Source organism: Methanobrevibacter curvatus, from assembly GCF_001639295.1.
In the GTDB taxonomy this organism is placed as follows: Archaea; Methanobacteriota; Methanobacteria; order Methanobacteriales; family Methanobacteriaceae; genus Methanoflexus; species Methanoflexus curvatus.
In genome coordinates, this window is the sequence record NZ_LWMV01000181.1 from 1 (window position 1) to 52,933 (window position 52,933).

48 protein-coding genes and 4 tRNA genes are annotated in these 52,933 nt (G+C 25.2%); 18 read left to right on the forward strand and 34 right to left on the reverse strand.

Annotated features, from left to right (window positions below):
- Positions 1-288 precede the first annotated feature (288 nt).
- The 3 genes from MBCUR_RS06410 to MBCUR_RS06420 are packed head-to-tail and all read right to left on the reverse strand — an operon-like array spanning position 289 to position 3,522.
- Positions 289-1,605, reverse strand: a complete 1,317-nt coding sequence (locus MBCUR_RS06410) for an amidohydrolase family protein (protein ID WP_067091747.1) — start codon at positions 1,603-1,605, stop codon at positions 289-291.
- 18 nt (positions 1,606-1,623) lie between these two features.
- Entirely contained in the window at positions 1,624-2,823 is a 1,200-nt protein-coding gene (locus tag MBCUR_RS06415; protein WP_067091749.1) for a YcaO-related McrA-glycine thioamidation protein, read from the reverse strand.
- Between the two features lie 39 nt (positions 2,824-2,862).
- Entirely contained in the window at positions 2,863-3,522 is a 660-nt protein-coding gene (locus MBCUR_RS06420; protein ID WP_067091828.1) for a zinc metalloprotease, read from the reverse strand.
- 372 nt (positions 3,523-3,894) lie between these two features.
- Here MBCUR_RS06420 and MBCUR_RS06425 point away from each other — a divergent pair, with 372 nt between their 5' ends.
- The 3 genes from MBCUR_RS06425 to MBCUR_RS06435 all read left to right on the forward strand — a co-directional run bounded on the left by MBCUR_RS06425 (position 3,895) and on the right by MBCUR_RS06435 (position 5,870).
- Entirely contained in the window at positions 3,895-4,080 is a 186-nt protein-coding gene (locus MBCUR_RS06425) for a hypothetical protein (protein WP_067091751.1), read from the forward strand.
- 95 nt (positions 4,081-4,175) lie between these two features.
- Positions 4,176-4,736 carry an AmmeMemoRadiSam system protein A gene (gene amrA, locus MBCUR_RS06430; RefSeq protein ID WP_067091754.1) on the forward strand — a complete coding sequence of 187 codons (561 nt, stop codon included), beginning with the start codon at positions 4,176-4,178 and terminating at the stop codon, positions 4,734-4,736.
- Positions 4,737-4,847: 111 nt separating this feature from the next.
- Positions 4,848-5,870, forward strand: a complete 1,023-nt coding sequence (locus tag MBCUR_RS06435; protein ID WP_067091756.1) for an NOG1 family protein — start codon at positions 4,848-4,850, stop codon at positions 5,868-5,870.
- A 72-nt stretch (positions 5,871-5,942) separates the two neighbouring features.
- On the opposite strand, the gene MBCUR_RS10370 is transcribed toward MBCUR_RS06435, so the two are convergent.
- From MBCUR_RS10370 to MBCUR_RS06445, 3 genes are all read right to left on the reverse strand, one after another.
- Entirely contained in the window at positions 5,943-6,086 is a 144-nt protein-coding gene (locus MBCUR_RS10370) for a hypothetical protein (RefSeq protein ID WP_157077697.1), read from the reverse strand.
- A 249-nt stretch (positions 6,087-6,335) separates the two neighbouring features.
- Entirely contained in the window at positions 6,336-6,884 is a 549-nt protein-coding gene (locus tag MBCUR_RS06440) for an Hsp20/alpha crystallin family protein (protein WP_067091758.1), read from the reverse strand.
- A gap of 285 nt (positions 6,885-7,169) precedes the next feature.
- The gene (locus MBCUR_RS06445) at positions 7,170-8,174 is read right to left on the reverse strand and encodes an SIS domain-containing protein (protein WP_067091760.1); all 1,005 of its coding nucleotides are present in this window, start codon (positions 8,172-8,174) and stop codon (positions 7,170-7,172) included.
- Positions 8,175-8,497: 323 nt separating this feature from the next.
- Here MBCUR_RS06445 and MBCUR_RS06450 point away from each other — a divergent pair, with 323 nt between their 5' ends.
- Complete coding sequence (locus tag MBCUR_RS06450) at positions 8,498-9,136, forward strand: DUF447 domain-containing protein (RefSeq protein WP_067091762.1); 639 nt, start codon at positions 8,498-8,500, stop codon at positions 9,134-9,136.
- Positions 9,137-9,353: 217 nt separating this feature from the next.
- Here the strand turns inward: MBCUR_RS06450 and MBCUR_RS06455 are convergent, their stop codons facing one another.
- From MBCUR_RS06455 to MBCUR_RS06470, 4 genes are all read right to left on the reverse strand, one after another.
- Complete coding sequence (locus MBCUR_RS06455; RefSeq protein WP_067091763.1) at positions 9,354-10,505, reverse strand: thiolase domain-containing protein; 1,152 nt, start codon at positions 10,503-10,505, stop codon at positions 9,354-9,356.
- 84 nt (positions 10,506-10,589) lie between these two features.
- Complete coding sequence (locus MBCUR_RS06460) at positions 10,590-11,630, reverse strand: hydroxymethylglutaryl-CoA synthase (protein ID WP_067091765.1); 1,041 nt, start codon at positions 11,628-11,630, stop codon at positions 10,590-10,592.
- 572 nt (positions 11,631-12,202) lie between these two features.
- Positions 12,203-12,276, reverse strand: a tRNA-Gly gene (locus tag MBCUR_RS06465).
- Positions 12,277-12,278: 2 nt separating this feature from the next.
- Positions 12,279-12,352 (reverse strand) — tRNA-Gly (locus MBCUR_RS06470).
- A gap of 494 nt (positions 12,353-12,846) precedes the next feature.
- On the opposite strand from MBCUR_RS06470, the gene MBCUR_RS06475 reads away from it, so the two are divergent.
- On the forward strand, positions 12,847-13,254 hold the full coding sequence (locus MBCUR_RS06475) for a hypothetical protein (RefSeq protein ID WP_067091767.1): 408 nt from the start codon (positions 12,847-12,849) through the stop codon (positions 13,252-13,254).
- Positions 13,255-13,824: 570 nt separating this feature from the next.
- On the opposite strand, the gene thsA is transcribed toward MBCUR_RS06475, so the two are convergent.
- Positions 13,825-15,438, reverse strand: coding sequence for a thermosome subunit alpha (gene thsA / locus MBCUR_RS06480; RefSeq protein WP_067091769.1), 1,614 nt, complete (start codon positions 15,436-15,438; stop codon positions 13,825-13,827).
- 523 nt (positions 15,439-15,961) lie between these two features.
- Between thsA and MBCUR_RS06485 the strand changes: the two genes are divergently transcribed.
- Complete coding sequence (locus tag MBCUR_RS06485; RefSeq protein ID WP_067091771.1) at positions 15,962-16,666, forward strand: cyclase family protein; 705 nt, start codon at positions 15,962-15,964, stop codon at positions 16,664-16,666.
- Positions 16,667-16,808: 142 nt separating this feature from the next.
- On the opposite strand, the gene MBCUR_RS06490 is transcribed toward MBCUR_RS06485, so the two are convergent.
- Positions 16,809-18,374 (reverse strand): hypothetical protein, encoded by a 1,566-nt coding sequence (locus MBCUR_RS06490; protein ID WP_067091773.1) that lies wholly within the window; start codon positions 18,372-18,374, stop codon positions 16,809-16,811.
- 383 nt (positions 18,375-18,757) lie between these two features.
- Here MBCUR_RS06490 and MBCUR_RS06495 point away from each other — a divergent pair, with 383 nt between their 5' ends.
- Both MBCUR_RS06495 and MBCUR_RS06500 read left to right on the forward strand, forming a co-directional pair.
- Positions 18,758-19,225 carry a hypothetical protein gene (locus tag MBCUR_RS06495; RefSeq protein ID WP_067091775.1) on the forward strand — a complete coding sequence of 156 codons (468 nt, stop codon included), beginning with the start codon at positions 18,758-18,760 and terminating at the stop codon, positions 19,223-19,225.
- Positions 19,226-19,375: 150 nt separating this feature from the next.
- Positions 19,376-19,891: a hypothetical protein gene (locus tag MBCUR_RS06500; RefSeq protein ID WP_067091777.1), complete on the forward strand. Its 516-nt coding sequence runs from the start codon at positions 19,376-19,378 to the stop codon at positions 19,889-19,891.
- Here MBCUR_RS06500 and MBCUR_RS06505 read toward each other — a convergent pair.
- Entirely contained in the window at positions 19,888-20,913 is a 1,026-nt protein-coding gene (locus MBCUR_RS06505) for an MraY family glycosyltransferase (protein ID WP_067091830.1), read from the reverse strand. The two genes, MBCUR_RS06500 and MBCUR_RS06505, sit on opposite strands and share 4 nt — an antisense overlap.
- Before the next feature lie 251 nt (positions 20,914-21,164).
- Entirely contained in the window at positions 21,165-21,659 is a 495-nt protein-coding gene (locus MBCUR_RS06510) for a hypothetical protein (RefSeq protein ID WP_067091832.1), read from the reverse strand.
- Positions 21,660-21,935: 276 nt separating this feature from the next.
- Between MBCUR_RS06510 and MBCUR_RS10605 the strand changes: the two genes are divergently transcribed.
- Entirely contained in the window at positions 21,936-22,085 is a 150-nt protein-coding gene (locus tag MBCUR_RS10605; RefSeq protein ID WP_169805809.1) for a hypothetical protein, read from the forward strand.
- Positions 22,086-22,106: 21 nt separating this feature from the next.
- Here MBCUR_RS10605 and MBCUR_RS06515 read toward each other — a convergent pair whose 3' ends face one another.
- The 10 genes from MBCUR_RS06515 to MBCUR_RS06560 form a co-directional block, all read right to left on the reverse strand.
- Positions 22,107-23,018: an NAD(P)/FAD-dependent oxidoreductase gene (locus tag MBCUR_RS06515; protein WP_067091779.1), complete on the reverse strand. Its 912-nt coding sequence runs from the start codon at positions 23,016-23,018 to the stop codon at positions 22,107-22,109.
- Between the two features lie 119 nt (positions 23,019-23,137).
- Entirely contained in the window at positions 23,138-25,117 is a 1,980-nt protein-coding gene (gatE, locus tag MBCUR_RS06520; RefSeq protein ID WP_067091781.1) for a Glu-tRNA(Gln) amidotransferase subunit GatE, read from the reverse strand.
- Between the two features lie 162 nt (positions 25,118-25,279).
- Complete coding sequence (gene gatD, locus MBCUR_RS06525) at positions 25,280-26,587, reverse strand: Glu-tRNA(Gln) amidotransferase subunit GatD (RefSeq protein WP_067091783.1); 1,308 nt, start codon at positions 26,585-26,587, stop codon at positions 25,280-25,282.
- Between the two features lie 140 nt (positions 26,588-26,727).
- The gene (gene asd / locus MBCUR_RS06530; RefSeq protein ID WP_067091785.1) at positions 26,728-27,777 is read right to left on the reverse strand and encodes an aspartate-semialdehyde dehydrogenase; all 1,050 of its coding nucleotides are present in this window, start codon (positions 27,775-27,777) and stop codon (positions 26,728-26,730) included.
- Between the two features lie 138 nt (positions 27,778-27,915).
- Positions 27,916-28,737 (reverse strand): 4-hydroxy-tetrahydrodipicolinate reductase, encoded by an 822-nt coding sequence (dapB, locus tag MBCUR_RS06535; RefSeq protein ID WP_067091786.1) that lies wholly within the window; start codon positions 28,735-28,737, stop codon positions 27,916-27,918.
- A 215-nt stretch (positions 28,738-28,952) separates the two neighbouring features.
- Positions 28,953-29,846, reverse strand: a complete 894-nt coding sequence (gene dapA / locus MBCUR_RS06540; RefSeq protein WP_067091789.1) for a 4-hydroxy-tetrahydrodipicolinate synthase — start codon at positions 29,844-29,846, stop codon at positions 28,953-28,955.
- Positions 29,836-31,062 carry an aspartate kinase gene (locus MBCUR_RS06545; protein WP_067091791.1) on the reverse strand — a complete coding sequence of 409 codons (1,227 nt, stop codon included), beginning with the start codon at positions 31,060-31,062 and terminating at the stop codon, positions 29,836-29,838. Before MBCUR_RS06545 ends, dapA begins: the two co-directional genes overlap by 11 nt.
- A 519-nt stretch (positions 31,063-31,581) precedes the next feature.
- Entirely contained in the window at positions 31,582-31,782 is a 201-nt protein-coding gene (locus tag MBCUR_RS06550) for a 30S ribosomal protein S17e (RefSeq protein ID WP_067091793.1), read from the reverse strand.
- Positions 31,783-32,130: a chorismate mutase gene (locus MBCUR_RS06555; protein ID WP_084269586.1), complete on the reverse strand. Its 348-nt coding sequence runs from the start codon at positions 32,128-32,130 to the stop codon at positions 31,783-31,785. It abuts the gene before it with no gap.
- Between the two features lie 183 nt (positions 32,131-32,313).
- Positions 32,314-33,177, reverse strand: coding sequence for a shikimate kinase (locus tag MBCUR_RS06560; RefSeq protein WP_067091795.1), 864 nt, complete (start codon positions 33,175-33,177; stop codon positions 32,314-32,316).
- A 351-nt stretch (positions 33,178-33,528) separates the two neighbouring features.
- Here MBCUR_RS06560 and sppA point away from each other — a divergent pair, with 351 nt between their 5' ends.
- The 5 genes from sppA to MBCUR_RS06585 all read left to right on the forward strand — a co-directional run bounded on the left by sppA (position 33,529) and on the right by MBCUR_RS06585 (position 39,708).
- Positions 33,529-34,401, forward strand: coding sequence for a signal peptide peptidase SppA (gene sppA / locus MBCUR_RS06565; protein ID WP_067091798.1), 873 nt, complete (start codon positions 33,529-33,531; stop codon positions 34,399-34,401).
- Between the two features lie 324 nt (positions 34,402-34,725).
- Positions 34,726-34,962, forward strand: coding sequence for an MJ0307 family thioredoxin (locus MBCUR_RS06570; protein ID WP_067091800.1), 237 nt, complete (start codon positions 34,726-34,728; stop codon positions 34,960-34,962).
- Positions 34,963-35,293: 331 nt separating this feature from the next.
- A complete protein-coding gene (gene cbiD / locus MBCUR_RS06575; protein ID WP_067091802.1) occupies positions 35,294-36,409 on the forward strand; it encodes a cobalt-precorrin-5B (C(1))-methyltransferase CbiD in 1,116 nt (371 codons plus the stop codon).
- A gap of 433 nt (positions 36,410-36,842) precedes the next feature.
- The gene (gene moaC / locus MBCUR_RS10820; RefSeq protein WP_067091837.1) at positions 36,843-37,313 is read left to right on the forward strand and encodes a cyclic pyranopterin monophosphate synthase MoaC; all 471 of its coding nucleotides are present in this window, start codon (positions 36,843-36,845) and stop codon (positions 37,311-37,313) included.
- 322 nt (positions 37,314-37,635) lie between these two features.
- Positions 37,636-39,708: a DEAD/DEAH box helicase gene (locus MBCUR_RS06585; RefSeq protein WP_067091804.1), complete on the forward strand. Its 2,073-nt coding sequence runs from the start codon at positions 37,636-37,638 to the stop codon at positions 39,706-39,708.
- A gap of 138 nt (positions 39,709-39,846) precedes the next feature.
- On the opposite strand, the gene MBCUR_RS06590 is transcribed toward MBCUR_RS06585, so the two are convergent.
- Together MBCUR_RS06590 and MBCUR_RS06595 are read right to left on the reverse strand one after the other, a co-directional pair.
- Positions 39,847-40,251 carry a DUF2098 family protein gene (locus tag MBCUR_RS06590; RefSeq protein ID WP_067091806.1) on the reverse strand — a complete coding sequence of 135 codons (405 nt, stop codon included), beginning with the start codon at positions 40,249-40,251 and terminating at the stop codon, positions 39,847-39,849.
- A gap of 88 nt (positions 40,252-40,339) precedes the next feature.
- Complete coding sequence (locus tag MBCUR_RS06595) at positions 40,340-40,561, reverse strand: PRC-barrel domain-containing protein (RefSeq protein WP_067091807.1); 222 nt, start codon at positions 40,559-40,561, stop codon at positions 40,340-40,342.
- A 398-nt stretch (positions 40,562-40,959) separates the two neighbouring features.
- Between MBCUR_RS06595 and MBCUR_RS06600 the strand changes: the two genes are divergently transcribed.
- Together MBCUR_RS06600 and deoC are read left to right on the forward strand one after the other, a co-directional pair.
- Positions 40,960-42,726 (forward strand): tRNA uridine(34) 5-carboxymethylaminomethyl modification radical SAM/GNAT enzyme Elp3, encoded by a 1,767-nt coding sequence (locus tag MBCUR_RS06600; RefSeq protein ID WP_067091809.1) that lies wholly within the window; start codon positions 40,960-40,962, stop codon positions 42,724-42,726.
- A 133-nt stretch (positions 42,727-42,859) separates the two neighbouring features.
- Positions 42,860-43,591: a deoxyribose-phosphate aldolase gene (deoC, locus tag MBCUR_RS06605; protein ID WP_067091811.1), complete on the forward strand. Its 732-nt coding sequence runs from the start codon at positions 42,860-42,862 to the stop codon at positions 43,589-43,591.
- A 132-nt stretch (positions 43,592-43,723) separates the two neighbouring features.
- Here deoC and MBCUR_RS06610 read toward each other — a convergent pair.
- The 3 genes from MBCUR_RS06610 to MBCUR_RS06620 form a co-directional block, all read right to left on the reverse strand.
- A tRNA-Phe gene (locus tag MBCUR_RS06610) sits at positions 43,724-43,796 on the reverse strand.
- 3 nt (positions 43,797-43,799) lie between these two features.
- Positions 43,800-43,871, reverse strand: a tRNA-Val gene (locus tag MBCUR_RS06615).
- A 307-nt stretch (positions 43,872-44,178) separates the two neighbouring features.
- Entirely contained in the window at positions 44,179-44,379 is a 201-nt protein-coding gene (locus tag MBCUR_RS06620; RefSeq protein WP_067091813.1) for a histone family protein, read from the reverse strand.
- A 375-nt stretch (positions 44,380-44,754) separates the two neighbouring features.
- Here MBCUR_RS06620 and cofH point away from each other — a divergent pair, with 375 nt between their 5' ends.
- Positions 44,755-45,858, forward strand: coding sequence for a 5-amino-6-(D-ribitylamino)uracil--L-tyrosine 4-hydroxyphenyl transferase CofH (gene cofH, locus MBCUR_RS06625; protein WP_342669789.1), 1,104 nt, complete (start codon positions 44,755-44,757; stop codon positions 45,856-45,858).
- 441 nt (positions 45,859-46,299) lie between these two features.
- On the opposite strand, the gene MBCUR_RS06630 is transcribed toward cofH, so the two are convergent.
- From MBCUR_RS06630 to MBCUR_RS06645, 4 genes are all read right to left on the reverse strand, one after another.
- Complete coding sequence (locus MBCUR_RS06630) at positions 46,300-47,586, reverse strand: tRNA (N(6)-L-threonylcarbamoyladenosine(37)-C(2))-methylthiotransferase (protein WP_067091817.1); 1,287 nt, start codon at positions 47,584-47,586, stop codon at positions 46,300-46,302.
- Between the two features lie 121 nt (positions 47,587-47,707).
- Positions 47,708-48,352, reverse strand: a complete 645-nt coding sequence (locus MBCUR_RS06635) for an HVO_0476 family zinc finger protein (RefSeq protein WP_067091819.1) — start codon at positions 48,350-48,352, stop codon at positions 47,708-47,710.
- A 461-nt stretch (positions 48,353-48,813) separates the two neighbouring features.
- A complete protein-coding gene (hacB, locus tag MBCUR_RS06640) occupies positions 48,814-49,296 on the reverse strand; it encodes a homoaconitase small subunit (protein WP_067091821.1) in 483 nt (160 codons plus the stop codon).
- 171 nt (positions 49,297-49,467) lie between these two features.
- On the reverse strand, positions 49,468-50,478 hold the full coding sequence (locus tag MBCUR_RS06645) for a beta-ribofuranosylaminobenzene 5'-phosphate synthase (protein WP_067091823.1): 1,011 nt from the start codon (positions 50,476-50,478) through the stop codon (positions 49,468-49,470).
- 655 nt (positions 50,479-51,133) lie between these two features.
- Here MBCUR_RS06645 and MBCUR_RS06650 point away from each other — a divergent pair.
- Positions 51,134-51,295, forward strand: coding sequence for a hypothetical protein (locus tag MBCUR_RS06650; protein WP_169805810.1), 162 nt, complete (start codon positions 51,134-51,136; stop codon positions 51,293-51,295).
- Between the two features lie 259 nt (positions 51,296-51,554).
- On the opposite strand, the gene MBCUR_RS06655 is transcribed toward MBCUR_RS06650, so the two are convergent.
- Positions 51,555-52,310: a TatD family hydrolase gene (locus MBCUR_RS06655; RefSeq protein WP_067091826.1), complete on the reverse strand. Its 756-nt coding sequence runs from the start codon at positions 52,308-52,310 to the stop codon at positions 51,555-51,557.
- Between the last annotated feature and the right edge of the window lie 623 nt (positions 52,311-52,933).

The window sequence follows — 52,933 nt, forward strand, 5'->3', positions numbered from 1 at the left end:
ATTTTATTTATTTAGGCTATTAAAATAAGTATTGGATTAGTATTAAAATAAGTATTGAATTAATTAAGATTAATAGTATTTAAAAAATTTACTATTATAAAATTTATTTTTTATGTTTTATAAATATTATTATATGAAATATAGAAATAACTATGTCATTTCAATTAAATATATATTTCCATTAAAAAACCTATTTTTTATAATTAGTAAAAAACTTTTATTTAAATTATTTTTCTTTATTTTTGAGAAAACCCTTTGATGAACCTTTTTTAAAAAGGTTCTTCTAATTTAAAAAATATCCTCAATAATATCATCATGAACAAATGCATTTTTATTGAAAACATAGGCAATATCAGTAATTTCTACTCTATTAATAATATTTAGGTAATGATTTTTAGATATACTCTTTGCTATGAAAAATTGTGGCTCATTTCCCTCTTCTATTATAGTTTTTTTAACAATAGAATTAATATCAGTAAAATTACTATTAATATCATTATTAAAATTACTATCGGAATTACCATTATTATTAAATTTATCATTAAACTTATTATTAAACTTATTATCGAAATTACTATTGAAATTATTATCGGAATTAAAAATTATAGAATTATAAACAATATTTGAACAAGCCATTTTTAAAATATCTAAAGGAGAAATATATATTTTATATAATGCTTTTGAAGCATTTAATGTATATTCCATTTCTCTAATTAAATTAGGATTATTAGTCATTAAATTATCTGTCCCAATTAGAGGTTTCACTCCTCTTTGAATAAAATTAGCTATTGGTGGAAGACCTAATTGAAAAGAAGCATTTGAACGAGGACATACTACAATCGAACTAAGACTTTTAGAAATTAAATCTAAATCATTATTCAATGGAGAGGTTAAATGAATTAACAAATCAAAACCCTGATAAATTCCTTTTTCAATTTCTGTTTTACCAAATTTAGCTAAAGAATCATTTTGAAGATACTCATATTCTCCAACATGGATAGAAGATATTTTATTTGCTTTTTTACATTCTTCAACAATTGTAAATCCAACTTCATCAGATATTTCACCAAAACCACTTGGAGCAATACCATCAGAAACCTTTAACAATTTTTTAATTATTTTTTTTAATTCAATACTTGAAGCATCCTTGTCATAGAAAATCTCATCTCTAGATAAAATAGTTGTAGATATAGGGAATTCTTTTGAAGCTTCTTTTAGTAGTTTTACCCCATTTAGACCCCCTTCTCTGTAATCTATAACATGTGTAGTTCCAGACTTAAGTAATCTCCATAGAGATTTTTTCATTGAATCAATTATAACCTCATCAGAGCTTTCCAATAGAGCTTTGTGTTTTAGACCATTTGGTGGTTTAACTATTTCTTCTATAGGCATTCCATCACCGCCATCCAAAATTATTGAATCACCTAAGTGAGTGTGAGCATTTAAAAAACTTGGATAAATAATATGATTATTAGCATCTATGATTCTACCTTCTAAAACATTTGGAGAAATTTCAAGAATTTTCCCATCACAAATCAGTATATTCTCTTTAACAGGTTTTAAATCTAAGCCTTTTAAAACAATTCCATCTTTAATTGTTATCATAAAATCCCTAAAATTGTTCTAATTTGAAAAATCTATCAATCTTTGACCTATTCTTTCACTATCAACAGAATAAAGCTCTGCCTTTGGAATAACAACTCTAACAACATTAACTCCAACTTCATGACGAGTTAAATCTGTAAAAAGTACTTTATCTAATCCACATTTATTTAATTCTTCAATAGATCGTCCAATATCTGTTTTTAAAGAATTTGAGCTTTTATTTTCAATATCTTCAAAATTAAGTTTATCTTCATCTTCTTGGAAATAATGTTTATTGATCCTTTTCATTCTCTCATATCCTGCTTTCCGCAGGAAGTCTGCTCTCACCGTGTCTTCACGAGTCCCATGTATTTGAGTTACTCTACTTTGTGCAACTTCAGTTAAAGCCCTTAAAACAGCTATTTCAGGATTTAAATGAGTTCCAACACCCAAAGTAAGTAATGCAGAATCTTTTAACATTGTATCATCTGCACTTGCAATAACAGTTGGAATTTTAGAGTCTGTTGTAATGTCTATTAACTTAATATTAATATTTACATCTTTAAATTTATTCAAAACACATTTAATCAATGAATTTTCTATTGAATCTGCTGAAATCTGTTTATTATTCTTTTTAGTCCTTTCATATATGCTCCATGCATCTCTCTCAACAACTTCAAAAATTCCATGTAAAACAGCTTCTTCTAAAAAGTTTCCAGATGCTAAGCCATTGGTATTTGATTTAAAAAGATGACTAAAGTCTTTATTAGCATATGGATGAAAAACAGCATTTACTGGAATGTAATATTCTTTTTCAGATGCAATATCCATAGATTTAATCCATTGAATGTTATTTTCATCGTATATGCAATTTTTAGGAATAATTAGATCATTCATATCAATTTTATTTTCAATATCTTCAAAATTTCCGTTCTTTACTCTAAATTCATCTTTAGATTGGTATTCAGCAGAGTATCTCTCAAATCCTTCCATAATGGCTGATGCCTTTGCTTGAGTTTTAGTAACTCCTTTACCTGCATAGATACTAATTCCACCATATTGGGCACTAGGGCGTATAGCAGAGTAAACAGGAATCCCTACTCTATCTAAATTAGTTATATCCGTGATTCTAGTAATTCCAGCTATTTTAATCATTTTTTCATTACGATTTATGGTTTCTAAAGGATCAATAGCTCTATGTGTACCATTAAAATACTTAATTTCTATATCTCTAAACATAAAATCACAAAAAGAAAAAAATAATTAAAGTTCACAATATTAAGAATAAAATAGATATGTCAAAGGAAGTAAATAATTTTCAACACCAGTAAATGACATCAAAACCATAGCACCTGCTAAAATAGCAGTTACTACCCAAACAATACTATTCCATTGGATAATTTTTGCTCCATCAAACACACCAAAAGGAATTAGATTAAATAAAGCTAACCAGCCATTAATTGAAAATCCTAAAATGGCTGTTTGAAACAAAAACGGATATAAACCAGAATTAAGTCCTTGTTGACTAATAAAAGGAATAAGTGCAGCTGCAAAAATAAAAAAAACTACTCCTAAAACAATATTTGTTAAAGGACCTGCTTCAGAAATTATTCCATTTTCACGATTACTCATAAATTGTCCATAGATATGGACTGCACCTGGAGCAGCAAACAAAAAACCCATAACTGAGCTAATAAGGGCAAGGAATAAACCTGGAATCCAAATTTTAAACTCAGCATAATATCCATAGTGCATTGCAACAAACTTATGGGCAAGTTCATGAAGAATAAAACCTGAACCTACACCAATCATTATCATTGGAAGCATTTGAGAAACTAAATCTGCATTCATTTTTGTATACATAAATGTAAATGCCAATGAAATTACAATAAAAGCCATTAATAACTCTGTTAGTTCTTTTGAATTAAATCTATTCATAATAATAATATATATTTTAAAACTTAATAAAATTTTTGCTAGCATTATAAAAAATACTAAAGAGATAATAAAAAAATTATAAAAAATTACAAAGAAATTATAAAAAAAATAACAAGCTAAAAAAATAATAATAAAACTAAAAAAAATAATAAAAATAATAAAAAAACAATTAAAAAAATAATAAAAAACAATTTTAATGTAAAATATACCAAATGTGTAAGATATGTGCAAAATATATATACAACAAAAAATAAATAATTGGTATAAGCTATTTTTTATAATGTTATAATAATTTATAATAATTACTTATTGCATACATTTAATTAAAAAATATTTAACTTAAAAAAAAAATGGATCAATAACTGTGATATCATGAGTAGTAAAAAAGGAATAAATTTAAAAATCTCAGAAGATATAAAAGAAAATTTCAAAATTTTAGCAAATTTAAAAGGTATTAGTACTAACCAATACATAGTTGATTTAATTTCTAACGAAATTAAAGAAAATAAAAAAACAATTGAAGGATATTTAGAATTACAGACTGCATTAAAAAAATAAATTTTCAAATATAAAAAAAGATAAAATTTTTTTATTTATAAATTTATATTTACATTTCTAAATAATTGATAAAATAAATAGCTTAAAAAGATAGAATGATTAGTGAAAATCAAGGAAAATATTTAATTGGAATAGCTAGGAAATCTATTATTGAATACCTTGAATTTAGAAAAATAACATCTATTCCTCCTGAAGTTTCTGAAGAATTACTGGAAAATTTAGGAGTATTCGTTACTTTAAATAAAAATAATCAACTTAGAGGTTGTATTGGATATATTGAAGCAAGTAATCCATTGATAGAACTTACAATTCAAAGTGCCATAATGGCTGCTACTAATGACTCACGATTTGAAAATGTGACAATTGAAGAACTTGATGAAATTGATATAGAAATTACAATATTAACTAGACCTAAGTTAATAAAAGTATTAGAATCTAATGAATACTTAGATAAAATAAAAATAGGTGTAGATGGGTTGATTGTTGAAAAAGGATTCAATAAAGGAGTTTTACTGCCACAAGTTCCAGTTGAAAATAACTGGGATGTAAGAGAATTTTTAGAATATACCTGCTTAAAAGCAGGGCTTCCAACAAGTGCATGGTTGGGTTTAGATACTTTAATATATTCTTTTCAAGGACAAATAATTAAAGAATAATATAATAATTAAATATTGATATTAAATAAGTAATATTAAAAAATTAACATAAAAAAAGAATTAAATCATAGATAAATTGATTAAAATTTGAATACTAATGCTTATGATACAATGATGATACCAACAATTCCTACACCTGATGAACTACTAGATAAAGGATTTAGGAGAGCTAAGAAAGCTGCAGACAAAGTAAGAACTTCCAAAGTTCCACGAAGAATGAAAGGAAAGAAAATTGAGGAAACACGTGTAATAGCTGCATGTCAAATAATCAAAGATAGTTTAAAAATGATTCTAAACCGTGTCCCTAGTATTGAACAATTACCAGAATTCTACCAAGACTATATTGATATAACTGTTGGTGTTGATGAAATGAAAAAATCTCTTGGGGCTTTAAATTGGGCTTTTGGAATTTTAACTCAATTAGAAAAAGATTTTGGCAGTAAAATCAGAAGATCAGACTCAGAAAAAGCAACAATGTATCAAAGACAAGCATATGGAAGAATAGCTTCAGTAGTTAATAAAATAAAAAAAGATCTTAACTTTTTAGACTTTGCAAAAGCAAAACTTCGAAACATGCCTACAATTGACTTTGAAGCTGTAACAATTGTAATAGCTGGATTTCCAAATGTTGGAAAATCAACTCTTCTTCGCCAAATAACCAATGCAGAACCAGAAGTAGCCAATTACCCATTTACAACTAAGGGCATTCAAATAGGGCATTTAGAAATAAACTGGAAAAAAATACAATTTATTGACACTCCAGGTCTTCTTGATAGACCAATTATGGACATGAATGATATTGAACTTAATGCAATGGTTGCACTTGAACATTTAGCCGATACAATACTTTTTATTTTTGATGGATCTGAAACATGTGGATTTCCACTAGAAAATCAACTAAATTTATACAATGAGATAAAAAAAGTTTTCAATTTAGATACTATTGTTCTTTTTAATAAAATGGATATTGTAAAAACAAAAGAAATAGATGAAAATTATGTTAATCAATACATAAATCAATTTAATGAAGTTATTTTAATATCTGCTCAAGACGGAAATGGAATTGAAAAGATTTTAAACAAAATTGAGAGTATCGAAAAAACCCAAAAAGAAGAAAAATTTGAAAAATATTAATAAAAAAAAAGAGAATAAAAAGATAGAAAAAATAAAAAACAATAACTAAATTATAATAAAGTTATACTAAAGTTATTCTTCATCTAAATGTCTGTTAATGTAAGCTCCTTCTATATCATCTTCTTGAGCAGAAGACCAACCACAAGGACAATCATAGACTATTTTTCCATCAACTTCTTCTTCAGCACATTCTAATCCACAAACAGGACACAACATAAAAATCACTCCTAAAATTCAAAAAAATATCATCTACCATATCTAATAGCAAAGCTATTAAAATGTATAATTATTATATAAATATTAATTTAAATACTTTTTTATTACTTTTTTAAAAGAGAAATAAAAATAAGCAATTAAGAATAAAAAAATAAATAAAAAAATAAATAAAAAAATATTGGTAAATATAAATAAATATATTGATAAATAGAAATAGATATATTGATAAAAAATATCAAAAATCCAAAACTAATCTAAATTAATTTTAACTTTTTCTACCTCTACTTGAGGCAAAACTAAGATTAAAGATCCATTATTAAATTCTGCTTTAATATCTTCGGTTTTTATTTTATTTGGAAGGTTAATAACTCTTTCTGCTTTACCAAATTTACGACCTTTAATTAAATAATCGTATCCTTTACTTACTCCATCACATTCATCTTTGATGTTTTGGCAAATTGAATTAAAAAATGCTTTAATAGTGAGCTCTTTAGCAGAAATTTCAATGTCTATATCTTCTTTTTTAACACCAGGTAAATCTGCAACTAAGTAATAAACTGAATCTTTATTTACCACATCAACATCAATTTTAGAAATAGATGAATCTTTGTACTCATTTATTTTAGAATCAACATCTTTTTGAACAGATTTAAGATTTACAACTATATCATCTATAGTTTTACCTAAATCATCTGCTACTTTACCTGCAATAGCTTTTCCCTTTTCAATATGCTCATCAATTTTCTCATGATTAGATTTATTTTCTTGTTTATTAAAACCAAATGATTCATCAACCATACAAACTCCTCCATATAGAAAATATAAATAATAATTTATGATTTATTCAAATTCAATATAAATATAAAAAAATAATGAAAATAAAAAAATAATAAAAAAATTAAAATAAATAAACTAATTAAAAAAATAATGAAAATAATAAAAAAATAATAAAAAATTAAAAAAATTAAAAAAAAATAATAGATTATTAAAATAATCAAATAATAATAAATAATTAAAAAAATTAAAAAAAAAATAATAGATTATTAAAATAATTAAATGATAATAAATAATTAAAAATTTAAATTAATATCTGACTTTTCCAATGTGTCTTGTACTTCCAGGATCTTCATTATTAAAATGTGAAAGATAGTATATGAACCATTCTAATGGAATTACCAACAACAATGGAGCCAATAAATTATTTATATCTCCATAGTCCTTTAAGGAAAATATTATATTTTTAGTATCTAAATTATTAGAAAATTCTATAGATCTGTCTGTAAGTAAATCTCCATCATATCCTGCTTCTAAAAATATTATAGAAACTCCTTTTTCAACTCTTTCTATTAATCCATGTCTAAATTCACCAGAATAAAGGGGACAAGCATGTTTCAAAGCTCCTTCCATGAACATTGTCATAGAAAGCTTATATGCAAGACCATAGTTTGGTCCACTTCCCATACAGTAAAAAATTTCTTCATCTTTAAATTCTAAAGCTAATTTTTTATTTTCTTCTTCAGTATTCTTAACTAAATCCTCAATTATATCTGGAATCCTATTTAAATCAGCTAATAATTCTTCTTTTTTATCATAATCTGAAGCTGAAAACAAAAGGTAGTATAAAACAGAAAGTTGTGTAACATAAGTTTTAGTTCCTAAAATAGCTTTTTCATGACCAGCATGAGTTAATATTGAAAAATCTGCCTCTTTGTACATAGAACTATTTTTTTCATTTACAACAGCTATTGTAAGAATATTATTTTCTTTAGATTTTCTAATTGATGCTAAAGTATCAGCAGTTTCACCAGATTGGGATGTAAAAATAGCTATTGCATTTTTATCATCTAATTTTTTGTTATAAAAATATTCATAACCAGTAAATACATCAACATCTAAATTAGTAGCCATGTTTAATGCAGATTTAATTGTATATACTGTTGAAAGAGAACTTCCACACCCAATTAAATAAATTTTTTGAAATTCTGAAATCTCAGATGATAATTGATCTAATTTCTCTTTTTCATTTTGAAAAGTTCTTTTAATAGCTTGAGATTGTTCTAATATTTCATCATACATCTTGTATCTCATTTATTCACCCATAAAAAAAATAATAAATAAAAAACACAATTTATAAAATTATAATAATTGAATATTATTAATGTTAATTCCATATATTTTGTAAAAAAAAGGAATATAAAACTTAATGTTAAAAAATTATATCTTGTTAATAATATAAATTTAATAATATTTAAATTTAAGTATTAATAAAATAAATATTTACCAAAGAGTTTATTGAATAAAAAATTTATTATAAAAAATATTATAAAAAATACTATAAAAAATATTATAAAAACTTGAAATAAGCATAAATAATAGAATAAATTAACAATATTATTTAAAAAGATGATTATATGAAAATAAATTTAAAATCTTTAGGAATTGAATCTGGACAACAGTACGAAAGTATTATAACTACTGAAAATAATGAAAATATTAAAAATGCTGCTCCGATTGGAATTATTGGAATTGATAAAGACATAATTCAGTGCAGAATATTTAAAGGAACTATAACATTAGAAAATATTTTACTAAAGAGAGAATTCATTGTAAATATAACTTGGAATCCTCTATACTTTACATTAGCAACAATTGGCAAAATTGATGAAAAATATTTCTCAAAAAATGGCTTAAATCTTAAAGGAGTAGATGCATATTTAAAATGTGAGGTTATTGGAGATATTAAAATACAAATTAAAGAAAATGACCCTGTTAAAAAGTCAGAGGCAGGATTTTTTAAATCAAAAGTTAAAGAAATTGTGATAAATAATCCTTGTGTAAAAGCACCCAACAGAGGATTTTACAATTTAATTGAAGCTTTAGTAAATTATACTAGAATGGATCTTGTTGATAAAGAGAAAAAAGAGTTTTTTATAAACAGGTTAAATGAATTAAACAGAGTAATAAACAAAGTAGGAAGCGAAGAAGAAAAAAAAGCTATTAAACTAGTTGATGATGCATATAACTCAAAAATAAGGAAAAATGAAAAATAAATAATGATTAATAATTATTAATTTATGTCTAAATAATTATTTACTAATTTAATCCATTTAAAAAAGATTTATTTTTTCATGAAATTAATAATAGGACATTATTGAATAATGAAAAAAAGTTAAGGCAAATAAATAAAAAGTAATATAGATAAAAAAAATATAAAAAATTAAAAATATTAATGAATAAAAAAAAAAGAATTTAGTAACTTAAGACAAATTACCTTGATAAAATATGAATCGCAGCTGTTCCACCAGTACCACCGATATTTTGAGTCATACCGATTTCTGCACCATCAATTTGTCTTTTACCTGCATCTCCTCTTAATTGCCATACAATTTCAGCAGCTTGAGCTATTCCTGTCGCGCCAAGAGGGTGACCTCTTGCTTTTAAACCACCAGAAGGATTAACAGGAATATCACCGTCAATTCTAGTAATTCCATCCTCAACAGCTTTACCTCCTTCTCCTTTTTTAACAAATCCTAAATCTTCAATAGCTAAGATTCCATTAATAGAAAAACAATCATGAACTTCTAATGCATCAATATCCTTATGGCTAAGCTTCGCCATATCAAATGCTTTTTTAGCAGCTGTTTTTGTAGATTCTATAGTAGTAATATCTTTTCTATCATGTAAAGCAATTGTTCCAGAGGCTTGAGTTGATGCTTTCACATAAATAGGTGTATCTGTGTATTTTTTTGCATCTTCAGCGGGTACTAGGGCAATGGCTGCCGCACCATCTGTAATTGGAGAACAATCTAATAATCTTAAAGGATCTGCAACTTTAGTTGAGTTCAAAACTTGATCAACAGAAATTTTAAAAGGATACTGTGCATTAGGATTTTTTGAAGCATTTTCATGATTGATAACTGAAACCATAGCTAATTGTTCTCTTGTAGTTCCATATTCATACATATGCCTTCTTGCCATCATTGCATAAAGTGAAGGAAAATTAGCACCAATTTTTGCTTCCCATTCTTGATCTGAAGCTGTTGCTATTGCAGAGGTTGCATCAACAACATCAGTCATTTTTTCAACACCTGCAGAAATAACACAATCATAATATCCTGAAGCTACTGCCATTATTCCTTGCCTTAATGCTAAACCGCCAGAAGCACATGCTGCCTCAACACGAGTAGTTGGAACTGGGTTTAAACCTGTATGATCTGCTATTAATGAAGCAATATGTTCTTGTTGGATAAAAAGACCAGAAGTCATGTTTCCAACATACATTGCATCAACATCGTCTCCACTAATATTTGCATCTTCCATAACAGAAACTCCTGCTTCTGTTATTATTTGACTAAATGAAGAATCCCACAACTCACCAAATTTAGTTTGTGCGACTCCTATAATTGCAACATCTCTCATAATATCACCTTTGTTTGTAATAAAACCATTTATTATAAATTGAAAAAAATAATTTGATTAACATTTAAATTAGCTAATTTTAGATTAACTCATTCTAATTTTATCTTTATACTTAGCATAAACAGCATAATCAACATAATTTTTAGTAGAAATAATTTCTTCAACTTTAGGAGCTAAATTACGTTTTTCTTCTATTTTATCAGTAACAGTAATTGAAAATGCATCACTTCCAGCACCTGAACCATATGAAACAGCCATTATTTTATCTCCAGGATTTGATTTATCTAAAACAGCAGCAAGACCTAATGGAGTAGCACCAGAGTAAGTATTGCCAATATAAGGAGTTAAAAGACCATCACTAGTTTGTTCAGTATTAAAACCTAATTTTTTAGCTACTTTTAAGTAAAATTTACCATTTGGCTGATGAAAAACACCGTAATCATAATCAGATGCTGAAGTTCCAGTTTTTTCAAATAATAAATTAGCAGCACCTTGAACATGTTTGAAAAATGCAGGTTCTCCAGTAAATCTTCCTCCATGACTTGGGTAAGCCATTCCTTCTCTTCTGTAAAAATCAGGAGTGTCAGTTGTAAAACTACATGTATATTCAATATCTGCCAAGATATCCTCTTTTCCGATTATATATGCAGCCCCACCTGCAGAAGCAGTATATTCTAAAGCATCACCAGGAGCACCTTGAGAAGTATCTGCACCAATAGCTAAACCATATTCAATCATGCCAGAATCTACCATCCCATTAACTATTTGCATTCCAGCAGTACCAGCTTTACATGCAAATTCTAAATCTGCAGCTGTTAATATTGGGCTTGCCTGAACAGCTTCTGAAACAATAGTTGCCGTTGGTTTTACTGCATAAGGATGAGATTCAGATCCAACATAAATTGCTCCTATATCTTGTGGATCAATTTGGCTTCTTTTAAGAGCATAACGTGCTGCTTCAACAGATATAGTAGCAGTATCCTCATCAGAACCTGGAACAGATTTTTCATTTACTATTAATCCCCTTTTAAGTGCATTAGGATCATCTCCCCACACTTTAGCTATTTCTTCAACTTTAATTCTATATGATGGCACATATGCCCCATATCCTACAATTCCTGCCATATTATCACCATTATTAAAATATGAGTAAATAATTTATTCATTAATTTTAAACATAAACAATAAAATGATTTGAAAATTATAAAAAAATAATCTTAATAAAATTTAATATAACTCTTTATTTGAATTAATAGATCTATGAGTTAATAAAACTCTATTTGAATTAATAGATCTATGAGTTAATAAAACTCTATTTGAATTAATAAAAATTAAATCAAATAATGTCCACCATTAATATCATTAATAAATCTTTTTAATAAACTCTAAAAAATAATATGCTACAATTTCAAAATAGCATATAGCTTAAAAAAATAATTTATTTTTAATATATTTGATTTTCATTATATAAATTATTTGTCATTTGTAAATAATTTAATGAAATTAAATAGAAAAAAGAAGAAACAAAGTGAATTGTAAAAATTATTTAAAAATGGTATAATAAAATTAAATAACTATTATATGAAATTAGAATAGTTATTAATATGAAATTAGAATAACTATTATAAAATTAGAATAACATATAAAATTAATTAAAAATAAAATATTTAAAAAAAGTATAGCATACAAAAGTATAGTGCGGCTGCCGGGATTTGAACCCGGGCTGTAGGCTTGGAAGGCCCAAGTACTAACCAGACTATACTACAGCCGCAATGCGGCGTCCGGGATTTGAACCCGGGTCACTGGCTTGGCAAGCCAGTGTCTTAACCAGGCTGGACTAACACCGCATAAAAAATCGCTGAAATTTATAAAAAATTAACAGAACATTATAAAAAAATTAGAAATAGGAATATTATTTCAATATCTATTAATTATTTTATTAATTAATAATTTAAATTTATTCATATTTAAATGTTTTGAATATTATCTAAAAAAATGAATAATTTAAAAATTCTAAAAAAATGAATAATTTAAAAATAAATTAAAACTAAATTAAAAATAATTTAAAAATAAATAATAAAATTCAACTTAATTTAAGCCAAAATATAAATAAAATAATGAGAAAAATATAAATAAATTGAAAAATAAATTTATATAAAATAATAATATTATTAAAATAAAATATTAGTAAAATGTATATGAATAAAACTTATCTATTAAAAAATTATATCTATATTTTAAATGAGGTGTTAGTATTAAAAAATATATTATTTTAATTGTTATAATTTTAATTGGAACAGTATCTATCTCTGGTTGTATAATAAATGATCCAGAAAATACTTTGAAACATTATGAAAGTGGGGATTTAACATTTAATTACTTAGCAAGTTGGTCAGTTACTAAAGATGTTCAACAAAACAATACTACTAATGTTGAATTGAGTAAAGGTTCAATGTACAAAGCTAAAATTACAAGTAAACCATATTCTGGAGATTTAACATATCCTGATGCCATAAGTATTGTAAATAGCTATGGACACGTAATTACAAACCAAACTACTGGTCTCGATGGAAAAGCTGTATTTTATGCTGATTTTAATAAAAGTGTAAGTGGCATACCATATGAAGGAAAAGTTATAATAATGGTAGCTGATGGAAAACTCTATACAGTATCAATAACTGCTCAAAACAACATAACAATGATAGCTAAAGATACTCAAACTATTTTAGGTAGTTTTGAACCACTATAATTAAATAAAACGAGAAAAATATAAAAAAGTATAAAAAAATAAAAAAAATAAAAATGTAGTTTAAGGTAATAATACTTTTATAAATTTTTTTATTCCTCTTTTAAATAAACACACCTTGCAGTAGTTATAATAATATAAATTTAGATATTTTAATAAATTTACAGGATATTATGTAAGTTTAGATATAATTTATACTGTTTACTATAATTTATACATTTTATGTTATATCATCTTAATTAAACTCTAATTTTTACTTTTTTATTGCTTTTTTATTAAAAGTAAAATTAATGAGTAATTTTTCGTTTAAATAACAAATAAAAGCCTTTTGAGACTTTAATAAAAAACATGAAAAATGTAAACTTTTTTTAAAAATTTGAAATTTGTGTAATTTATTATTTAATATTGTTTAATCTCTATTTGAAAAAGTAAAAGATAAATAATTTAAAAAAAAAGCAATTCCATATTGAATTTTAAAAAGAAATCGATAAATAAGAAACAAATTAAAAAAATTCTTAAAAATAGATAAAAAATAAAAAAAGAAAGGATAATAAATCCTTTAATTAAAAAACTTTACATCATTGGAGGCATTCCACCCATAGATGGATCCATACCACCCATATCTGGAGCAGGAGTGCTTGTTGATGCAATAACATCATCAATTCTTAAAATCATTTCAGCAGCTTCAGAAGCAGATTGAATAGCTTGCTTTTTAACTCTTTTTGGTTCAATTACTCCAGCTTCTTTCATGTCAGTAACTCCACCAGAGAAAACATCAAGACCCATGTAAGCAGATTTTTCATGTGCTGCTCTTAAGTCAACTAATGAATCAATACTGTCTAAACCTGCATTTTCAGCTAAAGTTTTAGGAACAACTTCTAAACTTTCTGCAAATGCTTTAACAGCTAACTGTTCTCTGCCAGAAATAGAATCAGCAAAATCATTTAATTTTTTAGCTATTTCAATTTCAGGAGCTCCTCCACCAGCGACAACTTTACCATCTTCGACAGTAGCAGCTACTACACCAATAGCATCATCAATAGCTCTTTCAATTTCATCTACAACATGTTTAGTACTTCCTCTAACAAGTAAAGTGACAGATTTAGCTTCTTTAGCATTTTCAACAAAAATCATGTCTTCGCCAGAAACTTTTTTCTCTTCAACTGAACCTGCATCACCTAAATCATCTAATGACAAATCATCTAAGTTAGATATAACAGTTGCACCAGTTGCTTTTGCTAATTTTTCAATGTCAGATTTTTTAACTCTTCTTACAGCTAAAACACCAGCTTTAGCAAGATAATGTTGTGCTAAATCATCAATACCTTTTTGAGCAAATAATACATTTGCACCAGAGTCAACAATTTTATTAACCATGTCTTTAACCATAGTTTCTTCTTGTTGGATAAAAGCAGTCATTTGAGCAGGATCAGTGATTCTTATTTCAGCATCAACTTCTGTTTCTTTAACTTCAAGAGGAGAATTTAAAAGTGCAATTTTAGCATTTTTTAAAGATTTAGGCATACCAGGATGAACTCTTTCTTTGTCAATAATGACTCCTTGAATAAGTTCAGAATCTTCAACAATAGCTCCATCTTTCTTTTCAATTTTAATATGATCAGTATCAACTTTTTCATCTTCAGCTACTTGAGTAACTGCATCAACGACTAATTTAGCTAAAGGTTCACGAGCTTTTTCAGTTCCTTTACCAGTCATAGCAGTCATAGCAACTTTGATTAAAGTATCTCCACCAACATCATCAATAGAAATATCATCTAAAATCTCTTGTGCTTTTTCTGCAGCTTGTCTGTATCCCATTGCAACGATAGTAGGATGGATATCCATATCTAACAATGATTCAGATTTTTTCAATAATTCACCAGCAATGATAACCGCTGTAGTGGTTCCATCTCCAACTTCATCTTCTTGGGTTTTTGCTACTTCTACTAACATTTTAGCAGCAGGATGTTCAATATCCATTTCTTTTAAAATAGTAACACCATCGTTGGTTACTACAATATCACCAAGCCCATCTACAAGCATTTTATCCATGCCCTTAGGTCCAAGAGTGGTTCTTACAGTTTCAGCTAAAACTTTTCCAGCTAAAATATTATTTCTTTGAGCATCTCTACCTAAAATCCTGTTGGTTCCTTCAGGTAAAACAATTACAGGTTGTCCTTGTGCCATTAAAATCACCTCATTTTTAAAAAATAAATTTAAATTTAAACATAACTAAACAATTTCAAAAATATTAGAATAGTATATTACATGAATAGTATATTACATAACTAAAGATAGCTATAGCTATTAGAAAAATTATTTTCAAAAAGGTTTAAATAATTTAACAAAAAATGAAATAAAATCTCAAAATTATCAAACAATAACTATCTAAAAAACCTAAAAAATTTGTAAATAATTTTGTAATATATTAGTAAAATATTATGAAATAATCGCTGTTTATACAATATATTCAAAAATAGCTATTAATAAACGATTAAACCAGAAAAGAATTAAATTAATATAATAAAACAAGCTCATTAATTTAAAATCATATATTTTATATCCTATGGATACAATAATTAAAAATAGCTATTTTATAAAAATAATTATTGTATATTACTAATGGGTTTAAGCTTATATAAATACTTTACGGTTAAATGCCAATAAAAAAAATTAAAAACTAATTAAAAATTAATTTAAAAGTGATAATATGGAGTACATTGATTTAACTAGAACTTTAAAAAATAAGATTCCTGTTTATCCTAATGATCCTAAAACAAAACTAGAAAAAATTAAGGATGATTCTACTGATTACAATTTATTCTATCTAAAAACAGGACTCCATTCAGGAACTCATATTGATTCACCTTATCATTATATTGAAAATGGGGAAAAAATAAATGAAATAAAACTAGAACGACTTATATCTAAAGGAAATGTTCTTAATTTAAAAAATAAGAATAATTTAACTGAAAACAAAAAAATAAATGAAAATAATAAGAATAATAAAAATAATAAAAATAATGAAAATAATGAAAATAATAAAATTACGAAAAATAAAGAAATAAATAAAAACAATATTAACATTGAGAATATAAAAGAAAAAATAGTTATTTTAAACACAAAAGACTCAAAATGGGGAACAAAAGAATATTTCACTGATAACTATTATTTATCTAAACAGTTTGCAAAAATATTAGTAAAAAAAGGAATTTATGGACTTTGTGTAGATACTGGAAGTGTTGATAAATTTGGTGAAAGTAAAATTCACAAGATTTTGCTTAAAAATAATATATGGATAGTTGAAAATATAACAAATACTAATCAGTTAATAAAAAATACATATTTAACATATGTAATTCCTGCAAAAATGGAATCAGAAGCATCATTTGCAAGAATATTTGTAAAAAAATAAGTATTAAAATGTAAATCACAAAATTAAATTGCAAAATTAAAAAAAAGCTTTAAAAAAGAGGAAAAGAAAAAAAGAAACTAAAATAAATAAAATAAGAAAAATAAAAAATAAAATAATAAATAAAAAATAAACAAATAAAGAATTATTCAATACTTAATTTAGACCACAATATTTTATCATCATCTTCGCTATGTGTCATGAAACCCTTGTTTTCTAAGCTTTTCAATACATTATTCAAGTTACTTAATGTAAGAGAAGAAAATGCAGTATCTCTAATAAATTCAAACAACTCATTGATTTCTGTTGGCGTTTCAGGGACTAAATTATAAACTTGAGATTGGAAAGAAGATAAATTTTTGAGTGGTGGAGCTGTAAGTGCATAGAAGTATTTTTTATATTTTTTCAATTCATCTATTAAATCATTTTGTTTATTAATGTTATCTAAGTACTCTTTAATTTCATTTTCATGGCTTTTTGCATTTTCTTCAAAGACATTAATTTTATTTTTATAATTTGAAATTTCATTTTCATAAACTTTATTTTTTTGAGAAGTCAATTTAAGGTCTTCTTGTAGTTTTAAAATCTTATTCTGACATTCACTTAATGCATTATTTGAGATATTCAAATCATTTCTAATACTATCCTCAACATTAGCAGAATCTAAAGACAGCTGATAGGATTGAGAGGATTGAGAGGATTGAAGAGATTGATGAGATTGAGATAACTGAGGAGATTGATGGATATTATCTAAATCAGAGAATAAACCTTTAATTTTTTCTAATTTAGAAATTTTAGAATCTTTTTCTTTAATTTCGGATTTTAAACTAGCTAATTCCTCTCTGGATACACAATCAGTTTTCAATTTCTTAATTTCTGCAATTTTACTCTCAACTTCAATATTAAGAGATTCAATTTTTTCATTGTTTATTCTGGCTTTATTATTTAGTTCAGTAATTAGCTTGTCTTTATCAACAATGGTATCTAAAGCAGATTTTAACTCATTGTTGGCTTTAGTGAGTTCTTCTTTTTTTAAATGTTCTAAATCATTTTCTAATGAGGATCGGATATCGTCAAAAGATGATTTAATATGTTCTAACTCTTCAATTCTTTGGTTTTTAGATTTAATTTCTTGGCGAAGGGTTGATACTAAACTTTCATCGTCTTTATTATACTTTAATTCTTTTATAACTAAGTCTTTAGAGTTAATTTCGTTTTGTAGATTTAAAATAGTTTCTTTGCTGGTTATGTTTGATTGTAATTCAACAATTTTTTCTTTTAATTCATTTTTTTCCTTGTTTAGCGTTTTAATTGAGTTTTCTTTTTCAACAATACTCTCTAGAGCATCTTGAAATTTTTTATTATAATTTCCTAGCTCTGTTGTTTTAAACTTGTTTAAATCTCTTTCAAGGGAATTTTTTATATCCTCAAAAGAATTTTTTATGTTACTAAGCTCTTCGATTTTTCCTTTTTGATTACTTATTTTTTCTTCTTGATTTAGTATAAAAGATTCTTTTTCAGCTAAAGAAGTTTTGAGTTCAATTATTTCATCTTCTTTTAGAGAAATAGATTTTTCACATTCTGTGTTATGTTTTAAATTATGGTTTTCATTCTCTAAAATAGCTAATTCCGATTTTAGTTTGTTTATTTCTATTAAGCAAGTCCTAACAGCATTTTCTAATTTTTCTTTCCCATTGTTAACTGACTCCATAACCTTCCCCTCATAACTAAGCCATAAAAATCTATTAAAACATTATGAAAATAAAAAATTCAATTATTACAAAAGATTACAGCAATTGAATTCATATTTACTATAATTTTTGAAATTAAAACACTAAATAAATTATCAATATTACATAAATATTATTTTAATAGTATTTATACTTATTTTTTAATTTAGTAGAAAAAATAAATTATAAAATTAATGTTAATAAAAAAAATAATAAAAAAATATAAAAAAATATAAAAAAGTGTAGAAAAGTATAAAAAATTAAAAAAATTATTAAATGAAATAAACTAAAAAAAAATAAAAGTATTAAAAAAAATAACTTGAAAACTTCACATATATAAATATAGAAAAAACAGTTAAAGAGTATGAAACATGATAAAAATTTAAAAATTGATTCAAAAGGGATTATTTCAATCGAATATTTATTTTTAATTTTTTTAACTATTATAATAATCTTTTCTTTGCTAAGCTTTTTCCAAAGTGTGTTTGAATCAATAAATAATTTAGAAGAAAATATTGAAGGAAGAACATTGTTAAAAAAAATATCAAGCAATATTAATGAAATAAATTCATTAGATGATGGATATACGAAAGAATTAACTCTCCCTAATGAAATAAGCAACAGCTATTATGAAATAATTTTAAAATCCAATGAAATAATTCTTGAAACATATAATAAAAAAGGAATATCAATAACGTTCCCAATAAACTTAGTAAATAGTCAATTTCAAACAATAAACGAAACAAAACTTTACCCTGGAGAAAAATATCTTTTAAAAAAAGTTAAAAATAATAATAACCTTAGTTCCATATATATTCAGCATTTAACTTAGTAAAATAATAAATAAAAAAAGAGTATGAAAAAACGAATGTGAAAAAAAATTGGAAACCTAAAAAAACATTAAAAATTATTAAAAATTAAGAAGAAAAAAATATTAAAAATTGTTAAAAAATATAAAAAATTAAAAAAAAAATATGATAAAATGAAATATAAAAATAAAAAAATTGGTAAACATGGGCAAATCTCAATAGAGTTGCTATTACTAATTGGAGTATTCATAATAATATCCATTAGTATTGGAATAATAACAAATAATGAAAATGAGTTAAATATAGCCATTATTTCAGCTTTTAAAGGTGCTGATGAAGGTGCTAATATAGATGGAACTGGAATATATACTAAAACAGCATTTGACAACTACAATCAAAATAATAAAATTCTAACTTATCCTCAAACAATAAAAATAATAAAAATAGATAAAAAAGACAACGGATACGATTCTAATTATCAAAAAAGGAAAATACAATTAAAAGTGTATGCTCACAGTTCTAATTTAAAAAATAATAATGATAAAGATTCTGCAGGAGATAGAATAAACCATTATCTTAGAAAAAGCATATCAACAAGTTTTAACACAACTCATCTATCAAATTCATTGTACAATCCAAGTTTTTCAAATAAATATATATTTACAACAGCCAATGTAGTTTGGATTTAGGGTACTGGGAAGAAGTAATAAAACATTTCTTTAAATTGGAAAAAGTGAGATAAAGATTCATTTCCAGTAATAGATGGAATAATAATAGCTGTAATTACTCCTAATAGCCCAAAAATAATTCCAATAGACCATATTAAGCGAACCGCATTTTTTTCAGATATTGGCTTTCTAAGTACAAACCTAATTAATGATTTAAAACCTTGATCTGGAATAACTAGATTTCCTTCATCATTGACTTGTGTTGGTTTGTGTTGTTGTCTATTCATTACTCCTGCACTGTAGAACTTCATTGCAGCATCAATTATATTTGGAAGTAAAATAATAAAAGCTATTAACTTAAGTCGTCCAATAAAAGCAACTGTGGCTATTGTGGCTCCGATAATCAGAGTTCCTGTATCTCCAGGAAAAACTTGAGCAGGATGTTTGTTAAAGTATAAAAATGCAATTAATGCACCTAACATTGCCATGGAAATAATAGCCACATCATATTTTCCTAAAATAATACAAGATATTGTTAAAGAGACCATTGCTATTACACCTAAGCCTGATTCAATTCCATTTAATCCAGCAAGCATATTAGTAAGATTTGAAAGAATAGAAACAGCAATTGGAATGGCTATTAAATAAAGAATCCCTACACCTGGTGGTGCAATCCATATTAAAGGTAATCCAGCTAAAAATAGTAAAAAGAATTTCTCTTTAGATGAAAGTTGAATTAAATCATCAACCATTCCAATTAACCCAACTAAAAGGATAACTAAAAGTGCAATACATAATTGAAATGAAATTACTGGATGAAGATAAATTCCAGAGAAAATACCTATAATAAATCCGAAAAGAATTCCTATACCTCCCATTTCAGCAACAATAGGTTTAGAAATTTTATGAATATCTTTCCCAATGATATTTGCATTTTCTAAACGACTAATAATTCTTGGCATGGAAAGTATAGTAATTAAAAATGATAAAACACCAGAAATTGTTGAAATAAGAATAATTTTAATATTTGGGTCTAAAAACATTAAATCCATTTTTTCACCTAAAAAAGTAAAATATAATAACAATACAAAACTTATAATAATTGATTTAAAATATTAATAAAAATTGATAAAAATTAATAAAATTTAATAAATGAATTGATAATATTATATAGTAATGATTTTAATTACATTTTAATAAAATTTAATAAAATTTAATAAATATTTAATAAATATTTAATAAATAGTGATTGAGCTTTATTAATATTTGATAAACTTAGTGGAATATTATAAAATTACTTAATTGAATTTAAATAATAAACAGTTCTAATAGGAATATTTTCTTTTTTTGAAACATCAATAGCAGAAAATCCATCTTTTTTATATCTCTGAACTCTGTCAATTAATTCTTTTGAATATTTACTTCTTTTTACATCATTAAACTTAAAATCTTGACTTAAATACTTATATTTTAAATAATAAATAGATTTTAATGGAATATTTAATTTTTCAGAAATATTTTTAGGTGAAAGGCCTTTTTTAAAAAGATCTAAAACTTTATTTCTAATATCTTCGTCAAATTTAGAATTATTACCCCAATTGTATTTAATATTTACTTCAATATCTAATTGATTTAATGCTTCAATATATTTTTTAGGAATTCTATCATAAATACTTTTAGGACAGGTTATAATCTCTAAATTAGGATATTTATCCATAAATTGAACAATTAGTTTAGAACTTAATGATTTACTAATATGAACAACAGTAACTTTTTCTTCATTTAACATATTATCCATTTAATATATTTATCCATAATATATTTATCAAAACATTTATAAATTTTATATAAATTTATAAAGGTTATAAGGAGTTTATAGAAATTTTCCAAATTTATCTAAGATTATTTAAAATTTATCTAAAAATATCTAATAAATTATATAATTAGTAATATGAAATTTCAATAATATTATTTTTTTGATTCTAATTAAATTAAGAGAAATTATGATGTGCTAAAATTTTTCTTTAAAAAAAAATTTATATATTATGAGATTTATATTAAGTTTATGGAATTTCGCGATTTAATATTTATAATAATAGCTATTTTGATAGGAGTAGTAATATTTCAAGTATTTGTATGGCTTCTGCCTATTGTAGTTGTAATTTTAATTGCAATAGTAGTCTATGCTTACTTAAAATCTAATTATCTTCGGTAATCTTATTTTAGATTTTCTAAATCAGAATATGTTTTCTAAATCAGAATATGCACTAGTTGAAGCTATTGCTCCTTCACTACAGGCAACAACCCATTGTTTTAATCCATTAGTTATATCTCCTGCAGAATAAACAAAAGGAATATTGGTTCTTTGTTGTTTATCTGTAGATATATGTTTTTCTTCATCTAATTTTAAGCCTAATCCAATGGCTAAATCATTAATTGGAATCAAACCAATACTTATAAAAACTCCATCAGTTTTTATTTCACTTAATTCGCCTTTATCATTTTTAATAATAACTGATTCTACAAAATTTTCTCCTTTTATTTCCACAATTTCTGAATTTAAAACAGCTTTCATACCTACGTCTTTAATACGTTGCTGTAAGTAATTTTCTCCTCTTAATTGACCCCTTCTATGAATAATAGTTACCTTTGCTCCAATATTTGAAAGAAAAATACCTTCTTGAATAGCACTGTTACCTCCACCAACAATTATAACATCTTTTTGAGCAAACAGAGGACCATCACAAGTTGCACAATAGCTAACGCCTCTACCAATAAACTTGTTCTCGCCAGGAACATCTAATTTTCTGTGTTTAGTTCCCATGGCTAAAATAATGGCTTTTGAGAAGTATTTATCCTTAATTGATTCAATTTCAAAGCCATTCTCTACTTTAGTGATGTTTAAAACCTCTTGGTTTTCATAGATTTTACAGTGTCTTTCAGCTTGTTTTTTCATTTTTCTAATTAAAGTAAGACCAGAAATCATTTCAAAACCAGGAAAATTTTCCATAGAAGGAACTTCCAGACCTAAACCTCCACAAATGCCTTTATCAATTAATAATGTATTTAATCCTGCTCTTCCAGCATAAATTGAAGCTGTTAAGCCTGCAGGACCTGCACCGACAATAATTAAATCATGTTTTTCCAAAACATTTCCCCCTAGTAGCAATAAATAATATAAAGAATTAAAAAAATATAAAATAAAAATATAAAAACTATAATATAAAAATTATAATATAAAGATTATAATATAAAAATTTATACTATTTAAACTCTTTTTTCAATTTCATCTTTTAAAAGTTGGTTGACTATCTTTCCATCGGCTTTACCTTTAAGTTCTTTCATAGCCATTCCCATTAAAGGACCTAAAGCAGCCATCTTTCTCTCTTCAATCATCTTTGCATTTTTTTCAACAACAAATAAAATTATATCTTTTACATCATCATCTGAAATTAAAATTAAACCTAAATTTTGAGCAACAATTTCGGGATCTATGTCTTGATTTTTGTCATTATTCTTATCATTTACATTATGATTTTTTGATTTTTCATCTAACCTAATAATTATTTCTTTAATAATTTCATAAATAGAATCCTTAGATATTTTATTATCCTTTAACAAATTAAAAACATTTGTTATTAATTCCAATTCAATTAAGTCAAGATTTAAACCTTCCCGTTTAAGTTCTTGAATAGAATATGCAAAAAATGATCCTAAAGTTATTGAATCCACCTGTATCCCACTAATGATTTTTTCAAAGTCTTCTGTGTATCCTCTTCTAACAATTTGATTTGCAATATCTTCGCTTAAAGAGTACTGTTTTATAATTCTTTCCTTTTTTTCATTAGGTAATTCAGGTAAATAACTTGAAATAACTTTAATTCTTTCTTCATTTATTTTAAATAATTGAATATCTGTTTCCAGATACATTCTATTTTGTGTAGGTAAAGGTCTCATGTATTCGCTTGTTCCATCTTCAAGTGCCTTTCTTGTCTCTTCTGGGACTCCATCAAAAGCCATTTTAGAGCGAAGGATAACTTCTTCTAATGCTGAGGTAGCTACATCTCTATCATGAGCAACAATAACAATAGCATCATTTTCACCAATGTTGAGATGTTTTTTCATAGCTTCAGTTTCATCAGACTCAATTCCATATGCAGGAAGCTCGTCAGTATGGAATATTCCAGACACCCCTGTTTTTTTAGCATAAGTAGCAAGTTCAGTTCCAAATCTCCTATTTTTTTGAATTTCTAAACCGATTAAGCCATTAAAACCTTTTAAAACAATCCCTTTTACTGTTTTTGCAGATTGAATAATTTTAGAAGGAGAATTTTTGAAAATTTCAGTTAAATCATGAATCTCTTCCTCAACAACTGCACCACGAGACATAAGCTCTTCTTGAATTTTGATTAAATTTTGTTGCCTATCAACTTCTAATTTAGCCATTTCAGGAATTAAATCAAGATTTTGAACTCCTTTAAGTTCAACTCTTGAACCTTTAGCTATTGAAATATTTAAATCTTGACGTATGGTTCCTTGACCTCTTTTAACATTGGTACTTCTAAGAATTTGACCTAAGATATAAGCAACTTCTTTAATTTGATCAGGATGGTGAATAGAAGGATCAGTAGTAATCTCAACAAGTGGAATACCTAAACGATCTAATCTAAAGGTTGTAAAATCATTGTTATCATTAAAATCTTTTTTATTTTTACTTGTATTTTTACTTTGTTTTTTAGAAACATTAGTTTTATTAATTCTTCTTGCTGCATCTTCTTCTAAACAAAGGTTTTCAATTACTACTCTACCTGCAGGAGTGTCAATAAAACCATCAGTAGCAATTAAACTTGTTCTTTGAAATCCTCCAGTGTTGCTTCCATCAATAACTTGTTTTCTCATTGTATGGACTTCATCAATAATTTTCATGTTTAAAAGTGAAGCTATTGTGATTGATAAATCTAAAGCTTCTTCATTTAAGCCATGAGGAGGTTCATCATCACTTTCAACTAAACAAGTCTTGTAGTTGAAGTTTTGATAATTAAAGTTAAGTTTTCTCTTACTTTCAGCAAAGGCAGCCCTATCAATTTGACCCAATTCACTTTGTGTAGGTCTTAATTTACGTTTTATATCTAAATCAATAATATCATCGTTAAGTTCAGTAGGACAAGGACAAAATAGCTTACTTTTAGTATTAAGCTGTTGATGAATTTCTAATCCCATTTTTAAACCAATATCATCCCAATTCATAAATGCACCATATTATTAAATAAAATTAATGAAAATTAATAAACATCAATAAAAAAAAAAATTATGAAAAATTATGAAAAATTATGAAAAAAAATTATGAAAGAATAAAATTAAGTAAAAAAACATATTAATTTAATTTAAAATAAATAGAAATACGAATAGCTAATTTAAGAAATATTTAGTGGAAGATTTTTCATTAAGCTCTCCAGCTAAGTTCGTTTGGATAATATTCTTTACCTCTTCAATATTAGAACTTTGACCTAATGCCCAAGCAAGTTTAACAAAAGCAACCTCTGGAATCATGTCTTTTCCAGAAATTATACCTGCATTTAATAGTTTACGACCAGTGCTATAAACATTCATATTCACTCTCCCATAAATACACTGAGAAGTCATGACAATAGCTATTTCTTCTTGATTAGCTCTTTTAATAGAATCTAAAAGATTTTCAGGAAGGTGACCTAAGCCTGTTCCTTCAATTAATAGTCCTTTGTATCCTTTGTCTATATGATAGTTAATAATCTCAGAAGAAATTCCAGGATAAGTTTTTACAATAGCTACTTTTTCTTCAATCTTATTATTTAAAACCAAATCTTCTTGATTTCTTTTTTTAAAATCATTAAGTAAATAGCTTACTTTACCTTCTTTAACATTAGCTAATGGCTCAAAATCAATACTACGGAATGTATCTCTTCTTGAAGTATGCATCTTCCTTACTTTTGTTCCTCTATGTAAATCACAATAATCATCATTAAGAGTTGAATGCATACAAACAGTAACTTCAGCTATTTCAGATTTAGCTGCTCCGACTGAGTTTATCAAGTTTAAATGAGCATCACTGGACGGCCTATCAGAACTTCTCTGTGCTCCAGTTACAACAATCGGAACAGGACTTTTAATCATGAAACTTAAAGCAGCAGATGTGAAATGCATAGTGTCAGTTCCATGGGCGACTACAACACCATCAGCACCAGATGTGACTTCATCGGCTATTGATTTAGCTGAATTAACCCAATATTCTGGCTTCATATTCTCACTCAATATATTGTAAAGAGCCTTTACATCAATATTAGCCAAATCAAGAAGTTCAGGATTTGAACGAAGTAAGTCTTCAGCTGTGAAAACTGGATGAACAGCACCTGTTTTATAATCAATTATTGAAGAAACGGTTCCACCAGTAGAAATAATTGAAATATCTAATTTTTTATCATCATATTCAATATTAACAGGTTTATAACTGATTTTAGGTTTATCTCCTTTTTCAATTAAACCTATTGTAGCATTGTTTATGTTTACACCAATGTTGTAACCACTATCCAATTTTAAAACAATACAACCATCATCTGCATCTTCAGACCTATCTAAAAGTATTCCTTCATAAGAAACATCATTTTTTTCAATTAAAACCGTATCTCCAATTGATACATCTGATTTATTTAAAAAATTTTCACTTGAACCTTTATAACCCATAAAATCACATAGAATTTAAAAAAATATAATCAATAAAATAATATAAATTATAATATAAATTAATAAAATTAATAAAATTAAAAAAATTAAAATAAATTAGTAAACTTAAAATAAATTAATATATGTGGATAAACTAAAAATCACATTTTAGTTTTATTAATTAACTCTGCATTTAAAACTGATGCACCAGCAGCTCCACGAACTGTATTGTGACCAACTAAAACATATTTAAAACTATTGTCAAATGCTTCGTCTTTTCTTAATCTTCCTGCAGTTACAGCCATTCCACCATCAGCATTTCTATCCATTCTCGGCTGTGGTCTATCATCTTCTTCTCTTACAATTACAGGATTAGTTGGAGCAGAGTATAACCCTAGCTCTTGAGGTAGAGCTTTAAAATTAGCCATTTTATTTCTGATTGAATCAATATCTACATTTTCATCTAATTCTATGAAAACTGCTTCAGTATGACCATCAATAACAGCTACTCTATGACAAGAAGCAGATAACTTAAAGTTGGGAAGTTTAACATCAAGTCCATCTAAATTACCAAGTAAATGTAAGGTTTCAATTTCCATTTTCTCTTCTTCACTGCCAATATATGGAACAAGATTATCTACAATTGCCATAGAAGGAACACCATTGTATCCTGCACCAGAAACTGCCTGCATGGTGGAAACATAAACCCTGTTGATATTAAAGTTATCATATATTGGTTTTAAAGTTAAAGTCAAAGCTATTGTCGAACAATTTGGATTTGTGACAATAAAACCATCCCAACCCCTATTTTTTTGTTGAATCTCAGTTAAGTCCAAAAATTCAGGGTTAACTTCAGGTATTACAAGAGGAACATCTTTTTCCATTCTCATTGCGCTAGCATTTGAAGCAACAATGAATTTTTCTGCTAACTGTGGCTCAATTTTAGCAGCAAACTTTGTTGGAAGTGATGAAAAAAGAATATCAACATCATTAGGAATTTTGTCAACGCTAGTTTCCACAACAGTAATATCCTTAACACTATCTGGAATAGCATCATCAAGATACCAATTTGTAGCATCTTCATACCTTTTTCCAGCTGAACGAGAAGAAGCAGCTAATGTTGTTAATTCAAAGTCTGGATGTTTGTCCAATAACTGAATAAACCTTTGTCCTACCATTCCAGTTGCACCAAGTACACCTACATTTATCATTTCTACCAAATCCTTGAATAATTCTTATTTTTTATAAATACTTTTAATCAAATAGACACATTTAAACTAAATAAATACTTTTAAGTTAAATAAATGATTTTAAGCTAAATAAATACTTTTAAATGGGCTATACAGTTTTTAATTAATTCCCAAAACATCTGCCATGTCGGATATTTTACCTGGTTCTGCATTTTCTATATACTTTAAAGCCCTAATAACTCCAGCAATAAAAACTTCTCTACTATGAGCTTTGTGAGATATTTCTATCCGCTCACCATCGCCAATATACAAAACTGTATGATCACCAACAATATCTCCACCTCTAATTGCATGTAAACCAATTTCTTCTTTAGTTCTTTTTCCTACAATCCCTTGGCGAGAATATCTTGCAACATCAGCTGGAACTCTATCCAATTCTTTTGCAATAATTTCAAAAGCAGTCATAGCTGTTCCAGAAGGAGCATCTTTTTTTTGATTGTGGTGAGCTTCAATAATTTCAATGTCAAAATCATTTAAAATAGGAGTTAAATCTTTTAATATTTTAAAAAATACATTAACCCCAATTGACATATTTGAAGATATTACTGCCTTTACATTGCCTTCCTTAATGAAATTTTTAATGTTTTTATTTTGCTCGTCTGAAAACCCAGTGGTTCCAACTATTAAATTTACTCCAACCTTAGAAGCAATTTCAATTGCACCATAAGCTGCATCAGCAATTGTAAAATCAATTAAAACATCAGTATCAGACAATTTTAAAATTTCTTCAAGCTTTTCTGCACCAACAATAGCAACACCTATTTTTCCTATTCCAATAACTTCTCCAATGTCTTTAGATTGAAATGGAGTGTTAGGAACTTCAATAGCTGCAACTAAATCCATATTATCTTGTTCAATTACTTTTTTTATAATACCTGAACCCATTCTTCCAGTAGCACCTGTAATAGCAACTTTTAACATTATAAACTCCTTGAATCAAATTATGAATAATAAAATTAAAATTAAAAAACATTTAAAAATTAAAATAAAATTAAAAAAGGTAATTTAAGAATAATCAATAAAAAAAATAAAAAAATACTTAAAGAAAATAAATTAAAAATTGTCAAATGAAATAAATTAAAATAAACTGAAAAAATTAAAAAATAATTAATAAAAAAATTAATAAAAAGCATTCATTATATTAAGTTTAATTCTTTTAAAACACTTTTAACTTTTTCTTCACTTTCTTCTTTTAAATTAAATAATGGTAGTCTAACATGACCCGCTGGGATTTCCATAGTGTTTAATGCAAATTTAGAAGGAACAGGGTTGCTTTCACAGAACAATACTTTCATTAAAGGATACAATTCAAAATGAAGTTTTGTTGCAGTTTCCACATCACCATCTAAAAAACTATGAACCATTTTAGAAGTTCTAAAGGGATCAACATTTCCAACAACACTTATAACTCCTTTTGCTCCAATAGACATCATAGGAACCGTCAAATCATCATTTCCAGATAAAATAACAAATTTATCATCAAGATTATTGTCATAAATTCCTTTTTGAAGTGTAGAAGTTTTTGATAAGTCAGGATTCGCTTCTTTAATAGCTACAACATTGTCTAATTTGGCTATTTCTAAAATAGTTTCTACATCCATATCTGTTCCAGTTCTTGATGGAACATTGTAAAGGATCATAGGAATGTCTGTAGAGTCGTTAATAACTTTGTAGTGTTCGACTAAACCATGTGCTTGTGGTTTGTTATAGTAAGGAGTTATTACAAGAGCATAATCAGCTCCAGAATTTTCTGCATACTTAACTAAGTTTAATGCTTCTCTTGATGAATTGCTACCTGCACCAGCAATGGTAGATACCCTTCCATCAACTTCATCTACAAGAATATCCATTAATCTTTTTTGTTCTTCATAGGTTATTGTTGCTGATTCTCCTGTGGTACCAGCAACCAACAACCCATCTACACCATTTTCAATTAGAAAATTAATATTTTTTCTAAGTCCTTCTTCATCTAATTCATCATTTACCGTAAATGGAGTTACCATTGCAACAGCCGTACCTTCAAAAGTCATCTAAAACCCTCCTTATTAATTCGTATGCTTCTTTACCATCATTCCATTCTACAAACAAAACAATAGCTGTTTGTGATGAAGATATTTCTACAATATTTATATTGTTTTTTCTTAATGGCTCTGTAATTTCAGAAATAATTCCTGGTGTCTCAATAAAATCAGGACTAATTAATGTAATCATGGCAATTTCTTGACCTAATGAAAGAGAACTTAAGGCATCATGTTTCACTACAAGTTCATGCAAAATTTTATGAGAAAGTAATCCATCTTCCTTATTAATGAAGATAGTTATTGAATTTTGTCCTGCAGATATTCCATAAATATTTATATTATTTTCTGCAAGCTTATTGGTTAAAATTGCTATTAAACCTGGTTTTTTAAGCAGGTTCTCCCCAACAACAGCTACAACAGATATTGGTTTTGGATTAAATGATGTGCATTTCAGGATATCCTTTTCTATGGGACCTATAATTGATGTCCCTGAATCAGAAAGATTTCCTTTTTTATAGCTAATAATTTTTGCAGAAATAAGTGGATCTTTATATTTTAAAGCATGTGGATGTAATACTTGAGCTCCATGTGTAGCTAAATCCCTCATTTCTTCAACAGATATTTTATTTAATTTTTTTGCACTTTCTATTTTGTTAGGATCAGTGCTCATTACCCCATCAACATCAGTAACAATAACCACCTCATCAGCACCTAAACAATGCCCTAAAAGGAAAGCAGTGATATCACTACCTCCTCTGCCAAGAGTAGTGATTTTATTTTCTCCATTTTTTCCTAAAAACCCACAAACAACAGGAATGATTCCCTGATTTAAAAGTTTATTTAATTCTTGGGCTTTCTTTTCAGTTTCGCCAAAGTCAATTTTGGATTCTAATAAGTTTGAATCAGTAAAAATTGGCCAAAACTCACTAAATGGATCAACATAAATTGAATTAACACCTAATGATTCAAGTGTTGCTGAAAATACTCTTACACTGGTCATCTCACCCATTGAAAGAATTTCAGCCATTTGTCTATCAGTGATATCTCCGCCAATAGCTTCTTCAGTAACCTTAATTAAATCATCCGTGGTTTTATTAATAGCTGAAACAACAACAACAACCTTATTTCCTTTTAAGTACTCATTAACTACAGATTGAGCTGCTTTTTTTATTTTTTCACCATTTCCTACAGAAGTTCCACCAAATTTGGCTACGATCAAATCCATTGACTCACTACCTAAAAAATTAAGTATCCTATAAAATTCTCTATAAAAAGTCTTTAAAAAAGTTTCTTAAAAATATTAATTAAATGTTAACTAAAATATTTTAAATTTTAAAGATTTTAAAATATTTTTTAAAAAATTTCTTTAAATTTAAAAAAAATTATTAAAATAGATTATAAGAAAATTATTTAATAAAGAAAACATTTAAAAACATTAAGCATTTAATAATAAAAAAGTTTTTTATAATTTTTATAATTCTCATATATTATATAATAATTATCAAATTTATTATATAATAATTATCAAATTTATTATATAATAATTATCAAATTTATAAAAATAAGTATAAAAATATTTCTAAATAAATTGTAGAAAATGAAACTTAATAATATAATAAAAAAAGTAAAAATAATATTTTAAAAAAATATTATTCTAAAAAAAAGAATAACAAAATGAAGATAAGAAAGCAAATTTAAAAAAAATGAATAAAAAAATGAATAAAAAAAATAAATAACACAAAAACTAGTTATTAGTTTTTTGTTGTTGTCTAACTAATCTTGTAACATAGCCAGCAATTTTATTTCTTAAATGTTTAGTACTAACTGTGGAGTATTCCATGACTAGCTTTTTATTTTCATCAAAATCAGTGGTAAATTTACCTTTGTGAATCTCAATAAGCTCTTTTGCTAAACGTTTTACAAATGAAGTTCTAATATTTCCCATCTACATCTCTCCTAAAAATTTTTCTTGTTCTGATTTATTTAAATCAATAAGAATAGTTATAATCTTAAAAACCATTTCAGTATTTAAATTATTCTCAATAGCTAATTTTTCTATTTTTTTATAAATAAGTTTTTCCCTATTTTCATCAAAAATTTCCATATCCAATAGAATTTTCGATTTAATAATATTTTTTGAAAGGAAGTTTCTCTCAGCTATTAATTCAATTAAATTTTTATCAATTTCATCAATTCTATTTCTTGAAGATAAAAGTAATTCTTTAGCGTGATTTTTATCAACAGGATTTTTATTGTCTTGATTTTCTAATTTGTCACTGATGAACTTAGCCATATTACCAAAACAACATTAAATAGTTAAATAAAAAATAATTAAAATAAAAAATAATTAATACATATAAGTAATTAATATTATTTAAAGATTGCACTTACATGACTAATATTTAAAGATTATACTTAAATAATTAATATTTAAATGAATAATATTTAAATGAATAATATTTAAAATGAAAAACAATTATTTACTTATAATTTTAACTCCAACATTATCTACATGGGTTTCTATAACTTTACCAGGATATGAACTCCAAGCATCAATAATATCATCTTTAACTTCTTCATTTGAAATAGCTACAAAAGCAGAACCAGTTCCAGATAAACCTGAAGCATAAGCCCCTGAATTTAAAGCATCAATCGCTATTTGACTATCAAAATTTAAAGCTGCAGAGTATAAAAGCCCATTTAAAGTCAAAGCTTTGAAATAATCTTTTTTTCGTGCAAAATCAAATGCTAAATCAACATAACTTGATATTAATTTCATTTTCTTAACATCAGAATTTGCAGTACTAGAAATTATATTTGGTAAGTATATTAATATTTTGTGGTTTTTCATTTTTTCTTTAATAATAATTTCTCTATTGATATTATTTGTAACGGTTACTCCTCCAAAATAAGAGGCTGTTGCATCATCAAAAGCTCCAGTTATAGATACTTTAGCCATTAAAGATGATTCAATACTTAAATTAATAACTTCAATTGGATTTAATGGTTTTAAATTAAATTCTTTGGCAATTAATTCACCGACAAGTCTTGTAACTCCATTAGACAATGCACTACTACTTGAAAGTCCTGAAGATTGAGGTAAAGTAGTTTTAGTTGATAATGATACACCAGTTTCAACTTTATAAAAATTTAAAACATTTTCAATTGATATTTCCATTAATTTAGTGTTTGCACCAATATCAGAAGAACATTTTATCTTTGAATCAGATAATTTACCTTCTATTTCTATATTTAAACCAATCCCAAAGGCAGAACCAAAACCAGTTGAAATAGCATTTACAATCGTAGCAGATCCTGGAGAACGAACAATTTTTTTCATTAAAACACCAACAAAGCAAGAATAAATCAAATATTGTAAACAAAAAAAAAAAAAAAAAAAAAATTAAATTAAATTAAATTAAATGAAATTAAACTAAATTAAACTAAATTAAATTAAAATTAAAAAAATATAAAGAACGCAATTATTAAAAAATTTAAATAAATTTTAAATAAATAAGTATATAATCTTTGAAAACAATAATTAATAAAGATAAATTAATTTTTATTATATTCTATATCTATTTATTATATATTATATTTTATATAAATTTTTTAATATATTTAAACACTATCATGTTTTTCAATTTTTTAAAATTTTATAATGTTTTAATTTTAAAAAAAAAGGTTTAAAATGAATACAAAAGCTAAATACTTTGGATTAGGAATATTATTCACAATAATTATGATTATTCTATTAATCGGAATAACTTTTATCCTTCCATTAGCCAATGGACTTTTAGGTCCTGACACTATAGCTATTATTCCAGTAGATGGCGATATTAGTTATTACTCTGATGTTAATGGTAGTTCTACAACTAGTCCCGATATATTTAAAGACAATATTAACCAAGCAAACAGCGACCCATCAGTTGGAGGAATCCTATTAGTAATTAATTCTGGTGGAGGAAGTGTTGTTGCAAGTGAAGAAATGATGGAATCAGTGAAAAACTCAAAAAAACCTGTAGTTGCATGGATTAGCGAACAAGGTGCATCTGGAGCATATCTTGTTGCAAGTGGATCAGATAAAATTGTTGCACATGAGTCTTCTTTAGTGGGAAGCATTGGAACAATAATTACACTGTATGATTTATCTGGGTATTATGAACAACTTGGAATCATTCCATATTCAATTGTCGCAGGAGAATACAAAGATATGGGAGCAGATTATAGGAATTTAACTCTAAAAGAAAAAAATTTGATTCAAAAGTTAGTTAATGATGATTATCAACAATTTTTAAACCACGTTGCAGAAAACAGAAACTTAAGTAAAACCTATGTCAAAAAAATAGCTGATGGAAAAATTTATAATGGAAAAGAAGCATTAAAATTAAAATTAGTAGATTACACAGGTTCAAAAGAATATGCATTAAGCTTAATTGCTAATATATCCGGATTAGATCAATATTATCAAGTTCTAATATACTCAAACGGTGTACAGGATTTAAATAATGATATTTCACCATATACTCAATTAAACAACATTTTAAATAATATTAAAACATAATTAAGAAAAAAATTTTAAAAAAAAAGAAAAATAATAGAAAATAAATAAAAATAAATAAAAATAAATAAAAATAAATATAATAAAAATATAATATAATAATTTATAATATAATAATTTATAATATATTATTTTATAATAAATATATTATTTTATAAATAGATATGATATATATAATAGTCATGAAAATCATAATTAATATTTTCAAAATCGAATTTTTTAATTGTGATTTATAAATTAATTTTATTTAAAAAAAATAATAAAAAAGAATAATAAAAAAATAATAAAATATAATAAAAAAAGTAATTTAAAAAAAAAAGTGATAATATGATAAATGTAGAAGTTTTTACATCATCCACATGCCCATACTGTCCAATGGCCGTTGAAGTAGTTGAAGAAGCAAAAGAAAAAGTCGGAGGCTTTGAATATACAGTGATTAATATTATGGAAGATAGAACAAAAGCTGTTGAATATGGAATAATGGCTGTACCAGCTATTGCAATCAATGGAGTTGTTGAATTCGTTGGCGCTCCTACTTATGAACAACTTATTGAAAAATTATAGCTTTAAAAAGCATGATATAAATCTAAAATATTATTTTCCAAGCTAACAATAATTAGTATTTTCCATTAATATCTTATTTAAATAAAATTAAAAAATATAAAAAATTAAAACATTATAATACTTAAATAAACTATCTAAATTATCTAAATAAAAAAATATTTAAATAAAAATAATATAGTTTATAAAAATAATATATTTGATATACCTGTAAATAATGGAAAATATAGCTTCTTTTTTATATTTAATTCTTTTTTTAATAAATTTTTATTAAACATATAAAATAGCATTTATTATCTAAACCTGCATGATTCTAAGTAAAAGTAATGATTCTATGAAAAATACTCCCAAATATGAAAATTTTGGAATTACTACTGGTTCTCTTTCTACTGCAACAGCTTTAGCGGCTTTAAAATCATTACTCTTGAAACATGACAATAAAAAAGCTGTTAAATCTATAAACTCTATTAAATCAATTTTAATAAGTTCCCCATATGGTGAAATTGACATTGAAATCTCTGAAATTAATATTTTAGATAAAAAAACTGCTATTGCTTCTGGTTTTAAATATCCTTACAACGATCCAGATATTACTGTAAACCATGAAATAATGGCTAAAGTTCAAATAATTGACTATGATGAAAAAATTAATGGTGGAAAGCAAGAAAGAGTTATTGTAACTGGTGGAAAAGGTGTAGGTACTGTAACTAAAAAAGGATTACAAATTCCTGTAGGTCAATCTGCAATTAATCCTGTTCCACTACAAATGATTAAAAAAAACCTTTCAAAAATCCTCTCAGAAAATAAAATAGCTAAAGTAGAAATCATTGTTCCAGATGGAGAAGAAATAGCTAAAAAAACTATGAATCCTCGTTTAGGAATTGTTGGAGGAATATCGATCCTTGGAACAACTGGAATAGCTAAGTCTTTTCATGAAGAATCCTGGAAAAAATCATTAATATGTCAATTGGATATAGCAGATGCAGGAAACTTTGAAAATTTAGTTTTTGTACCAGGAAATATTGGTGAAAAATATGCTTTAGAAAACTTAAATATTAAAAAAGAACAGATAATTAAAATGGGAAATTTTGTAGGTTTCATGCTTGAAGAGGCTAAAAAGAGAGGAATAAAAAAACTTATTTTGTTTGGACATGTTGGAAAATTAGTTAAAATTGCTGGAAGCATATTCAATACTGCCAATAAAATTGCTGACGGAAGAAAAGAAATTATTACATGCCATGCATCATTGTTAGGTGCTAAAACCAAAACCCTGAAAAAATTATTTAAAAGCAAGACTACTGAAGATATGTTAAATATTTTAAAAGAAGAAAATATTAAAAATGAAGTTTTAAACAGTATTTCCAAGGAAATTATAATCATTATTAAAAATAAATACCAAATTGAAGTTGAATTAATTTTAATAAACATGAAAGGAAAAAAAATAAATTAAAATGTGAACAGTAAAAAAAAAGGAAAAAAATAAAAAAAAGGAAAAGAATATTATGGTAAAAGAAATTGAATTATTCACTTCATCAGCAAATCCTCATTGTTTAATGGCAGTTAAATTAATGGCAGATTTAAAAGGAGAATTAAAAGATGAAATTAATATAAAAATAATTGATGTTATTAAAAACAATAAAAAAGCCATAGAATATGCAATTAACTCTATTCCTGCAATAGTTATTGATGGAGAAGTTGAATTTCAGTCAACACCAAATTATAGCGAGTTAATGAAAAAAATAAATACTAAAAGCAATCAAATTAGTGCAAATGGTAATAATGATAATGATAATAAGAATAATAAAAAAAATAATAAGGACAATAAAAAAAATAATAAAAAAAACAATGGCAATAACAAGAAAAATAGTAAAAAAAATGATAATATGGAAAATAAAGAATTTACTCACTTAACTGAAAACGGAGTTCAAATGGTTGAAGTTGGTGAAAAAATTGATCAAAAAAGAATAGCTACAGCAATTGGAAGTATAAAACTTCAAGAAAAAACAATTAAAATGATTAACAATCATGATATTAAAAAAGGAAATGTTTTAACTACTGCTCAAATTGCAGCCATTAATTCTGTAAAGAATACATCAAACATCATCCCATTATGCCATTCTTTACAAATTACCGGAATAACAGTTGATTTTAAGATTAAAAAAGATGAAATTAATTCAATAGTAACAGTAAAAACAATTGGACAAACTGGAGTTGAAATGGAAGCCATTACAGGTGTAAGTGTGGCATTATTGACAATATGGGATATGGTTAAAGCCATTGAAAAGGACAATGAAGGACAATATCCAAACACTATGATATCTAATATTAAAGTTATAAAAAAAGAAAAAATATGAATATTTAATAAAATTAACTATCAATTTAATAATTAATTTAATAATTAATTTAATAATTAATTTATAATTAAAAAAATTATAGCTAAAAAAATTTAAATAAAACAGCAAAAATTAAATAATCAATCGATTAAGCAAAAAAAAAAAAATTAAGAATTTTAAATAAGAAAAAAATTAAAAAAGCTAAAAATATTAGTTTTCAAATGCTCTTAGATTAAAGTATTAAATAATAAAAACCAAAAAAATGTTATAAACAATAAAACAATCTTTTAAAAAAATAAAAAAAATAAAATAAATAAACAAATATAAAAAACGAGATGACTCCATGAAAAACGTTCCAGAAGATATTAAAGAAATAATAAATGATACATATCCTGATATTAAAGAATTAAATCCTGCTCAACAGAGTGTGATTGATTCAAATTATTTAACAACTGAATCAAATTTTATAATCTCTATTCCAACAGCAAGTGGTAAAACATTACTTGGAGTGATGGCTGCTTTAAGATCAATACTTGATGGAGGAAAAGTTGTCTATGCAGCACCCTTAATATCTTTACAAAATGAAAAATTAAATGAATTTAAAGTTTTTGAAGAATTTGACATTAAAGTAGGAAAACATCCAAATTCTGCAGATTTATCAGTTATGGTTTTTGAATCTTTTGATGCTATAACTCGCTATTCATGGGATAACCTTAGAGAAGTAGATACATTAATAATAGATGAATTTCACATGATCGGAGAATATTCAAGAGGACCTACATTAGAATGTGCAATAACAAGATCTAAAATTATTAATCCTTCTATGAGGATCATTGCATTATCTGCTACATTAAATAATATTAATGAAATAAAAGCATGGTTAGAATCAAAAGTAGTCACACATGATTATAGGCCTGTTCCCTTGAAAAAAGAAGTTTTAAATACTGAAATGTTTTCAACAAAAAATAAAAATGATGTTGTAAAAAAAGTTGTTGAAAAAGCTATTTCTGATAGCAGTCAGGTGCTAAGTTTTGTTTCAACAAGAAGATTTACAGAATCATTATCTTCTTTTGTTAGTGATAAAATAGCTAAAAAAATTCCAAAAGATAAGAAAGAGACATTTAATGAGGTTGCAGAAAAAATATTAGATGTTCCTAAGAAAAAAGGATCTCTTCCAACTGAAACATGCATTAAATTAGCTGAATCTGTAAAAAATGGATGTGCTTTTCATCATGCAGGGCTATTTTCAGAGCAAAAAGACATTGTTGAAAATGAATTTAGAAATAGAAACATTTTAATGATTTCTGCTACACCAAGTTTAATGTATGGTGTTAATCTTCCTTCAAAAACTGTGGTTATTAGAGATTACACTCGTTGGACTTCACAAGGATCACAGTTAATACCTGTTTTTGATTATTTACAAATGTCTGGAAGGGCAGGAAGACCACAATATGATAGTGAAGGAATTTCATACATTATAGCTAAGTCTTTAGATGAAGCATCAGATTTACAAGAGAGATATGTTAATGGTGAAGTGGAAGACACAAATTCAAAATTAATAGAAAATAAAGATGCTGTTTATAAGCAAATCATTGGACAAATTGCATCATCACTTGCTAAAACACCTGAAGATATTGAAGATTTCTTTAAAAAAACTTTTTACGGATATCAAATAACAAACAACCCATCCATGAAATTATTTGCTGATGAAAGTCTTAAATATGAAATAGAAAATGGTTTAAACTTTTTAATAACAAGTGGATTTATTCAACCTACACCTGAAGGACTAAAAGTAACTAAACTTGGAAATTTAGTTGCTAAATCTAATTATACTATTGAAACTGCAGTTAAAATCTCACAATATACAAACGATTTAGTGGAATTTAATGAAAATGAGTTGTTATATGAACTATCAAAAAGTCCTGATTTACCACTAATTACATTTAAAGGAAGAAAATCAAAAGATCCTGTTAGAGACAAACTATCTTCATCTGGAATATTTGCTGTTGATATTGGAAATCCAGAAGCAACAACAGTATCATTAATAGAATGGATAGATGAACGTAATGAAGCAGAAATCGAAAATGCTTATAATGTTTACTCTGCATCCACACGACGCTCTGCATATGAAGCTTCGCTTTTAATTAAATTCTTAAATAAAATATTAGAGATTAAAAACAATTACCATATGTCTAAAGACTTAGATATTCTCTCTGCAAGACTTTATTATGGGACAAAAGCAGATATTATAGAGTTAGTTTTATCTGTAAAACGTTTAGGTCGAAAAAGAGCAAGATTAGTCACAACAGCATTTGGAAAAGATTTAAATGAAGTTTCACAAAGTCAATTTGAAAAAATAGAAGGTGTTGGATCTAAATTAGCCAAAAGACTCTATGAATATGGGCAAAATAAATAAAGAAATAAAAAAGTAAAAAAAGTAAATAAATAGAAAAATAGAAAAATAAAAAAATATTGAAAAATAAAAAAATTGATTAGAGAAATAAAAAATATGAAAAAAATAGAAAAGATAAAAAAAATAAAAAGAAGTATCTGATTAACCTCCTCCCTCACCAGCATTAGATGCTAATTCAGTGGAATCCTGATCTTTCATCTGTTGTTTTAACTCTTCAACCATATCAGTTTTATAATCATCTTCATCTTTTTCATCATCTTTTTTATTGTCGTTATTATTCTCTATTTGAGATTGTTCAAATTTAGAAAGATTAGCATCTTCAACAGATATGAGTTCTAAAACATTGGATAAATACCAAAGTTCAGTTTTATCAACATGTACCCATGTTAAATCAGAACCTTCTAAATTTCTTGAATTTTTATTATCATTTCCTTTTAAAGAAGGATTTTGGGAAATTTCAACTATTTTACCAGTAGTCCCTGTATTATCATAACGAACATAATCTCCTTCTTTAATAATTTTTCCTCGCCTATCAACAAATTTCATAAAAACTACTCACTACACAATTTTTAAGGATAACATAATTCATTAAAAAAAATAAAATATTCATAAATAAAAAAAATAAAAAAAATAATTATATTGGAAAAAGTAGTTTTAAAAGAATATAATCTCCAATGCTATCTATATCTTCAAAAGATATAGCTAATTCATTATGTGCAAGGAGTCCTGCTTTTTGAGAAACAATAAAATGGGTAATTTGACCTGAAATTTCTTCAAATTCAAAATCAGAAACTTTACCAATTAAATTTGCTTCATTATCCAAAACTTGCATCCCTAAAACTTGTTTGACATTCATTTTAACACCTATCTGATAAAAATAATTTTATATTTTTTTATAGAAAAAACTTTTGTTATAAAAAAAATAAAAAGAATAAAAAAAATAAAAAAATCTTAAAAAAAAATAATTTTATTTCTGATATTTAATACTAAAACACATTATTAAATTCATTTGAAAAAAAAATATGAAAAAAATATTTGATAAATATAGATAAAAATTTTTAATAAAAATATTTTATAATACTATTATTAACATTTAAAAATATAAAATTTTCTAAAAAAATTTATTAAATTGGAAAAATAAATATTTAAGTATATAAATTGTTATTGTTTTAAAAAAAATAAAAAAAAATAAAAAAATTAAAAAAACAAGTTGAAAAAAAATAAAAATAAAAAAAATAAAAAAAAGAGGATATAATGAAAAAAGCATGTCGAGATATTATTAATGGAATTTTAGATAATAAAATAAACACTAGGCATGATTTAGAAAATGCAAAGAGAAAAATATGCAAAAAATTTAATCTAAATAAATTCATGACTAATTCTGAGATTTTAGAATATGTTAGTGAATATGAAAAAGACAAAGTAATAAAAATCTTACAAAAAAAGCCTACACGAACCATATCTGGAGTTGCTATTGTTGCAATAATGTGCCATCCTCACCAATGCCCTCATGGTAGATGTAGTTATTGTCCTGAAAGTACAGTTGCTCCTCCAAGTTATACTGGAGAAGAACCTGCAGCACTCAGAGCCAGAATGTATGATTTTGATCCATACACACAAACATACAATCGATTAAAGCAACTATATAGTATAGGGCACCCAATAGATAAAGTAGAATTAATTATAATGGGTGGAACATTCCCATCAAGAGATTTATCATATCAAGATTGGTTTATTAGTAGAGCTTTAACTGCAATGAATGATTTATCTGAAGAATTAAAAAATAATAGCATAAAAAACAAAAAAAAATACAATAACATAAATAGAGGAAATAATGAAAATATAGGGGACATAAAAGATATAAAAAATATAGAAAATATAGGAAATATGGAAGATGGGGAAAATAATGAAATTAGCAGTTACGATAAAGTAAAACATTATTATCCTAATGATTATGTGGTTTTAGAAGATGTACAAAGATTAAATGAAAAATCAAAAATTAGATGTATTGGAATTACATTTGAAACACGTCCAGATTACTGTAAAATAGAAGACATTGATCGAATGCTCAATTTTGGAGTAACAAGAGTGGAATTAGGTGTTCAAACAACCTACGATTTTATTTACAGAAAAATCAAAAGAGGTCATAGTGTAGCAGATGTTGTTGAATCAACAAGGCTTTTAAAAGACTGTGGTGAAAAAGTTGCATATCATTTAATGCCTGGATTGCTTTCAAATATGGATATGGACTTAAGAATATTTAAAAGAGTGTTCAATGACTCTAAATTTAAACCTGACATGTTAAAAATATATCCTACATTAATAACTAAAGGTAGTGAACTTTATAATGAATATAAACAAGGAAAATACACTCCTTACAGTGATGAAGAAGCAGTTGATTTAATAGTTAAAATAAAAAAGATTTTACCAAAATGGGTTAGAACCATGCGAATACAAAGAGATATTCCATCTAATTTAATTGAAGCAGGGGTCAAAAAATCAAATCTTGGTGAATTGGTTTACAAAAGATTAGAAGAAGAAAATATAAGTTGTAAATGTATTAGATGTAGAGAAATTGGCCATAAAATGAAAAATCCTAAATTTAGTGAAAAAATAAATGATTTAAATTTAGATGATTTTAAAATTTTTAAAGAAGAGTATGATGCAAGTGAAGGTAGGGAAATATTTTTATCATATGAAAATAAAACTGAAGATGTTTTAGCAGGTTTTTTAAGATTAAGAATGCCTAGTGGTAAAGCCCATAGAAAAGAAGTAGACTCTAAAACTGGAATAATTAGAGAGCTTCATGTTTATGGAAATATGATCCAAATAGGAGATAAAAACCAAAACATTGGTCAGCATTTAGGTTTTGGTGAAAAATTAATTAAAAATGCCGAAGAAATAGCTATTAAAAATAATAAAGATAAAATAATTATTACTAGTGGAATTGGAGCAAGAAATTATTATAAAAAATTCAAATATGAAAAATTAGGTCCATATATGGCTAAAAAATTATTATAGCTAAAAACTTATTAAAAAAGTAATTAAAAAGAATAAAATAGATTAAAAAAATAACTAAAAAGAATAAAATAGGTTAAAAAAAATAAAAATTATTAAAAAAAATATGATAGACATAATAAAATGAGGAAATAAAATGAAAAATTTCAAATCAATTGAAGAATTAGGAAAAGTTATTGAAAGCACATACTTAAAAAATAATGGAACAATAGAAAACATTGACAAATTAATAAATGATGCCATAGACTATGGTTTTTATAGTGTGGTTGTAAGTCCGTATTATGTAGAATATGCAAAAAACAAACTTAAAAACAAGAATATAAAAGTAGGTACAGTGATAGGATTTCCTCTAGGTTATAACAAATCTACTGTGAAAGAATTTGAAGCAAAAAATGCAATTGAAAATGGAGTAGATGAAATAGATGTAGTCTTAAACATTTCAGCAATTAAAACAAAGGATTATGATACAATAAAAGATGAAATTGAAAAAATAATCAATATTTCAAAAAACAAGAAAGAAAAAGATATTACTGTAAAAACTATTATTGAAACTGGACTTTTAGAAAAAAATGAAATGATTGAAATATCACAAATAGCTTCAGAATTAGGTGTTGATTTTATTAAAACTTCAACAGGATTTAACAATGTTCCTGGAGCAAAAGCAACAGACATTAGAAGAATTAGACGGGTAAATCCAAATATAAAAATCAAAGCATCTGGAGGAATAAATAACTATAAAACAGCATTTAGATTGCTTTCAGCAGGTGCTGATAGATTAGGAACCTCATCAGCTGTTGAAATAATTGAAGAATTTAAAAAAATAACTGACAACTACGATGAACATCAAGGAAAGTCTGGATTAATATAAGTAAAAAACAATTAGTGAAAATAAAAAATCTAAGAAAATAAGAAATCATTAGAAACTAAAACAATACAATAAAAAATTAAAATAAGAAAATAAAATATTTCAATTGAAATTAGTAAAAAAAGCAATATAAAATGCCGTGGGCCGGACTTGAACCAGCGACATCTAGATCTTCAGTCTAGCGTTCTCCCAACTGAACTACCACGGCAAATGGACCGGACGAGATTCGAACTCGTGATCACCGCCATGTCAAGGCGGTATCATACCCCTAGACCACCGGTCCTTTAAACTAAGTTATAGTCTAAAATAATTATGATTTTGTTAATATATAAATATTTCTATAAGACACTTAAAACAGTAAAATGAATTGATAAAAATAATTTATAAAATTAAATATAAAACTAAATAAGGGCTTAAATTTTTTTATAAAATAATTCAAAAGCAGTATTTGAAAATTTAAAAATAGTATTGAAAAGAAAATAAAAATTAAATGAATTTAAATAAAATAGATTTAAATTAAAAAAATTTTAAAAAATAAAAAATTTTAAATGATAAAATCATTTATTCGTTGAAACTGAACTAGAAAAAACTTATTTAATAGCTAATTTAATATCATCAGCTTTAATAGTTTTTCTACCAGCATGTTTAGCGTAAGTAACAGCAGTTTTTGCTATTTCTTCACCTTTTTCTTCTAAAACAGCAGCTAATTCATATTTAGCATCATCACTGATTCTTTGTGCGCCAGCATTTTTTAATATACGACCGACAGGTGCAATTGGTAATTCACTCATATTTTCACCTCCAAAATTATATTGTTTTACTTAATATATAAAGGTTTCTTTTTAAATCTCAAATTTTTAACTAAAAAACCTTATAGAATATAGATAAAATTATATTAAAGACCATAAAAATTTAAATCAATTGCCACTTAAAAATAAGAAATAATCTAAATCAATATTAAAAATGAACAGTTTTGAAATAGAGCAAGTTCTCAATAAAAAAAAAAAAAAAAATGAAATGAAATGAAATGAAATGAAATGAAATGAAATGAAATGAAATGAAATGAAAATATTAGAAAATAAAAATATTCAAGAAAATGAAATTGTTAAAAAAATTAGTTAAATTTAATTATAGTAATGTCATATATTTAACATATGTTTTCTAAAATGAATTTAGATAAAAAAGTAAAAGAAATATTGGAATATAGTTTAGATAACCCAATATCAAATGAAGATGCATTTTATCTAATGAAAGCTAAAGAAAGAGACATTAATGCAATAATAGCTACTGCAGATATAGTTAGAGAAAAAGTTGCTGGAAATGTGGTAACTTTCATTGAAAATTGGAACATAAACTTTACAAATATCTGCACAGGAACTTGTGGTTTTTGCTCATTTAAAAAAAATGAAAAAGACGAGGATTCTTTCTTTTTATCGCCTGAAGAGGTTGCAATAATTGGAAAAAAAGCTTATAATAATGGTGCAAAGGAACTTTGCATTCAAGGAGGACTTCATAAGGATATTGACTTGTTTTTCCTCGAAGATATAGTAAAAGCTGTTAAAAAAGAATGTCCAGATGTTCATCTCCATTCATTTTCACCTATGGAGATATATTACAATTGTAAACAAGCAGAATTAACATTAGAAGAAGGATTAAAAATATTAAAAAAAGCAGGTCTTGGAACAATTACAGGAACAGCTGCTGAGATTTTAAATGATGATGTTAGAAAAATAATTTGTCCTACAAAGTTAAAAACTAAAGAATGGATTGAAGTAGTTACTACAGCTCATGAAGTAGGATTAAAATCAACTGCCACTATAATGTATGGACATATAGACACTTATGAAAATAGAATAGAACATTTAGACACTATAAGAAAAATCCAATATGAAACTGGAGGCATTACTGAATTTATTCCATTATCGTTTGTACATCCAAAGACTCCAATTTTTAAAAAAGGAAAATCTAATCCTGGAACTACAGGAACAGAAGATTTAAAAATTTATGCAATTTCAAGATTAATGTTTCATGATGCAATAAAAAATATCCAAACATCATGGGTCAAATTAGGATTTAAATTTGCACAAATAGGGTTAATATCTGGCTGCAATGATTTAGGTGGCACTTTAGGAGAAGAAAATATTTCCAAATCAGCAGGAGCTTCTCACGGTGTAAGGACTGAGATTAAAACCTTAGAACACATGGTAAAAAATATAGGAAGAACTCCTGCATTAAGAGATACATTATATGAAAATATAAACTTGTTATAACTTTTGTTATAAAAATAAATATAAATATTTAATAAAATTCTATTTTAATTAATATTAATGTCTATTTAATAAAAATAATTATTTTTAAACATTTAATTTTTATTATTCTTTAAACTATTTTAATTTAAATTTAACTAATTAATATGGATTATTTAATAATTATAATTATTTTTAATATTTATTCTTTGTAAAAAAATCTATTAATATTTTACATATTTTTTAACATATTTTAATTAAATATCTGTTTTTACAAAAAATAATCATTGCACAGCATCTAAATAAAAAAAACTTTTAACTTTAACTTTAGATTTTTTTAAATTCTTTTTATTTTTGTATTTTATTCTATAATTTTACTTTTTTGCCATTTATTAAAAAATAATAATAAAAAAAATAATATAAATTTTTTCATCAATAATTAAAATCCTTGTTTTGTGAATGTAATTAGATTAATTTTCCCCTTAAATAAGTTCCAGTAGTTTCAATAATCTTCACATCATAAAATGATCCTAATTTAGCATTAGGAACTACGACTGGAATATAAGAATTTGTTTTTCCCATATATCCTGATTTTTTCCCTTTTTCTACAATTAAAATTCTCTGTAAGGTATTAAGGAGTTCTTTGTTCTCATTATCTGTTATTTTTTTTTTAATATCTGTGAGATATTTTGACCTTTTTTTCATAAGTGGATGAGGAATCTCATTTAAGCTTGAAGAGATAGCTCCCTTTCTGTGTTTATATTTAGACAGGTGAATAAGGTTAGGTTTTACATTCTCTAAAAATTCAACTGTCTTAGAAAAATCATCATCTGTTTCTGTAGGATAACCTACTATTATATCTGTTGCAATGGTTAAATCTGGAATAGATTCTTTAAATTTATTCACTATTTGAATAAAGTCTTCTACAGTATGTCCTCTGCCCATTTCTTTTAAAACTTTATTGCTTCCAGTTTGAATGGGTAAATGCAGGAAATTGTAAACATTAGGAAGTGAAATAGCTTTAATAACTTCATCTAAATCATCACCAATATTTTTAGGATGCATCATGCCAATTCTAACTCTAAACTCCCCATCAAGATTAGCTATTCTTTTTATTAAATCTGAAAGTTTTTCTCCAGTATCTTTTCCAAAAGCTGCTGTATCTTGAGCTGTCAATTGTATTTCAGATACCCCTTCTGCAATGGCTTGTGTTGCTTCTTTCTCAATATCGCCTATAGAATAGCTATTAAGTTTTCCTCGTGCAAATCGTGTACAACAGTATGTACAAGCACCTAAACAACCTTCACAAATCTGAATAATATGAATGTAAGGATCAAAACGGATTTTAGGAACTCCTACTTTAGAATTTGTACTAAAACCACATTCTCTTGAAATTTCACCATTTAATGTTTTAAATACTACCTCATCTGCTTTATTTAGTTTATGTGGGCCAATCCATGAAGAATTAGGAGCTATTTTTTTTAACTTTTCAGGATCTATTTCAACCATACATCCACTAACGACTATCTTTTTTTCAGGAAATTCATTTTGTAATTTATGTATTCTTGTGGATACCTTACTTTCTGTTGGATTTTTAACATAACACGTATTTACAATAATTAAATCAGCTTCATTTATATTATTTACTATTTCAATTTCATTTTCAACTAATTTTCCAGCTATTATTTGAGAATCTGCTTTATTGAATGTACATCCAAAGGTTTCAATAAATACTTTAGCTTTATTTTTCATTAAAAACATTCCTAAAAAAAAGTGCATGAAAAAAAATATTATTATAAATAATTATTTAAGGTTAAAGAGTATAAAGTTATAAAAACAATAAACTTCGTCATTTAAAAAAAAAAGAAGTCCATTATATCTTTTTAAATTTATCAGTTATTTTTTTTGAAGCTATTTTTTTTGTTAAATCATAATCATGATTTTTAAATCTAACAGGATCTATATAAACTCTTTTAATTATACTGGCTTTAGCTCCACCTTTGTTCATCTTTCTATCATCAGTTTTTATTCCTTGAACTCTTCCAACATAATCTTCAATTTTAATTATGTCATCAACATTTATTCTAAAGTCTCTTTCTAAATCAACTTTATATGACTGGACTTCGCCATGAAGGTTAACTGAAATACCGATTCTTGCAGGAATTTCAAGTGATGTAGCCCATATTGTGACAACATCATTTGCAATGGCTTGTTCAACTCTTTTAGTATTTTTCAATTCAAGAGAGTTAATTTCTACTTGACCTAGATTAGATAATAATACATCACCTGTGTTTAACTCGTCATCAGGAGAAATGGGAATAAAAGTTTTTTTAGATGAATCTATTTCACTTATGATTAATCGAAAATCTATAGGTTTAGCTATTTTAACAGACTCTTTAAAAACATTTGAACATTCCCTACACTTCAACAGAAAATCATTAATTTCATCTTTTTTTGATGAAAAATTCTTTGATTTAAGTGTTTCTAAATCATCACTACCACAAATTGGACATTTCATTTTATACCTCAAATATCATTTAAAACATAATGTTTAAAAAAAAATTAAAAAAAAATGTTAAAATTATAAAAAAAATTTAACTATAATATAATATAAAAAAACTATAAAATATCAATTAAATAATTATAAAAAAAATTTAATAAAATTATAATAATCTTAAATAAACTCATACTAAAAATATAAAAAAAATATAAAAATTAGTAAAATATTAATAAATTTAAAATTTTTAATAAATTGACATTTATTTATTAAAAAATAAAATGTAATTATATATTATAAAACAATATGTTTTTTATATAATAAAAACTTTAGTAACATATTTTCAAAATTGTAAATATTAAAAAATCTAGAAATTTAAATAAAATTTTCAAAGCAATGAATAATAAAAAATAAATAAAAAAACAAATATTGAAAAAATAATGATTGAAAAAATAATTTTATTTAATACACAGACATAATAGCTATTCTTTTCCTTTTTTGTAATGATTTATTATTCCACCGTCATTTAAAATATCTAAGAAAAATTCTTTAAATGGCTCTATTTTAAATATTTTTCCAGATGTTTCATTAACAATAATTCCACTATTTAAATTGATTTTTACTATATCTCCTTCATCAGCATCTACATCAGCTATAATGACAGGCAATCCTATATTAATCGCGTTTCTATAAAAAATTCTGGCAAAAGACTTGGCAATGATTGCATCAATTCCAGCGTATTTTATGGCTACTGTTGCTTGCTCTCTTGAAGAACCACAACCAAAATTAGAACCTGCAACAATAACATCTCCTTTATTTACTTTTTCTGCAAATTTTTCTCTTTCTCCAGCCATTACATACTTTGCAAGCTCATATGGATCAAAAGTTCTTAAAAATCTTCCAGGAATAATAACATCAGTATCTATATTATTATCAAACTTCCATACTTTACCTTTAATCTCCATAAAATCCCCATTTAAAAAAAAAATGAAAATAATTATCTTAAACAAAAAATAAAAAATTATTTTAAATAAAAAAAAATTATTATTAATAAAAATTATTTTAAGTAAAAAAAAGTTATTATTAATAAAAATTATTGATAAAAATAGTATTTAAATAAAATGAAAATGGTTTTATTAGTCTGACTTTTCATATCCATAGTTTTGAGGTTTTGAGACAAAAACTATCCCATCATCACCTAAATATTCTTTAGTTGACTTATAAACTTCTTTTGTATTTTTATCAGTTATACCATAGAGTGTTGGACCAAAAGAACTCATTCCAACACCATAAGCTCCAAATTCTTTCATTTTTTCCATTAAATTCTTAATCTTTGGAGGTTGAAGCCCTAATTCAACTTTTTTAAAACCTAAATCTTGAATTTGATTAATATACTTTCCAAATTCTTCAATATTTTTTTCTAATAAAAATGGAATTAAATTCATAAAAATAATGTGAGATAATTTTTCTACCTCAAATCGAGGAACTGGGCAATTCTCTGCAAAAAGAATATCTTCTTTTACACCAGTGACAGTATTATCTCCATTGGCAATTGCTAATACAATATTCCAATCTTCAGGAAAATCAAATTTTGAACAAAATTGTGGTGGTTTATAATATGTGCCAGAAGAAGGCAATATAGAACCTTTATCCTTTAAATTATATCCTCCATCAACAATGAAACCTCCATTTTCAAAGGCAAAAATTCCTATTCCTGAAGAAATTCCTCTTTTTAAAATTTCTCCTAGTGTAACAATCGAAATATTTTCATGCTCTTTAGAGAGTAATAAATTTTCTTTTGCATAATCATACATCAGTTTTCCAGTAGCAAGTGCAGTCTGAGATCCAGACCCTAAACCAGAATGAGGAGGATATGCATTGTTAACAGTAAAGTGAAAACCTGTGTCTAAATTGAAGTACTCTTTAATTAAGTTAGCAGAATTTTCAATTTTCCTTCTACATTCATCTTGAATTTCATCAGAGTACTGCTTTTTAAAATCTATAGTAATATTTTTTTCAGATGGTTCAAGTTTTAATGAAAAATAAGGATCAGACAAAGTAAGACCTATACCTCCACCTGATCGACCATAAGATCCATTTAAATCTATTAAGGTCATGTGTAATCTTGAAGGCGTTTTAATATTCATAATATCATAGTTGCTTAAAAATAACCTTTTAAATCATTTATTAAATAACTTTTAAAAAAGATTTTTAAATTATCAAATAAAAGTTTAAATAAATTTTAAATCAGCTATTGAGTTAAATAAGGTTTGTACCGTCCAATAATAGCTTTAAATAAAGTTTAAAATATTTAATAAAACAAATTTACAAAATTATTAATTATTATTTAATTATTATTAATTATTATTAATTATTATTAAACAATTTCTCTGGATATTAAAATTTTTAAAATAATGCTAAATATTTAATAAATTTTATAGCCATAAATCTATCTATTATAATTTAGATTTGATTATATAAAACTTTTGCTATTTTATCTTTCAAAGTAATACTGTCAAGTTAAGAAATATTTTCTATTTTTCCTTTGTTTTTCTATTTTTTCTATAATATTCTTTTTTAATTCTTTTTTTTAATTAAAATAGTTTTATATTAATTCTATTAGACTATTAACATTTTTATTAATTTAAATAAATTATAAATCGTAAATTCAAATATAATCAATTTTATATTTGTTAAACATTGTGTTAATATGAAAACCATATTTAGGGGTTGAAAAATTTAATAAATAATGAAATAAGAAAATTTTGCTTAGTAAAAAATAAATTTACTCGTAATTGTAAAATGTCTTTTGAAGATGTTGTTTTTTATATTCTTGGAAATAAAAGTAAAACAACGGCTTTAGAGATTGAAGAGTATTTTAATGAAAAATTTGGAGATAATGAAATACCTATAAGTAAACAAGAGTGTCTGAGTAAAGGTCATTTTTATATTGGAATATTTTAAAAAAAAAGCTGATTCATATGTTTTAGCTGATTATTTTAATAAATATAACTATTTAAATGATTTTAATGAATATTATGTATTTACTATCGATGAATCACGAGAATATTTACTTTTTGTAAAATTGAAAACAACCTAACAATTGATTCAATAATTTTTCCAATCTTTCATTGAAAAACGCTTATTAGAATACGAAAATGTTAAAAAAAAAGCTAAATAGCTGAATACAATAACTAAATAGCTTAATGATTAAATAAAATAGCTAAATTGAAAAGAATTCTTTTGCATTTGATGATGAAACTTTTTCAATGTCTTTTTCTTTAAATCCTTGAATTTTCATTTCATTAGCTGTTTTAGGGACTGATAAGATATCACTTCGCATATAGCTAACATCACTGTTTAACATCTTCTTATCACATCCATAATTTTTAAAAATAGCTATTGCCTCAGATACATCCATTTTTTCAGGTTGAACAGTTATTCCTAATTGGAAATTCTCATCAACAACTTCGGCTATTACATTTAAATTAATATGGTCAATTACAACTAATTTTGGATTTATATTTTCTAAAACTATTTCTTTAATTCTCTTTAAGGTTTCTAATTTGTTTTTTCTTGGAGTATGAACAATTGCTTTAAATTTTTCTTCATCTGCAAGTAGTAGCTGGTTTTTGAAGAATTTTTCTTCCTCAGCTCCACCAGAATCAATTCCTATTTCCCCAATAGCTATTATTTCTTTATTATGGATTAATTTCTTTAATTCATCAAAAACAGGAACATAATTATCTATTATATTTGATGGATGAATGCCTAATGCAACTTCCAATTTTAATCCATTTTTTAAAGCTCTTTCTTTTTCAAATTCTCTTATTCTTCTAAAATGATCCAGTAGAGTAGTTGAGTTAGTGAATTTATATGGATAATAAGCACAGGTGATAGCTGTTGAAACTCCACTTACAGCCATTTTTCTATAATCTTCAAAACTTCTTGAATCACAATGTATATGACTATCTATCATGCTTTTTCTCTTTAATCTATAAATAAAAGTAAAAAATATTTTATTAAAAAAATTTAATCGAAAAATACTATAAAAAAAATATTGTAAAAATTGAAAAATACTATAAAAAAAATATTGTAAAAATTGAAAAATATTATAAAAAAAATACTATAAAGCAAATTTCATTAATCATTTTTATAACATGAATAATTTATTAATTTAATATTAGATTTTTTACTAAATAAAAGTTTATAAATAAAAAATATAATCATTAAGATTTATTATCAATCCCACAATTGGGATGCAAAAGTTTTAAAAAAAGAAAATGAGAGTTTTAAAAATTAAAAAAAGTAATACTTTAAAAAAAAATAAAAACTAAAAAAATAAAAAGTTATTACATAAAAACTAAAAAATGAAAAATAAATATTTTAAAAAAAGTATTATTAATTAGAATTATTAAATATGGGATAAAATTAGTTAATTACTAAAATAATAAGAATTTTATAAAAATTTATCAAAAATAAGAAAATTTAAATTAAATAAAAAAATATATTAAAAATTTCTAAAATTTTTAAAAAATTTTTGTAATACAAAAGTAATACTATTTAAAGATTTTTATTTAAAGATAATAATAAAACTTATAT

What these genes read in the sequence shown, in the direction of transcription:
- MBCUR_RS06555 (WP_084269586.1), bottom strand. Translation starts at nt 32,130, where the DNA reads ATGGCTAAGTTCATCAGTGACAAATTAGAAAATCAAGACAATAAAAAT.
- MBCUR_RS06545 (WP_067091791.1), bottom strand. Translation starts at nt 31,062, where the DNA reads ATGGATTTGATCGTAGCCAAATTTGGTGGAACTTCTGTAGGAAATGGT.
- hacB (WP_067091821.1), bottom strand. Translation starts at nt 49,296, where the DNA reads ATGGAGATTAAAGGTAAAGTATGGAAGTTTGATAATAATATAGATACT.
- MBCUR_RS06600 (WP_067091809.1), top strand. Translation starts at nt 40,960, where the DNA reads ATGAAAAAAGCATGTCGAGATATTATTAATGGAATTTTAGATAATAAA.
- MBCUR_RS06440 (WP_067091758.1), bottom strand. Translation starts at nt 6,884, where the DNA reads ATGGTTGATGAATCATTTGGTTTTAATAAACAAGAAAATAAATCTAAT.
- MBCUR_RS06455 (WP_067091763.1), bottom strand. Translation starts at nt 10,505, where the DNA reads ATGAGAGATGTTGCAATTATAGGAGTCGCACAAACTAAATTTGGTGAG.
- cofH (WP_342669789.1), top strand. Translation starts at nt 44,755, where the DNA reads ATGAATTTAGATAAAAAAGTAAAAGAAATATTGGAATATAGTTTAGAT.
- MBCUR_RS06650 (WP_169805810.1), top strand. Translation starts at nt 51,134, where the DNA reads ATGTCTTTTGAAGATGTTGTTTTTTATATTCTTGGAAATAAAAGTAAA.
- dapA (WP_067091789.1), bottom strand. Translation starts at nt 29,846, where the DNA reads ATGACTTTTGAAGGTACGGCTGTTGCAATGGTAACTCCATTTACGGTA.
- gatD (WP_067091783.1), bottom strand. Translation starts at nt 26,587, where the DNA reads ATGGGTTATAAAGGTTCAAGTGAAAATTTTTTAAATAAATCAGATGTA.
- MBCUR_RS06630 (WP_067091817.1), bottom strand. Translation starts at nt 47,586, where the DNA reads ATGAAAAATAAAGCTAAAGTATTTATTGAAACCTTTGGATGTACATTC.
- MBCUR_RS10605 (WP_169805809.1), top strand. Translation starts at nt 21,936, where the DNA reads ATGGAATTTCGCGATTTAATATTTATAATAATAGCTATTTTGATAGGA.
- MBCUR_RS06585 (WP_067091804.1), top strand. Translation starts at nt 37,636, where the DNA reads ATGAAAAACGTTCCAGAAGATATTAAAGAAATAATAAATGATACATAT.
- MBCUR_RS06490 (WP_067091773.1), bottom strand. Translation starts at nt 18,374, where the DNA reads ATGGAGTCAGTTAACAATGGGAAAGAAAAATTAGAAAATGCTGTTAGG.
- MBCUR_RS06460 (WP_067091765.1), bottom strand. Translation starts at nt 11,630, where the DNA reads ATGGCAGGAATTGTAGGATATGGGGCATATGTGCCATCATATAGAATT.
- MBCUR_RS06500 (WP_067091777.1), top strand. Translation starts at nt 19,376, where the DNA reads ATGAAATATAAAAATAAAAAAATTGGTAAACATGGGCAAATCTCAATA.
- MBCUR_RS06590 (WP_067091806.1), bottom strand. Translation starts at nt 40,251, where the DNA reads ATGAAATTTGTTGATAGGCGAGGAAAAATTATTAAAGAAGGAGATTAT.
- MBCUR_RS06595 (WP_067091807.1), bottom strand. Translation starts at nt 40,561, where the DNA reads ATGAATGTCAAACAAGTTTTAGGGATGCAAGTTTTGGATAATGAAGCA.
- MBCUR_RS06435 (WP_067091756.1), top strand. Translation starts at nt 4,848, where the DNA reads ATGATGATACCAACAATTCCTACACCTGATGAACTACTAGATAAAGGA.
- MBCUR_RS06420 (WP_067091828.1), bottom strand. Translation starts at nt 3,522, where the DNA reads ATGAATAGATTTAATTCAAAAGAACTAACAGAGTTATTAATGGCTTTT.
- MBCUR_RS06620 (WP_067091813.1), bottom strand. Translation starts at nt 44,379, where the DNA reads ATGAGTGAATTACCAATTGCACCTGTCGGTCGTATATTAAAAAATGCT.
- MBCUR_RS06645 (WP_067091823.1), bottom strand. Translation starts at nt 50,478, where the DNA reads ATGAATATTAAAACGCCTTCAAGATTACACATGACCTTAATAGATTTA.
- MBCUR_RS06655 (WP_067091826.1), bottom strand. Translation starts at nt 52,310, where the DNA reads ATGATAGATAGTCATATACATTGTGATTCAAGAAGTTTTGAAGATTAT.
- MBCUR_RS06415 (WP_067091749.1), bottom strand. Translation starts at nt 2,823, where the DNA reads ATGTTTAGAGATATAGAAATTAAGTATTTTAATGGTACACATAGAGCT.
- MBCUR_RS10370 (WP_157077697.1), bottom strand. Translation starts at nt 6,086, where the DNA reads ATGTTGTGTCCTGTTTGTGGATTAGAATGTGCTGAAGAAGAAGTTGAT.
- MBCUR_RS06445 (WP_067091760.1), bottom strand. Translation starts at nt 8,174, where the DNA reads ATGAGATACAAGATGTATGATGAAATATTAGAACAATCTCAAGCTATT.
- dapB (WP_067091786.1), bottom strand. Translation starts at nt 28,737, where the DNA reads ATGTTAAAAGTTGCTATTACAGGTGCTACTGGAAGAATGGGTTCAGGT.
- gatE (WP_067091781.1), bottom strand. Translation starts at nt 25,117, where the DNA reads ATGAATTGGGATGATATTGGTTTAAAAATGGGATTAGAAATTCATCAA.
- sppA (WP_067091798.1), top strand. Translation starts at nt 33,529, where the DNA reads ATGAATACAAAAGCTAAATACTTTGGATTAGGAATATTATTCACAATA.
- MBCUR_RS06410 (WP_067091747.1), bottom strand. Translation starts at nt 1,605, where the DNA reads ATGATAACAATTAAAGATGGAATTGTTTTAAAAGGCTTAGATTTAAAA.
- MBCUR_RS06560 (WP_067091795.1), bottom strand. Translation starts at nt 33,177, where the DNA reads ATGAAAAAAATTGTTCGTTCTCCAGGATCTGCTACGATTGTAAATGCT.
- MBCUR_RS06635 (WP_067091819.1), bottom strand. Translation starts at nt 48,352, where the DNA reads ATGAAATGTCCAATTTGTGGTAGTGATGATTTAGAAACACTTAAATCA.
- thsA (WP_067091769.1), bottom strand. Translation starts at nt 15,438, where the DNA reads ATGGCACAAGGACAACCTGTAATTGTTTTACCTGAAGGAACCAACAGG.
- MBCUR_RS06485 (WP_067091771.1), top strand. Translation starts at nt 15,962, where the DNA reads ATGGAGTACATTGATTTAACTAGAACTTTAAAAAATAAGATTCCTGTT.
- cbiD (WP_067091802.1), top strand. Translation starts at nt 35,294, where the DNA reads ATGAAAAATACTCCCAAATATGAAAATTTTGGAATTACTACTGGTTCT.
- MBCUR_RS06570 (WP_067091800.1), top strand. Translation starts at nt 34,726, where the DNA reads ATGATAAATGTAGAAGTTTTTACATCATCCACATGCCCATACTGTCCA.
- MBCUR_RS06495 (WP_067091775.1), top strand. Translation starts at nt 18,758, where the DNA reads ATGAAACATGATAAAAATTTAAAAATTGATTCAAAAGGGATTATTTCA.
- MBCUR_RS06425 (WP_067091751.1), top strand. Translation starts at nt 3,895, where the DNA reads ATGAGTAGTAAAAAAGGAATAAATTTAAAAATCTCAGAAGATATAAAA.
- MBCUR_RS06510 (WP_067091832.1), bottom strand. Translation starts at nt 21,659, where the DNA reads ATGTTAAATGAAGAAAAAGTTACTGTTGTTCATATTAGTAAATCATTA.
- MBCUR_RS06550 (WP_067091793.1), bottom strand. Translation starts at nt 31,782, where the DNA reads ATGGGAAATATTAGAACTTCATTTGTAAAACGTTTAGCAAAAGAGCTT.
- amrA (WP_067091754.1), top strand. Translation starts at nt 4,176, where the DNA reads ATGATTAGTGAAAATCAAGGAAAATATTTAATTGGAATAGCTAGGAAA.
- deoC (WP_067091811.1), top strand. Translation starts at nt 42,860, where the DNA reads ATGAAAAATTTCAAATCAATTGAAGAATTAGGAAAAGTTATTGAAAGC.
- MBCUR_RS06505 (WP_067091830.1), bottom strand. Translation starts at nt 20,913, where the DNA reads ATGTTTTTAGACCCAAATATTAAAATTATTCTTATTTCAACAATTTCT.
- MBCUR_RS06450 (WP_067091762.1), top strand. Translation starts at nt 8,498, where the DNA reads ATGAAAATAAATTTAAAATCTTTAGGAATTGAATCTGGACAACAGTAC.
- moaC (WP_067091837.1), top strand. Translation starts at nt 36,843, where the DNA reads ATGGAAAATAAAGAATTTACTCACTTAACTGAAAACGGAGTTCAAATG.
- asd (WP_067091785.1), bottom strand. Translation starts at nt 27,777, where the DNA reads ATGATAAATGTAGGTGTACTTGGTGCAACTGGAATGGTAGGACAAAGG.